The 56864-nt window shown below is 67.4% G+C and carries 55 protein-coding genes (2 of these 55 only partly in view); 28 read left to right on the plus strand and 27 right to left on the minus strand.

The window, feature by feature from the left end:
- Positions 1-426, plus strand: partial view of a hypothetical protein gene (locus tag A6I89_RS08770; RefSeq protein WP_022594142.1) — the 3' portion only. It extends 15 nt beyond the left edge of the window; only the last 426 of its 441 coding nucleotides appear in the window; its start codon lies off the left edge, out of view; it ends in the stop codon at positions 424-426.
- Positions 427-513: 87 nt separating this feature from the next.
- Here A6I89_RS08770 and A6I89_RS08775 read toward each other — a convergent pair whose 3' ends face one another.
- Positions 514-2181, minus strand: coding sequence for a metallophosphoesterase (locus A6I89_RS08775; RefSeq protein WP_172504558.1), 1668 nt, complete (start codon positions 2179-2181; stop codon positions 514-516).
- A gap of 337 nt (positions 2182-2518) precedes the next feature.
- Between A6I89_RS08775 and A6I89_RS08780 the strand changes: the two genes are divergently transcribed.
- Positions 2519-3346 carry a tyrosine-protein phosphatase gene (locus A6I89_RS08780; protein WP_013414895.1) on the plus strand — a complete coding sequence of 276 codons (828 nt, stop codon included), beginning with the start codon at positions 2519-2521 and terminating at the stop codon, positions 3344-3346.
- A gap of 28 nt (positions 3347-3374) precedes the next feature.
- Positions 3375-3893, plus strand: coding sequence for a hypothetical protein (locus A6I89_RS08785; protein ID WP_022594138.1), 519 nt, complete (start codon positions 3375-3377; stop codon positions 3891-3893).
- On the opposite strand, the gene A6I89_RS08790 is transcribed toward A6I89_RS08785, so the two are convergent.
- Positions 3890-5668, minus strand: a complete 1779-nt coding sequence (locus A6I89_RS08790) for an ABC transporter ATP-binding protein (RefSeq protein WP_022594136.1) — start codon at positions 5666-5668, stop codon at positions 3890-3892. The two genes, A6I89_RS08785 and A6I89_RS08790, sit on opposite strands and share 4 nt — an antisense overlap.
- Positions 5665-7362, minus strand: coding sequence for an ABC transporter ATP-binding protein (locus A6I89_RS08795; RefSeq protein ID WP_022594135.1), 1698 nt, complete (start codon positions 7360-7362; stop codon positions 5665-5667). Before A6I89_RS08795 ends, A6I89_RS08790 begins: the two co-directional genes overlap by 4 nt.
- Before the next feature lie 135 nt (positions 7363-7497).
- On the opposite strand from A6I89_RS08795, the gene A6I89_RS24615 reads away from it, so the two are divergent.
- A complete protein-coding gene (locus A6I89_RS24615; RefSeq protein ID WP_005515507.1) occupies positions 7498-7671 on the plus strand; it encodes a hypothetical protein in 174 nt (57 codons plus the stop codon).
- Positions 7672-7704: 33 nt separating this feature from the next.
- Positions 7705-9234: an alpha,alpha-trehalose-phosphate synthase (UDP-forming) gene (locus A6I89_RS08805; RefSeq protein WP_044990491.1), complete on the plus strand. Its 1530-nt coding sequence runs from the start codon at positions 7705-7707 to the stop codon at positions 9232-9234.
- Between the two features lie 69 nt (positions 9235-9303).
- Here A6I89_RS08805 and A6I89_RS08810 read toward each other — a convergent pair whose 3' ends face one another.
- From A6I89_RS08810 to A6I89_RS08865, 12 genes are all read right to left on the minus strand, one after another.
- Positions 9304-9876, minus strand: coding sequence for a hypothetical protein (locus tag A6I89_RS08810; RefSeq protein WP_022594130.1), 573 nt, complete (start codon positions 9874-9876; stop codon positions 9304-9306).
- Positions 9873-10499, minus strand: a complete 627-nt coding sequence (locus tag A6I89_RS08815) for a hypothetical protein (RefSeq protein ID WP_237171830.1) — start codon at positions 10497-10499, stop codon at positions 9873-9875. Before A6I89_RS08815 ends, A6I89_RS08810 begins: the two co-directional genes overlap by 4 nt.
- Before the next feature lie 134 nt (positions 10500-10633).
- The gene (locus A6I89_RS08820) at positions 10634-12046 is read right to left on the minus strand and encodes an MCE family protein (protein WP_022594126.1); all 1413 of its coding nucleotides are present in this window, start codon (positions 12044-12046) and stop codon (positions 10634-10636) included.
- A complete protein-coding gene (locus A6I89_RS08825; protein ID WP_044990490.1) occupies positions 12043-13266 on the minus strand; it encodes an MCE family protein in 1224 nt (407 codons plus the stop codon). The genes A6I89_RS08820 and A6I89_RS08825 overlap by 4 nt, the downstream gene beginning before the upstream one ends.
- Positions 13263-14567 carry an MCE family protein gene (locus A6I89_RS08830; protein ID WP_022594122.1) on the minus strand — a complete coding sequence of 435 codons (1305 nt, stop codon included), beginning with the start codon at positions 14565-14567 and terminating at the stop codon, positions 13263-13265. The genes A6I89_RS08825 and A6I89_RS08830 overlap by 4 nt, the downstream gene beginning before the upstream one ends.
- A complete protein-coding gene (locus A6I89_RS08835; RefSeq protein WP_022594121.1) occupies positions 14564-15616 on the minus strand; it encodes an MCE family protein in 1053 nt (350 codons plus the stop codon). The genes A6I89_RS08830 and A6I89_RS08835 overlap by 4 nt, the downstream gene beginning before the upstream one ends.
- A complete protein-coding gene (locus tag A6I89_RS08840) occupies positions 15603-16637 on the minus strand; it encodes an MCE family protein (protein WP_022594120.1) in 1035 nt (344 codons plus the stop codon). The genes A6I89_RS08835 and A6I89_RS08840 overlap by 14 nt, the downstream gene beginning before the upstream one ends.
- On the minus strand, positions 16637-17818 hold the full coding sequence (locus tag A6I89_RS08845) for an MCE family protein (RefSeq protein WP_044990488.1): 1182 nt from the start codon (positions 17816-17818) through the stop codon (positions 16637-16639). Before A6I89_RS08845 ends, A6I89_RS08840 begins: the two co-directional genes overlap by 1 nt.
- Positions 17819-17829: 11 nt before the next feature.
- Positions 17830-18681 carry an MlaE family ABC transporter permease gene (locus A6I89_RS08850; RefSeq protein ID WP_022594118.1) on the minus strand — a complete coding sequence of 284 codons (852 nt, stop codon included), beginning with the start codon at positions 18679-18681 and terminating at the stop codon, positions 17830-17832.
- A 20-nt stretch (positions 18682-18701) separates the two neighbouring features.
- On the minus strand, positions 18702-19466 hold the full coding sequence (locus A6I89_RS08855; RefSeq protein WP_022594117.1) for an MlaE family ABC transporter permease: 765 nt from the start codon (positions 19464-19466) through the stop codon (positions 18702-18704).
- A gap of 630 nt (positions 19467-20096) precedes the next feature.
- Positions 20097-21008, minus strand: coding sequence for a 3-oxoacyl-ACP reductase (locus A6I89_RS08860; RefSeq protein WP_005515522.1), 912 nt, complete (start codon positions 21006-21008; stop codon positions 20097-20099).
- A 119-nt stretch (positions 21009-21127) separates the two neighbouring features.
- Positions 21128-21316 (minus strand): ferredoxin, encoded by a 189-nt coding sequence (locus tag A6I89_RS08865; protein ID WP_005515523.1) that lies wholly within the window; start codon positions 21314-21316, stop codon positions 21128-21130.
- 281 nt (positions 21317-21597) lie between these two features.
- Between A6I89_RS08865 and A6I89_RS08870 the strand changes: the two genes are divergently transcribed.
- The 3 genes from A6I89_RS08870 (at position 21598) to A6I89_RS08880 (ending at position 25623) form a co-directional block, all read left to right on the plus strand.
- Positions 21598-22779: an acyl-CoA dehydrogenase family protein gene (locus tag A6I89_RS08870; RefSeq protein WP_372440038.1), complete on the plus strand. Its 1182-nt coding sequence runs from the start codon at positions 21598-21600 to the stop codon at positions 22777-22779.
- A gap of 15 nt (positions 22780-22794) precedes the next feature.
- Positions 22795-23916, plus strand: a complete 1122-nt coding sequence (locus A6I89_RS08875) for an acyl-CoA dehydrogenase family protein (RefSeq protein WP_022594115.1) — start codon at positions 22795-22797, stop codon at positions 23914-23916.
- 75 nt (positions 23917-23991) lie between these two features.
- Positions 23992-25623: a long-chain-fatty-acid--CoA ligase gene (locus A6I89_RS08880; RefSeq protein ID WP_022594113.1), complete on the plus strand. Its 1632-nt coding sequence runs from the start codon at positions 23992-23994 to the stop codon at positions 25621-25623.
- A gap of 73 nt (positions 25624-25696) precedes the next feature.
- On the opposite strand, the gene A6I89_RS08885 is transcribed toward A6I89_RS08880, so the two are convergent.
- Positions 25697-26812, minus strand: a complete 1116-nt coding sequence (locus A6I89_RS08885) for an NAD(P)H-dependent flavin oxidoreductase (protein ID WP_022594111.1) — start codon at positions 26810-26812, stop codon at positions 25697-25699.
- Positions 26812-28461, minus strand: a complete 1650-nt coding sequence (locus A6I89_RS08890; protein ID WP_022594109.1) for an acyl-CoA synthetase — start codon at positions 28459-28461, stop codon at positions 26812-26814. The genes A6I89_RS08885 and A6I89_RS08890 overlap by 1 nt, the downstream gene beginning before the upstream one ends.
- Positions 28462-28540: 79 nt before the next feature.
- Between A6I89_RS08890 and A6I89_RS08895 the strand changes: the two genes are divergently transcribed.
- The 4 genes from A6I89_RS08895 (at position 28541) to A6I89_RS08910 (ending at position 32191) form a co-directional block, all read left to right on the plus strand.
- On the plus strand, positions 28541-29362 hold the full coding sequence (locus tag A6I89_RS08895; protein ID WP_022594107.1) for a crotonase/enoyl-CoA hydratase family protein: 822 nt from the start codon (positions 28541-28543) through the stop codon (positions 29360-29362).
- Between the two features lie 137 nt (positions 29363-29499).
- Positions 29500-30120 (plus strand): TetR/AcrR family transcriptional regulator, encoded by a 621-nt coding sequence (locus tag A6I89_RS08900; protein WP_005515533.1) that lies wholly within the window; start codon positions 29500-29502, stop codon positions 30118-30120.
- Positions 30121-30207: 87 nt separating this feature from the next.
- Complete coding sequence (locus A6I89_RS08905) at positions 30208-31401, plus strand: acetyl-CoA C-acyltransferase (protein ID WP_060934517.1); 1194 nt, start codon at positions 30208-30210, stop codon at positions 31399-31401.
- Between the two features lie 28 nt (positions 31402-31429).
- Complete coding sequence (locus tag A6I89_RS08910; protein ID WP_005515537.1) at positions 31430-32191, plus strand: 3-hydroxyacyl-CoA dehydrogenase; 762 nt, start codon at positions 31430-31432, stop codon at positions 32189-32191.
- A gap of 75 nt (positions 32192-32266) precedes the next feature.
- Here A6I89_RS08910 and A6I89_RS08915 read toward each other — a convergent pair whose 3' ends face one another.
- Positions 32267-33307, minus strand: coding sequence for an LLM class F420-dependent oxidoreductase (locus A6I89_RS08915; RefSeq protein ID WP_022594097.1), 1041 nt, complete (start codon positions 33305-33307; stop codon positions 32267-32269).
- A 73-nt stretch (positions 33308-33380) separates the two neighbouring features.
- Here A6I89_RS08915 and A6I89_RS08920 point away from each other — a divergent pair, with 73 nt between their 5' ends.
- The 5 genes from A6I89_RS08920 to A6I89_RS08940 are packed head-to-tail and all read left to right on the plus strand — an operon-like array spanning position 33381 to position 37918.
- Positions 33381-34358 (plus strand): Zn-ribbon domain-containing OB-fold protein, encoded by a 978-nt coding sequence (locus A6I89_RS08920; RefSeq protein ID WP_080668357.1) that lies wholly within the window; start codon positions 33381-33383, stop codon positions 34356-34358.
- Between the two features lie 13 nt (positions 34359-34371).
- Positions 34372-35436 (plus strand): thiolase domain-containing protein, encoded by a 1065-nt coding sequence (locus A6I89_RS08925; RefSeq protein WP_013414873.1) that lies wholly within the window; start codon positions 34372-34374, stop codon positions 35434-35436.
- 1 nt (position 35437) lies between these two features.
- Positions 35438-36613 carry a thiolase domain-containing protein gene (locus A6I89_RS08930; RefSeq protein ID WP_005515543.1) on the plus strand — a complete coding sequence of 392 codons (1176 nt, stop codon included), beginning with the start codon at positions 35438-35440 and terminating at the stop codon, positions 36611-36613.
- 12 nt (positions 36614-36625) lie between these two features.
- Entirely contained in the window at positions 36626-37489 is an 864-nt protein-coding gene (locus tag A6I89_RS08935; RefSeq protein WP_013414872.1) for a TIGR03619 family F420-dependent LLM class oxidoreductase, read from the plus strand.
- Between the two features lie 9 nt (positions 37490-37498).
- Positions 37499-37918, plus strand: a complete 420-nt coding sequence (locus A6I89_RS08940) for a nuclear transport factor 2 family protein (RefSeq protein WP_022594090.1) — start codon at positions 37499-37501, stop codon at positions 37916-37918.
- A 179-nt stretch (positions 37919-38097) separates the two neighbouring features.
- Here the strand turns inward: A6I89_RS08940 and A6I89_RS08945 are convergent, their stop codons facing one another.
- Positions 38098-39351 carry a cytochrome P450 gene (locus tag A6I89_RS08945; protein WP_005515546.1) on the minus strand — a complete coding sequence of 418 codons (1254 nt, stop codon included), beginning with the start codon at positions 39349-39351 and terminating at the stop codon, positions 38098-38100.
- Positions 39352-39526: 175 nt separating this feature from the next.
- Between A6I89_RS08945 and A6I89_RS08950 the strand changes: the two genes are divergently transcribed.
- From A6I89_RS08950 to A6I89_RS08960, 3 genes are all read left to right on the plus strand, one after another.
- A complete protein-coding gene (locus tag A6I89_RS08950) occupies positions 39527-40690 on the plus strand; it encodes a steroid 3-ketoacyl-CoA thiolase (protein ID WP_005515547.1) in 1164 nt (387 codons plus the stop codon).
- Between the two features lie 16 nt (positions 40691-40706).
- Positions 40707-41177 (plus strand): nitroreductase family deazaflavin-dependent oxidoreductase, encoded by a 471-nt coding sequence (locus A6I89_RS08955; RefSeq protein WP_013414870.1) that lies wholly within the window; start codon positions 40707-40709, stop codon positions 41175-41177.
- Between the two features lie 101 nt (positions 41178-41278).
- The gene (locus tag A6I89_RS08960) at positions 41279-41950 is read left to right on the plus strand and encodes a GNAT family N-acetyltransferase (protein ID WP_022594088.1); all 672 of its coding nucleotides are present in this window, start codon (positions 41279-41281) and stop codon (positions 41948-41950) included.
- A 68-nt stretch (positions 41951-42018) separates the two neighbouring features.
- On the opposite strand, the gene A6I89_RS08965 is transcribed toward A6I89_RS08960, so the two are convergent.
- Together A6I89_RS08965 and A6I89_RS08970 are read right to left on the minus strand one after the other, a co-directional pair.
- The gene (locus A6I89_RS08965; protein ID WP_005515556.1) at positions 42019-42933 is read right to left on the minus strand and encodes an SDR family oxidoreductase; all 915 of its coding nucleotides are present in this window, start codon (positions 42931-42933) and stop codon (positions 42019-42021) included.
- Positions 42934-42942: 9 nt separating this feature from the next.
- The gene (locus A6I89_RS08970; RefSeq protein WP_022594085.1) at positions 42943-43707 is read right to left on the minus strand and encodes an SDR family oxidoreductase; all 765 of its coding nucleotides are present in this window, start codon (positions 43705-43707) and stop codon (positions 42943-42945) included.
- A 97-nt stretch (positions 43708-43804) separates the two neighbouring features.
- Here A6I89_RS08970 and echA20 point away from each other — a divergent pair, with 97 nt between their 5' ends.
- Genes echA20 through A6I89_RS08990 form a run of 4 tightly spaced genes read left to right on the plus strand, consistent with a single transcriptional unit; the run spans position 43805 to position 47287 of the window.
- Positions 43805-44590, plus strand: a complete 786-nt coding sequence (echA20, locus tag A6I89_RS08975; protein WP_005515559.1) for a (7aS)-7a-methyl-1,5-dioxo-2,3,5,6,7,7a-hexahydro-1H-indene-carboxyl-CoA hydrolase — start codon at positions 43805-43807, stop codon at positions 44588-44590.
- Positions 44590-45480, plus strand: coding sequence for a CoA transferase subunit A (locus A6I89_RS08980; protein ID WP_005515561.1), 891 nt, complete (start codon positions 44590-44592; stop codon positions 45478-45480). The genes echA20 and A6I89_RS08980 overlap by 1 nt, the downstream gene beginning before the upstream one ends.
- Positions 45477-46226, plus strand: coding sequence for a CoA-transferase subunit beta (locus A6I89_RS08985; protein WP_005515563.1), 750 nt, complete (start codon positions 45477-45479; stop codon positions 46224-46226). The genes A6I89_RS08980 and A6I89_RS08985 overlap by 4 nt, the downstream gene beginning before the upstream one ends.
- A complete protein-coding gene (locus A6I89_RS08990; RefSeq protein WP_005515564.1) occupies positions 46223-47287 on the plus strand; it encodes an NAD(P)H-dependent flavin oxidoreductase in 1065 nt (354 codons plus the stop codon). The genes A6I89_RS08985 and A6I89_RS08990 overlap by 4 nt, the downstream gene beginning before the upstream one ends.
- 71 nt (positions 47288-47358) lie before the next feature.
- On the opposite strand, the gene A6I89_RS08995 is transcribed toward A6I89_RS08990, so the two are convergent.
- From A6I89_RS08995 to A6I89_RS09010, 4 genes are all read right to left on the minus strand, one after another.
- Positions 47359-48138 (minus strand): hypothetical protein, encoded by a 780-nt coding sequence (locus A6I89_RS08995; protein WP_005515565.1) that lies wholly within the window; start codon positions 48136-48138, stop codon positions 47359-47361.
- On the minus strand, positions 48135-48911 hold the full coding sequence (locus A6I89_RS09000; protein WP_022594082.1) for a DUF8176 domain-containing protein: 777 nt from the start codon (positions 48909-48911) through the stop codon (positions 48135-48137). The genes A6I89_RS08995 and A6I89_RS09000 overlap by 4 nt, the downstream gene beginning before the upstream one ends.
- 55 nt (positions 48912-48966) lie before the next feature.
- Entirely contained in the window at positions 48967-50145 is a 1179-nt protein-coding gene (locus A6I89_RS09005; protein WP_022594080.1) for a hypothetical protein, read from the minus strand.
- Positions 50146-50447: 302 nt separating this feature from the next.
- Entirely contained in the window at positions 50448-50735 is a 288-nt protein-coding gene (locus A6I89_RS09010; RefSeq protein ID WP_022594078.1) for a DUF2277 domain-containing protein, read from the minus strand.
- A gap of 104 nt (positions 50736-50839) precedes the next feature.
- On the opposite strand from A6I89_RS09010, the gene A6I89_RS09015 reads away from it, so the two are divergent.
- The 4 genes from A6I89_RS09015 (at position 50840) to A6I89_RS09030 (ending at position 55215) form a co-directional block, all read left to right on the plus strand.
- On the plus strand, positions 50840-52243 hold the full coding sequence (locus A6I89_RS09015; protein ID WP_022594076.1) for a cytochrome P450: 1404 nt from the start codon (positions 50840-50842) through the stop codon (positions 52241-52243).
- A gap of 93 nt (positions 52244-52336) precedes the next feature.
- The gene (locus tag A6I89_RS09020) at positions 52337-53248 is read left to right on the plus strand and encodes a bile acid:sodium symporter family protein (RefSeq protein WP_022594075.1); all 912 of its coding nucleotides are present in this window, start codon (positions 52337-52339) and stop codon (positions 53246-53248) included.
- Between the two features lie 93 nt (positions 53249-53341).
- Positions 53342-54421 carry an alpha/beta fold hydrolase gene (locus A6I89_RS09025; protein WP_022594073.1) on the plus strand — a complete coding sequence of 360 codons (1080 nt, stop codon included), beginning with the start codon at positions 53342-53344 and terminating at the stop codon, positions 54419-54421.
- Positions 54422-54519: 98 nt separating this feature from the next.
- The gene (locus A6I89_RS09030) at positions 54520-55215 is read left to right on the plus strand and encodes a class I SAM-dependent methyltransferase (protein ID WP_022594072.1); all 696 of its coding nucleotides are present in this window, start codon (positions 54520-54522) and stop codon (positions 55213-55215) included.
- 146 nt (positions 55216-55361) lie between these two features.
- On the opposite strand, the gene A6I89_RS09035 is transcribed toward A6I89_RS09030, so the two are convergent.
- Together A6I89_RS09035 and A6I89_RS09040 are read right to left on the minus strand one after the other, a co-directional pair.
- Entirely contained in the window at positions 55362-56516 is a 1155-nt protein-coding gene (locus tag A6I89_RS09035) for an acetyl-CoA C-acetyltransferase (protein WP_005515575.1), read from the minus strand.
- Positions 56517-56535: 19 nt separating this feature from the next.
- Positions 56536-56864: the 3' portion of a TetR/AcrR family transcriptional regulator gene (locus tag A6I89_RS09040; RefSeq protein WP_022594071.1), read on the minus strand. It continues 295 nt past the right edge of the window; 329 of the gene's 624 nt are visible here — the last part of the coding sequence; its start codon lies off the right edge, out of view; its stop codon occupies positions 56536-56538.

Below are 56864 nucleotides of genomic sequence, written 5' to 3' on the forward strand. Positions count from 1 at the left end.
TTGGTCGATCACCTCGCCCGTAAAGGCTGGTGGTTCGACGACGCGACGGACGACTACAGGAACGCACTTTCGACGCTCGGTGTGGACGAGTCGTCGCAATTCGGGCAGTTCTATCTGCACGCTGAAGACGGACCGACTTTCATCGGCAGGAACCGAGAGATCTACCAAATCTGCTGGTTCCTGGTGAACAGCAACGACTACTCGGCGAGCGTGGCCAGGACACACGATGCGCTGAAGCTGCCCTCCGAGTATCTGCCCCTCGACAACTTCCAGGGCGAGTACGGCTTCTTCTACAACAAGAACAGCGAAGAGGTACTGCGCCTCGGGTTGGGCGCCGAGTGGCGAGACTTCCAGGAAGGGAAGCTGTTGCCGCAGTGGGCAGACTTCAGTTCCTTCCTGGAATGGTATTTCGGCCTCACCGAGTGATCACCGCTGTCCTGCAACAGGGGTGCGGGTGCTCAGATCCTGTGGCGGGGATGGCGGACACATCGCCCTCCACCCCCGCCCGCCCGATCAGCGCGTGAACGTGGCCGTCACCTCGGGTGAGGCGTTGCCGTAGGCGTCCACCGCAACGACCTTCGCTTCGTACGTGGTACCCGCCGCCGCGTCCGGAACGGGGATGTCGAGACTGTTCGGCCGCGGCATGAAGTAGAAGTCCGACAACACCTTCGACGCCACGACCTTGACACCGGTCGTCGTGTCGGTGATGTCGACCCGATAGTGGTGGACCATCTGGCCGTCCCGCGCCTGAGCGATCCGGACCGCCGTCGCGCCGTCCTCGCTCGTCACCAGCGACAGCGGCGTCGACGTCGCGAACTCCGGCGCCACCGTGTTCCGGGCCGCCGAGGTGTACCGGAAGTTGTCCTTGATCTGCTCGCTGGTCGACCCCTTCAGCTCGACCGTCCAGCTCGAGCCGCTCAGGGTGCCCGCACTCGCGTACGGGGGCTGCCAATTCGCCGACCACTGCCCACCGGTGTAGATGTCGTGCTTGTCGGCGGCCATGTTGATGCGGCCGATCTCGGTACGGTCCTTGTAGACGTCGACGAACAACGCCTGTGCGGTAGGTGATTCGAAGCGGTTCGCCAGGCCCGACTCGGTGATCATCTGGTATCCGTGGTCGATCTCGATGTACGACATCGAGCCGTCGTTCACCGACGTGAAGTCGCGCTGATGGATCGACCGGTCGTCGTTGTTGTTGAGATGCGAGTGCCCGGAGAACAGGATGGCCTGCGGATAGGCCTTCAGGTCCTCGGCCAGCCGGGGATTGGATGCCTGCTGACCGTCCATCGTGGTGCCGCTCGCGGGGCGATGCCCCTGCACGAGAATGGGTTTGGCGACGTTCGCCGGATCGGCGGTGAGTTCCGCCAGCCGGCCCTTCAGCCAGTCGCGCTGAGCGGTGTCACCGTTGTAGGTCTCGGTGTTCACGGTGAAGACGGGCACACCGTTGACATTCGATTCGTAGTAGCCGCCGCCCGTGTCCGGGAACCATTCCCGTGGATATCCGGCCCGGACGTCGTCCAGGTACGCGTCGTGGTTGCCGTACGACATCAGGACCTGGGTGTCGGTCATGCCCTTGCGCTCGAGGTTCTCCTGGAAGATCCGCGAGACGATCTTGTGGTCCGCGCCCTTGCCGTCCCAGTTGTCGTTGATCATGTCGCCGTTGGACAGGATCGCGTCGGGCTTCGGGAAGATCGATCCGATGGTGTCGAAGAAGCTCCTGTACTTCTCGGTGTTGTTCTCGTAGCCGCCGACGTGGACGTCCGACATGACGACCACCTGCGCGATCGGCTTCTCGGACGTGCGGATCAGGTACCCGAACGAGACCGGCGCACTGGCCTTCTCACCGCGGAACGCCACCGCGCTCACGTTGGTGTCCGACTCGATCCGGAGCGCGCGTCCCGGGACGTAGGCCGGGCTCTCCGCGGTCGGCGTCGTGCCGTCCAGCGTGTAGCGGACCGTTACTCCTCGCTCGGTGTCGAACTTCAACTCGACGGGGTGTTCGTAGCGTCCACCGGGAACGCTGACGCCCGGCGCGGCGGGCACCGTGTCGTTGTCTCCGACGGAGCTGCCCCACTCGCTTCCGAGGCTTCCGGCGCTACCCCACACGGGGTCGGCCTGCGCTGTGCCGGTTGCGGCGAGCGCTGCGGTCGCTGCAGCAATCACAAGAGTTGTGCGTCTCACGGGATGTCCTTGTCGTCGGCCGGGTCACCGGAACCAGATCTCCAATTGGTCTGGACCAATCAAGCTAGGTCGGCGCGGGCACGAGACGGTGCGCGCGAGCGGTCCTTCCGGTGAAGAGGGAATGAACATCGCAAATCAGGCACACCCGAGCGGGGGGTCGCGAGTCGGCGTCCGGAGTGCTGCCGAATCGCGCTGTGGTGGAACGATCATCGCCCGCCACTCCGGCTGACGGCGGGACTCGCCCGTTCCGCGGACAGAACGGGCCGAGAGCAGCTAGCCTCCCAGCGAATCCGCGGCGGCACCGGGCCGTTCGCACGACCAGCACCGACGAGGGCCCATGAGATCCACACGCACCGCGTTCAACCGCTTCCTGCTGCTTCTCATCGGCCTGCTGGCGCTCGTCGCACCAGCCGTCACCGCCCCGCTCGCGTCCGCCGATCCCGTCACCCCCACCGCGATTCGACTCGAGGGCGCGAAGAACTTCCGCGACATCGGCGGCTACGAGACGTCCGACGGCAGGACCGTCCGCTCCGGGCTGGTCTACCGCGCCAACAAGCTCAGCTCCCTCACCGACGCCGACCTCGCGAAGCTCACCGCCGCGAACGTCACCCTCGACGTCGACCTGCGGAACATGTGGGAGCGCAGGGACGACCCGGACCGGCTTCCCGAGGGCGTCCGCTACCAGGTGGCGGACGTCGTCTCGTTCGAACACGGCATCGCGTTCCACGAGTTCGTGCCACTCACGCTGGGACGTGCGCTGATCGACGCGGCGGTGACCGGCTCCTCGGACATCGGCCAGTCCATCGGCTACCCGTTCATGGTCACCTACCGCGGCGCCGACGTCGCTTTCCGCGACCTGCTGACCGCGATCGCCGGCAACGCCGACGGCGCCACGGTGTTCCACTGCAGCGCGGGCAAGGACCGCACCGGCTGGGGCACCGCCGTGTTGCTCAGCCTGCTCGGTGTCCCGAAGGCCACGGTGTACCACGACTTCCTGGCCAGCAACACGTACCTGGGCCGCGCCGACGCCGTCGAGAAGTCGTGGCTGGACGCCGCATTCGCTCAGGTCGACCGGTTGTACGGTGGGGTCGACAACTACGTGCGAACGGGGCTGGGCGTCGATCAGCAGACCATCGACACCCTGCGGGCGCGACTGCTCGTCTGACCCCGGCATCTTCGAAAGGCCCGGCCCGATGGATTCGATTGCCCGACTGCGGGACGAGATCGCCGGAAGCGGACTGCTCACAGCGCCGCAGGTGGGCGACGGATTCGTCTTCGGCACCGCCCGGGTGGCCGCCGCCGGCACCGAGGTCACCGTCAACGTCGACCCCGAACTCGACGACCGGCCCGTCCCGGACACCGGTGTGCTCCTGGCCGCCGTCGACCGACTCCTGACCGTCACGCCCGAGCAGTGGCTCCGGATCGTCGACTCGGTCGCCGAGGAGATCGAGGAGGCGGTCGGCGATGCGCCGGTCCACGAACCGACCGACCTGCGCGACGACCTGTCGCTGACGTCCACCGTCGTCTTCCACGACGCGCTCCTGTTGTCCTTCGCCGCGCCGAAGCAGTTCCCCGACAGCTGGATCCGGGTACAGCTGGACGAGCAACTCGCGGTCGACGGGGTTTGCGTCGACGACAAGGACGACGACGCCGAGGTCGTCGAGTTCGATTCCCTCGACGACCTTCTGGACCACGTTTCCGAGGACCGCTAGGTGGTCGAGACGGCCCGCTCGTCCGCGCCCTGCCACGCCGCCCACAGCTGCGCGTAACGCCCACCCGCCGAAACCAGTTCGGCGGGCGTGCCCTGTTCGACGATCCGGCCCTGTTCGAGCACCACCACGCGGTCGGCGGACGCCGCCTGGGTGAGCCGGTGCGCGACGACCAGCGTCGTCCGGCCCCGGGTGGCGGCGTCCGCGGCGCGCTCGAGTTCGCGGGCACCGGCGCTGCCCGCCTCTGCGGTCGCCTCGTCCAGGATCGCGACGGCAGGGTCGGCCAGCACGAGCCGGGCGAGTGCCAGTTGCTGCGCCTGCGCCGCGGTGAGCGTGTGACCACCCTCGCCGACCACGGTGTCGAGTCCGTCGTCGAGCGCGTTCACCCACGACGACGCGCCGACCGTGTCGAGCGCATCGGTCACCTCCGCGTCGGAGGCGTCCGGGCGCGCAAGGCGCAGGTCCTCGACCAACGGCCCTGCGAACACGTGCACCTCCTGGCTGACGATCGCGACATGTCGGCGCAGCGACCCGGCGCCCAGTTCGCCCAGCGGCACCCCGCCGATCCGCACTGTCCCCGACGTCGGTGGCAGCGATCCGGCTGCGAGAACCGCGAGGGTCGACTTGCCGGCGCCCGTCGATCCGACCAGCGCCACCCGCTCCCCCGGCGCGATGCGCAGGTCGATGCCGTGCAGCACCTCGTGGCCGCTGTCGTAGCTGTGCCGGACATCGGCCAGTTCGAGGGACGCATCGGCGGGCTCCGCGCCCGTGCCGACGTCCTCCGACTCCGGGATCTCCAGCACGCCGACGAGCCGGGCGAGGCTCGCACCCGCGGACTGCACTTCGTCGAACGTGTACAGCAGCGCACCGATCGGGTTGAACAGACGATGGAACAGCAGCGCCGCCGCCGTCGTCTGGCCGACGGTCACGACGTCCTGCTTCACCAGCGCGAAACCGACCGCGAGAATTACTGCGAGCCCCACGAATTCGGCGCGGTTGCCACGTCCGGCGAAGCGCGTGAACAAACCGAACACGCCCACCGAGAGGTCGCGCGCATCGCCCGAGGCCCGATCGATGTCCGCCAGATGCCGTTCCTCGAGGCCGTACGCGCGGACCGTGCGCACGCCCTGCATGCTGCTGACGAGGGCCTGCGACCGCCGACCCATCGCCACGCGCTCCTGCGCGTACAGCGGCCCCGAGCGGGGCAGGTACCAGCGCAGCGCGAGCACGTACATCGGCAGCGCCACCATGCCCGCCAAGCCCAGCCGCCAGTCGATGCCCACCATCGTCGCCATGCTCAGCGCCACCAACAGCAGCGACGACACCAGGCTCGGGACGACGTCCGCGACGGCCTTGCCGATCACCGCGACGTCGTCGCCGACGCGCGAGAGCAGATCGCCCTTGCCGACCCGTTCGATCGTGGGGATGGGCAGGCGCAGCGCGCGCCCCACCACCTGCTCGCGCAGACCGGCGAGCGCGCCCTCCCCCAGCCTGGCGATGAGATACGACCCGAGTCCGGTGAGCGCGCCCGCGACGACCGCGGCGACCGTGATGATCGCGACCACGCCGACGATCGTCGACGCCGGAGCCCCTTCACGCACCCGGTCGACCAGGACGCCGAACACGTAGACCGGCACCACCGCGGCGCCCGCCGCGATCAGTCCGGCGAGCAGCGTCAGCGCCGCCAGAGCTTTCCGACGGGCGAGCGCGTCGCGCAGCCAGCGCCAACTGTCCGACGCCGACGCGATCGGCAGCAACTGCTGCTCCGGCGCGCTCATCGCAGCACCGCCTTCCGGTAGTTCTCGTCGGACGCGGACAGCCCGGCGTGGGTGCCCTCGGCGACGATGCGGCCGCCGTCCAGGACCACCACGCGGTCGGTCACCGACAGCAGGGCGGGGCTGCTGGTGACGAGGATCGTCGAGTGCGCGCGGGTACCGCCGTGCCGGCTGCCGGCGATGCCGTCGGCGATCGTGTGTTCGGTGACGGCGTCGACCGCGGTGGTCGGATCGTGCAGCACCATGACGGGAGCTTGCGCCGCGAGCGCCCGGGCGAGCGCGACACGCTGGCGCTGCCCACCGGACAGGCTCGCGCCCCGGTCGGTCACTTCGTGCTCGAGGCCCGCGGGATGCGCGTCGACGACGTCGACCGCTGCCGACGCCCGCAGCACGTGCCGCACCGCGTCGTGGTCGGCGTCCGGGGACCCGGCGGTGATGTTGGAGTGGACTGTCCCGGCGAACAGGTCGGTGTGGTGCGGTTCGACCAGCACGGTACGGCGTGCGTGCGGCAGCCCCAGATCCACCAGACCGACGCCGCCCACCCGGATCTCGCCTTCGTACCGATCGGGGGGAATCTGTCCGGACAGGACCTCGGCGAACGCTTCCGCGTCCTCCGGCCGATAGGCCACGACGCCCAGCAGTTCCCCCGGCGCGACGGTGAGGTCGACCTGGGCCAGCGACCGGTAGGACAGCGCCCGCAGCTCCACGTCGCTCGCGCCCGACGGCTCGGTACCGCCGGCAGGAAGCAGAGGTTCGGCGTCGAGCACCAGCGCCAGCCGGTCCGCCGACGCCCGCGCGTTCGCGTAGAAGCCGGGGACGCGGGCCAGCATCCCGAGTGGTTCCACGATGAACTGCGACAGTCCGACGACGGTGATCAGCTCGCCGACCGAGATGCGGCCGTCGAGCGCGAACCAGCCCGCGAACCCGGCGACGGACACTGCGAGCAGAGCGCTGACCGTCATCGACACTCCGACGAACACGCCGGTCGCCTTCGCGGCGCGCATCGTCGCGGCCAACGCGTCGCGGCTGACGTCGCGGTAGCGCCGCGCCGCCGTCGCCTCCGCCCCGATCCCGCGCAGCGGGCGCAGGCCGCTCACCAGATCGGTGGCCATCCCGGCCGCGCGTGCGGTGGTCGCCTGCTGCGCCGACGCCCGGCGCGTGATCAGCGGCGCAGCCAACTGCAGCAGACCGAGCATGACGGGTGTGCCGACGAGTACCGCCAGACCCAGTGTCACGTCGATCCACAGCAGCGCGATCGCCGACGCCACCATCGCGGTGAGCGCCGCGGCGACGCGGGGGACGACGTCGAGGATCCAGGCTTCCTTGTCGGCGTCGGACGTCGAGACCGTCAACAGCTCGCCCGCCCGCAGGTCGGTCCGCACGCCGCGGGGGTCGAGGATGCGGCCCGCGACCTCCACCCGGAGCCGGTGTGCCTCCTGCTGCACGGCCAGCACGATGAAGCGCGCTCCGAACCGCCACGCGGACGTGAGCACGACGAAGAGGAGGGCGAGCGCGGACAGCCACACGATCAGGGCTGTGACGTCCCCGGTCTCGACCGCGCGGTCGACGATCACACCGATAGCGATCGGCACCGCCGTCTCGGCGACCTGGTGCAGGCTGACCAGGGCCGTCCCCGCGAGCAGACGCCCCCGGTTCCGTGCCAGCGTGCGGCGCAGAACCGCGGTACCACCTGCCATCAACCCTCCAGCCCTCGACAACAGCGTAGGTAAGTAGACCCTAACCCGGCGGTGAGTGGCGCCGACCGGTGCGGTTCTCATAGAGTCGCACTCAGGAACTACCTGCTAGTGAAGCAGCAAGCCGGAAGGAACAAGATGGCCGCGAAGACGACCGCCGAGAACGACATCGCGGACGAGGACCTCGAACCCGTAGCCGACGAGACCGCTCGACAGGCTCAGCGCGTCGTCGCCGCTTACGCCACGGATGCCGACGAGTGCCGCATGCTGCTCTCGATGCTCGGCATCGGACCGACCGCCAAGCTCGACTGACGCATCACAACCGAGGAAAGAGTAGGGGTATCCGTGGCTGAGCCTTCGGAATTATCGACAAGTTCCGAGGGCGCGACGGGCGGCGACCAGTCCGGCCCCGTACACGGAGGCTCCGACTTCGTCGTGGTCGCCAATCGCCTGCCGGTCGACCTCGAACGACTTCCCGACGGTACGACCCGCTGGAAGCGCAGCCCCGGCGGGCTCGTCACCGCCCTCGAACCGATCCTGCGCAGCAACAAGGGTGCGTGGGTGGGCTGGCCCGGCGTCCCCGACGTCGACCTCGAGCCCATCGTCGAGGACGGTCTCGACCTCTATCCCGTGCCGCTCAGCGGTCAGGAGGTCGCCGACTACTACGAGGGCTTCTCCAACGCCACTCTGTGGCCGCTGTACCACGACGTGATCGTCAAGCCGGAGTACCGACGTGAATGGTGGAACGCCTACGTCGAGGTGAACCGGCGTTTCGCCGAGGCCACCTCGAGGGCCGCCGCGGAGGGCGCCACCGTCTGGATCCAGGACTACCAGCTGCAGCTGGTGCCGAAGATGCTGCGGATGCTGCGCCCCGATCTCACCATCGGGTTCTTCCTGCACATCCCGTTCCCGCCGGTCGAGCTGTTCATGCAGATGCCGTGGCGGCGCGAGATCGTCGAGGGCCTGCTCGGCGCCGACCTCATCGGATTCCATCTCCCCGGCGGCGCCCAGAACTTCATGTTCCTGGCCCGCCGCCTCGCCGGCCAGCAGACCTCCCGGGGCACTGTCGGTGTCCGCTCCAAGCTCGGCGTCGTGCAGGTCGGATTCCGCACCGTCCGCGTCGGCGCCTTCCCGATCTCCATCGATTCCGGCAAGCTCGACGAGCTGTCGCGCCGCAAGTCGATCCGCGACCGCGCCAAGCAGATTCGCAAGGAACTCGGCAACCCGAAGCACATCATGCTCGGCGTCGACCGGCTCGACTACACCAAGGGCATCGACGTGCGCCTCGACGCGCTGTACGAGCTCCTCCAGGAGGGACGCATCGATCCCGCCGACACCGTCATGGTGCAGCTGGCAACGCCCAGCCGCGAGCGTGTCGAGAGCTACGTGCAGATGCGCGGCGCGATCGAGCAGACCGTCAGCCGCATCAACGGCGAGTACGCCGAGGTGGGGCGACCGGTGGTGCACTACATCCACCGCCCCATCGGCCGGGACGAACTGATCGCGTTCTTCGTAGCCTCCGACGTCATGCTCGTGACACCACTGCGCGACGGCATGAACCTGGTCGCCAAGGAGTACGTCGCGTGCCGCAGCGACCTCGGCGGAGCGCTGCTGCTGAGCGAGTTCACCGGCGCCGCAGCCGAACTCCGTCAAGCCTTCCTGTGCAACCCCCACGACCTCGACGACGTCAAGGACAAAATGGAGGAAGCACTGAACCAGGACAAGGAGGCCGGTCGACGCCACATGCGCGCCCTGCGCCGCCAGGTCCTCGCGCACGACGTGGACCGCTGGGCCCGCTCGTTCCTCGACGCACTCTCACAGCAGGGTGTGGCCGGACCGGCACTGCTGCCCGCGGACGGCGAGTACACCGAGTAGGACCCAGGTACCGACGACAATGGGCTCCCGCGTTGCGCGGGAGCCCATTTCGTTCGGGTCAATCGTTCGTCACACCGGGGTCAGTCGTCCGGTGAGCCACCGGTCGCCCTCCTTGTGCATCTCCATGCGAACCCGACTGCCTGTGGTCGCGGCGTCCGGCATCTCCTCGCTGCGGGTGATCTGGTTGACGTACAGCAGCACCACCGCGTCGTTCTTCGACGCCGACTCGATCGCCCCCGCCTGCACGGTGGCCTCGACGGTGATCTTCTTCTCCTTGGCGCCGGGAGCGATCGTCTCCTTCACCAACTGGTCGTACTCGGCACGGAAGTCGCCGGTGAGACCGTCACCGGCCGCGGCCAATTGCTGGTCGACATCGTTGAAGTTGTACGACAGCATCGCGGCGGCCTGAGCCGTCGCGGCTTGAACCGCGTCGGTCCGTGCCTGCTCGGCAGCACGATCGTTCAGGTAGCCCCAGCCCAACCAACCGACACCGACCAGCAGAGCGGCGATCACCACGCCGGCGACGGCCAAGAGTGCCGTCGGCAGCGACTTGTTCGCACGGGTTGGCGAAACCTCGATCGACGGCGTATCCGTCTCGATGCTCATTCCAGGACCCTCGTTCTCGACATGCTTCTCGGTCACGGCACGAACTCCACCTTCGACGCGGTGAGCGTCCCGTCGTTGTCGGTCACCGTCACTCGCATCCGGAAGTCCCGTGTACCGTTCTGGGACCCGTCAGGGGTGGTGACGTCAGCACGCGCCGACACGAGAACCTTGGCGGTGTCGTCGCTGTCACTCTCGATTCCACTTGCAACAATTCTGCCGACCGTGGTGACACCGGCCTCCTTGACGATGCTGACGAACGGATCCTCCCGGCCATCGAACTCGGCTTTGAATTCGCCGCTCGCGCCCGCAAGGATCTTGGCGACGTCGTCCTTGGCGGTGTCCGGCTTGATCGTCGTGAGATTGAGGACGGTCTGCTGCGCGGTGGCTGTGAAGGCTTCGCGGCGCGCGTCACGATCGCCCGCGACGGACCGCTCGTACAGCAGCCAGCCCAGGACGGCGAGCAGCGCAACGATCACCAGGCCGAGCGCAATCGCCGAAGCGAGTGCGCCCCGAGCCCAGCGAGGTCCAGCCGGCGCCGTGGGGTACCAGTCGTCGGACTCGATTTCCGGCGCCGTTGGGGCAGAAACGGTCTCAGCCTCGACGGCCGACGGGGCCGCAGACTCGGTCACCTCGGCGGTCGGGGTCGCGTTCTTTTCCAACGTGATCGTTCCCGCGACACCGGCCCCACGGTCGATAGACGGCAGTTTCGTCACAGATTGCGAACCATTGCCGCTCGCCGGGCCCGCGCTGCGACTGGCACGCCGACGCGCCGGACGCCTTCTCTCGTCGGCCGTCAGCCCTGCTGACGTGTCATCATCGTCTGCCACGTCGTGTCCTCCCTCGGTGTTCCTCCCGACAACCCCGGCTGCGAGTACAACACGCCGTCGGGCCCGACGTACTTTCCCGTCGTCGGGTCGTAGGGGCGCGCTGTGGCAGGCACATTCGCGCTCCCTACGCTCGCCGGAGCCGTCGTGTACGAGGGTACAGACGGATCCTGCGGCGGCCCACTCGGCGGGTTGTTACCCAGCGGAACGTATCCCGCTGCGCTACGGCATTCCACGGGCGATGCCGCACGTCGACCGGGGACCTCCATACAGGGATAGTTGCGCGCCCCTCGGACCGTGGTCGGGTCGTCCTGTGCCACCTTGCAGAACAGGTCCGACGGCGTGGGCGGAGTTGTCTTCTCGTTCGGTGCTCGCCACTGGTCTGCGGGAAGGAAGCCTGTGGTGCAGGGGGGAGGGTCGTTCACCTGCAGCGCGAAGTTCACGATGGCGCCGTCGTCGATCGGCCCCTTCATGGCGATGGTCAGCAACGACGACACCAGCGGCGGGTAGATCACCAGCACCTGTTCGATGCTCTTGTGGTAGATCGTGGAGACCTCGCCGACACTCACCAGGTTGGCAAGCAGCAGTGGCAGCGTCGGCTTCAGCTCCTGGAACAGTGCGTTGGCCTCGTTCGCCGCACTCGGCGTCTGCGCGAGGATACTTCGAATCTGAGGATCGCTGGTGCGCAACTGGTTCGAGAACGTCACCAAGTCCTGGGTCCACGACCGGATCGCGTCGCTCGTGACCACCTGCGTGTCGAGGAGACCCTCCGCCTGTTCGATAAGCGTCTTAGTGGCGTCCGAGTTGGCATTGGCTTCCTGGACGAACAGTCGTGCGGAGTCGATGAGTCGTTGCAAATCCGGCCCGGCCCCGTTGAACGCCTTGAAGGACTCGTCGACCACCGTGCGTAACTGAGTGTTCGAGATGCTTTGCACGAGAGTGTTCGCCTGGTCGAGCATCGCGCCGACGTCCTGCGGAACGCTCGTGCGGTCAACGGGAATCACGTCGCCGTCCGCGAGATACGGCTCCGAGTCGGTACGCGGGATCAGGTCCACGTACTGCTCACCGACTGCTGACACGCTCTTGACGGCCGCATCGAGGTCTGCAGGGATGTCGTAGCTGCTGCTGATCGACAGCTTGGCGTCGACCCCGTCCTCGGTGAGCACTACCTCATCGACCTTGCCGATATTGGTGCCGCGGAACGCAACATTGGCATTCGCATACAGACCGCCACTCGACGACAGCTGCACGGTCACCCGGTTCTGCCCGATACCGAACAGTGCGGGTAGCTGTACATACTGGGTGGCCATCACGACCAGACCGATGACGGTCAGGATCGAGAAGATCACCAGCTGAATACGAACGAACCTCGAGAGCATCATGGCGTCGGCGCTCCTAGTTGCGGAAGGCCAGGAATCTGCAGCGACGGAATATCATCCGGCGTCGCAGGCTTGGGCTGGGGCTGGATCAGGTCAGGCTTCTTCGGATCAGGCACCTTCAGCGGGTCGTTTGTCTGCCCGGCGGTACCTGCCAAGGTGCCGAGCGCGCCCTCGACTCCCGCAAGTGTCGGGCCCAGCCCCGTCTGGTCGATGAAGTTGCTGGTCAGCCGCGCGTTTGTCATGTCGATCATCATGTTCAGGTTCGCGTAGTCGCCCTGGAACACCTGATCCATGTGCTTCATCGTGAACGGGAAGGTCAGCATCATCGACAGCACCTCGGTCAGGTTGTTCCCGGTACCCGCAAGCTGCTCCAGAAGCGGCGACAGTGAAGCCAGGTTCGCCTTCAGGTCGTCACCGCTCTCGTTGATCACGCGGGTCGCGGTGTCGCTGAAGTTGCCGAGCGCCACGAGTGCATTGGTCAGGTTCTGACGCTGTGCCACCAGCACCTCGAGGGCGGGCGGGATGCTGTCCAGGGCGCGATTCAAAGTGTCGGTCTGTTGGTTCACCGTGCCGGCAAGTCGGTCGATGCCCTCCATCGCCGAGATGATCTGCGTGCGTTGATCATCAAGACTACTGACCAGTTGATCCAGTTGCGGAAGCAGATCCCGGACCGAATCCTCACGCCCGCCGAGGGCCGCGTTGAGCTCTCTCGTGATGTCGTTGATCTGTGCTAGTCCGCCGCCGTTCAGCACGACGGAGAGCGACGAAAGCGTCTGTTCGGTCGTGGGATATGCACCGGCTCGTTCGAGCGGAATTACGTCGCCATCCTTCAGAGTCCCCTGCGGCGCGATTCCGACCGGCGGCGCCAGTTCGAGATGCTGCGAACCGAGGAGGCTCGTCTGCCCGATCTTGGCCGTCGCGTTGGCCGGCAACTGTACGTCCTTGTTGAGCGAAACCGTTACCAGCGCATGCCAATCCTGGACCTCGATGCCGGTGACCGCGCCGACCGTGACGTCGTTGACTCGAACCGGCGAGTTCTGCGACATCGTCGTGACGTTCGGCATCTGAATCTGAACGGTGTACGCCCCGTCCCCTTGGCCTTCGGTACCTGGCAGAGGAACCGAGTTGAGCCCGTTCCACTCGCAGCCCGTGCTGGCCAGGGCGATGGTGAGAGCTATTGCCGAAGTGGCAAGTACACGAGTGGACTTGCGGTTCGCGGTCATCGTCCGCCTCCCGGATTGAGCAATTCTCCCAGACTGTTGGGCACCTGGACCGACGGCATCGTGAAGAGGGGCGCAATCTCGGACGAGGTCGGACCTGACGGCGTCCGAGCGGGGACCTGGCCGGCCAGGCTCGGCGGACTGAACTCGAGCTGCTCGGGCAGAGCCCCCTGGGAATCGGCAGGCCGGGTGAGGATGCCGGGGTAGTTCGTAGTGATCGAATTGAGGACCGGGCCGAGGAACTGGGCGCAGAGATCCGCCGACCGGTCCGAGTCATTGGTTTCGAGCCCCGCGATGAGACCACAGACCATGTTGATCGGGTTCTTCGCATTGCTGGCGGCGAGCACACCGTTCACAGATCCCTGTTTGGGCGTGTAGATGTCCTTGAAGTTCGCCAAGGCGTTCGGCGCGACGTGCAGAACTTGCTCCAGCTGCGGTCGCTTCTCGACCAGCACCGATGTCGCGTCGGCGAGCCGGCCGACCTGCTCGGTGAGCGAAGCCCGGTTCTCGGTGACGAAGCGGTTGACGTCCCCGATTGCAACGTCGAGATCCTGCAGCGCGGTGCCGAGTTCATCGCTGGTGTCGGCCAGGAGGGACGACACCGACTGCAGTCGTCCGCCGAACTGCACGATCTGCTGGTTACTGGACGACAGCGTGGTGACGAACATCTGCAGATTGCGAATGGTGGCGAACAGGTCGGTCCGACCGTCAGAGAGGGTCTTCATGGTGTCGGAGAGCTCGCGCAGCGTACTGCGCAGCGCGTCACCGTTCCCGTCGAGATTGTCTCCGACGGTGTCGATGAAATTGCCCAGCGAACCCTGGTCGGCTCCACCCTGTGGACCGAGGGCGTCCGACAGCTTGGTCAGCTCGGTCTTTATCTCGTCCCACTCCACCGGGACCGCGGTGCGGTCGAGAGGAATCTCGGCGCCGTCCGCCATCGACTCTCCCCCGGTGTACACCGGGGTGAGCTGCACGAAGCGCGCCGCGACGAGGCTGGGCGCGATGATAACTGCCTTGGCATCGGCCGGGATGTCCACGGAGCGATCGACATTCATCACCACCGTGGCCCCGGTGCCGCTGGGGTCAATGCTCTCGACAGAGCCCACTTTGACGCCGAGCACACGAACGTCGTCGCCGGCATAAAGGCCAGTGGTGGTGGGAAACTGCGCCGTGATAGTCGTTTTGCCGAGACCCGGGAAGAGATAGATCACCGCTGCCACGAGAACACCCACTACGACGACGGCAGCGCCGCCGATCGTAAGCCACTTCCTTCTGTTACTGGTCTGCTGCTGTTCGTCGCTCATCGGTTCGGGTCCTTGAGCTCGGTCTTCAATGGCGGAAACTGGGCAAGGTCCTGGGGCACGTGCTCGGGCCACAGCAATTGATCGACCGCAGTCTGGGTAAGTGCGCTGACGCTGAAGTTCGCGACATAAGCCATGAAGAAGGGGCCGCTGCCGACGGCCTCGCCCAGTGAACGCGCGTACGGTGCGAGCCCGTCGAGCGCCTGACCGATGTTGTCCTTGTTGTTCTGCAAGTTCGCTACTACGGCATTGAGCTTGTCGAGCGTCGGCTTCATCTGCTGCTCGTTGTCCTGGACCAAACCGGTGAGCTGCTGTGAGACCGCGGAGACATTCGTGATCAGCTCGCTGATCGCGTTGCGGCGGCGATCGAGTTCACCGAGCAACTGGTTACCGTCGAGGATCAGTGTGTTGATCTGGTCGCTGCGGTCGGCGAGGATCTCGGTCACGCCCTCGGCGCGATTGAGTAGATCCTTCAGAGACTCGTCGCGAGAGTTGATGCTCTGAGACAGGCGGGTGACACCGTCCAGGGCGGCCCGCAGCTCCGGCGGAGTGTCCGACAGCGTATCCGACACCGCGTTGAGCGAATCGTTCAACTGCTTCGTGTCGAGGTCGGACACCGTCGAAGTAAGGTCTCCGAGCGCGTCGTTGAGCGAATAGGGAGAGTTCGTCCGCTCCAACGGAATAGTACTGCCGACCTTCATGACGTCATCGCCCTCGGAAGTCACCTGCATCGACTTGCGCCCGAGAACTGTATTGGTCTTGATGTCGGCGCCCGAACTACCGCCGAGTCGAATGCCCTCGTTCATCGAGAAGGCGACCCGGACCGCAGCACCATCGAGTTCGATACTCTCCACCTTGCCCACGTTGACGCCGGCGACGGTCACGTAGTCACCGGGCATCAAACCGCCGGCGTCCTCGAACACCGCTTCGTAGCGGACATTGCCGAACAGGAACGGCAGTCGGTCGTACTGCAATCCGGCAAGTACGAGGCACACCGAGACGGCAACGCCGATAATGCCGATGCGCGTAAGGTTTCGCTCACCCTTGGCCATCGAATGCGCACCTCCCCGTCGTCTGCAGCGGTGTCGTGGGCAGGTCCACCCGCAACTCCTTCCCGTCAGGTCCGGAGAACTTGAAAGCCACTTCGCACGTGTAGAACTGGAAGAAGGCGCCATACGAACCGGTGCGGATCAGCTTCCGGTACGCCTCCGGCAGCCGCTCGAGTACCCAGTTGATGTCGTCCTGGCCGTTTTGAAGGTTCGTCGCGAGATCGCTCGCGTTAGCGATCGTCGACTGCAGGTCCGGTCGCGCGCCCTGGAGCAGCTGCGCCAGATCGTCGGTCGCAGTGGCGATCTTCGGAATCGCTGCTCCGATCGGATCGCGATCCTGCGCGAGTCCGCTCACCAACTGTTGCAACTCGTCGATCGTGGTCGAGAACTGATCGCCCTTGTCGTCGATCGTCTTCAGTGTGGTGTTCAAGTTTGTGATGACGTCACCGATCAGCTCGTCCCGGTCGGCGAGCGTCGACGTGAACGAACTGGTGTTGCCGAGCAGCGACACCAGCGTGCCGCCCTGGCCCTGCAACACCTGCAGGAGCGCGCCACTCAAGTCGTTCACTTGCTCCGCGCTCAAGCCACGGAGCAGAGGCTTGAAACCACCCAACAGCAGATCGAGGTCGAGGGCGGGTGCCGTCTGAGTCTCCGGGATGGTCCCGCCGGTGGCGAGCGGCTCGGGCGAGCCCTCCCCGGCGAGGAGTTCGAGGTATCGGTCACCGACGAGGTTCTCGTAACGAACGGCGGCCCGGGTGCTTTGCAACACCGGGTACTTCGTGTCGACGTCGAAGCTCACGTGTGCGAGGTTGTCGGATCCCACCTCGACACCCTTGACCGTGCCGACCGGTACACCGGCTATCCGAACCTTCTCGCCCGACTTCAGTCCGGATGCGTTGGTGAACACCGCGCGGTAACCGTCGGTGCTGCTGAATCGGGCCTGACTGAACACGATTGCCAGGCCGGCGAAGATCAGCACCATCACGGTGGTGAACGCGAGGAACTTGACTGTGGTGGCGCGCATCAGTTCTGCCCCTCCGCAGCTGGGGTTACTCCGTAGAGCATCTGGAACAGCGTGGGCATGCTCAAGGTGGTTTTCGTGGCCGGCATATACGGGGTGTTGGCGCTGTCTGTGACCACGAACGGGGCGTTCCCGTCTCGCTTGGGATCGAAATCGGGTAGACCCCAGCAGTTGGGGCCACCGGTGGCGTTGACCTTGGGGAGGTCCCGTGGATACGTGTAGGGCTCCAGGCCGGCCAGGAAGTTCGTACTCATCGCGAAGCCTGCCTGGCCGCCGCCTTCGATCTGCTCGGCCATCGGGCGGGCTTTGTTGAGTCCGACGACGAGGCACGAGATGGCTGGGGAGTACCCGGACAGGAGGGCCGTGGTCGGCTCCAACAGTTCGAGCGCACGCGCCAGGTCCGCCTCGTTGTCTGTGAGCAACTGATTGCCGTTGTTCGACAGCGCCACGGCGTTCTCCAGCGTCATACGCAGGTTCTCCCGCTCTTCGACGATACTTCCGCTGGTGGCGGTCAGATTGCCGAGCAGAGTCATCAGATCCGGAGTGACGTCGGCGTAGGTGTTGGTCACGGTGGCCGCCGCGTTGAGGTCCTGCTTCAACTGCGGCAGAACCGGATTCATCTTCTTCAGATACGCGTCGGTCTCGCCGAGCAGCTCACCGAGCTCGTTGCCGCGACCGTTGAGCGCCGACGAGATGGCGCCGAGGGTGGCGTTGAGCTTCTCGGGCTCGATCTGCTGCAGCAGCGTCGACAGGTTCTGGAACAGGGTGTTGAACTCGACGGTGACGCTGTCCGCGCCGATCACCGCGCCCGGCTGCAGGGACTTGGGCGACGGGTCGGCAGGCGTGACGAAGTTGACGTACTTGGCCCCGAACACGGTGGTCGACTTGATCTCGACGGGCGAGTTCGCCGGAATCAGGTGCATCTGCGACGGATCCATGTCGAGCTTGATGCGGGCCTGGCCGTCCACCTCGTCGATCGAGGCGACGCGGCCGACCTCGACACCACGCAACTTGACCTTGGCGTCGGGCTCCATCACAAGACCCGACCGTGCGGCCGTCACGGTGACCGGCTCGCTCTTCTCGAAACCGCCGACGAACATGGTCAGCGCCACTACGACGATCGCGACGAGGCTCAGTACCATCACAGCCGCGGCGACCTTCGTCTTCCACCTTGATTCGGTCAACGCTCCTCCGCCTATCCCGAGAGGTTGAAGTTGCCGGACTGGCCGTAGATCGCCAGCGAGATCAGCAGGGTCACGGTCACGACTGCAATGAGCGAGGCCCGGACGGCGTTGCCGACCGCCACGCCCACACCCACCGGTCCACCGCTGGCATTGAAGCCGTAGTAGGTGTGGATGAGCATCACAGCCACACCCATCACAATTGCCTGCACGAACGACCAGAGGATGTCCGTCGGTATCAGGAACGTCGAGAAGTAGTGGTCGTAGACGCCGCCTGACTGTCCGTTGAGCACCACCGTCGCGAAACGGCTCGCGACGAACGACGCGATGACTGCCAGCGAGTAGAGCGGGACGATCGCGATGATGCCGGCCATGACCCGTGTCGAGACGAGGTACGGAATCGACGGGATCGCCATCGATTCGAGGGCGTCGATCTCCTCGGAGACCCGCATCGCACCGAGCTGCGCGGTCGAGCCCGCGCCGATGGTGGCCGCCAGGCCGATACCCGCGATGACCGGTGCGGCGATACGCACGTTGATGAATGCCGCGAAGAAGCCCGTGAGCGCCTCGACGCCGATGTTTCCGAGCGAGCTGAAGCCCTGGACGGCGATGGTGCCGCCGGTGAACAGCGTCAGGAACCCGACGATGACCACGGTGCCGCCGATGACCGCGAGCGCGCCGGTGCCCATGCTGATCTCGGCGATGAGCCGCAGCACTTCCTTCCGGTAGTGCAGGAGGGCACGCGGGGACCACGCGAGAGCACGCCAGAAGAACAGTGCCTGCTCACCGACGCGGTCCACCGAGCGCGATGTGCGCGCGATGCGCCGTCGAGTGCGGACGAAACGTCCCGATGCCACCAGAGCCATCTACTTCACCACCCTGTCACTCACCCGGACGTCAACTTGATGCCGATGGCGGTGATGAGCACGTTGACCACGAACAGCGCCATGAACGAGAACACGACGGTCTGGTTGACGGCGTCACCGACACTCTTCGCTCCACCGCGAACGTTCATGCCGAGATACGCGGCCATCAGCCCCGCGATCATGCCGAACAATCCAGCCTTGAGCATCGAGATCATAAGTTCGCCGAAACCGGTGAGGAGCGTGATGCCGTTGACGAACGCACCCGGGTTGACGTCCTGGACGTACACCGAGAAGAGGAAGCCGCCGAGGATACCGATCGTGCAGACGAGACCGTTGAGCAGCAGGGCGACGACGGTCGACGCGAGGACACGGGGCACCACGAGGCGGTGGATCGGATTGATGCCCAGCACGCGCATGGCGTCGATCTCTTCACGAATTGTTCGGGCTGCGAGATCCGCGCAGATCGCGGTGGCGCCGGCACCCGCGACGATGAGCACCGTGACGATGGGGCCGACCTGTGTGACGGCGCCGAGAGCGGCACCGGCCCCACTGAGGTCGGCCGCGCCGATCTCCCGCAACAGGATGTTGATCGTGAAGCTCACCAGAACGGTGAACGGGATCGCGACGAGCACCGTCGGAACCATCGAGACCCGCGCGACGAACCACGCCTGATCGACGAACTCGCGCCGCTGGAACGGGCGCGAGAAGACCGCGCGCAGCGTGTCCGCCGACATCGCGAAGAATCCGCCTGCCGCCCGCAGGGGTACCTCGAGGAGGTCGACCACGTTTCCCTCCTCACAAATCCTTGTCATGGACGTTCGATGCGTGGCCGCGAGCACTCGCGACACGACGCACCCCCCAGGGCGTCCGAACAGGACAAACGCTCTGTGACCCAGGTCATATTAACTAGAACGTGTTCACCTGTCAAAGATTTCGACGGCACGTCCTGAAACCGACCGCAAGCAAGGGCCGGAGTCGGCCGGGAGTCCACGCAGAAGCGGCCGGGCGACACCGAGAGCGGGACGGACCGCGCGCTCTCGCACGCTCACCGAGGGTGGACGATCACCCGCATTCAGCTGCGCAGACGCGCGAAGTTTCGTCGACGCACACGAGTTGGGCGCGAAGGTTGAAGGCGCCCGCGCCGGCGCCGACGATGAATAACCGACCGCAGCGCCTCGGCAGCCTCGGTTATCGTTCCGAGATCTCGTCGCAATCATCGAACTGGAACAGGTTCTAGACACCAGTACAGCGTTCCACAGCGAACCGTCGCCGGAGCGGCTGCCGACCGAGCGACGCCGAGGGACACACCGGCGTCCAGCCCATCTTGTCGCCTTTCCTACCGGCTGTATCGATAATCCCGCAATCCCCCGTTACGCGGGGAATTGCGGGATCGTCCGCATCCGGGCAGGGCGCGATCAGCCCAGCGACTTGAGCGCCTCGGAGGCCGAGAACATGCGCTCGGGATCGCGGTCGTCGAAGTACGCGCCCATCTCGTCGGCGAGACCGGCAGGCGTCCACTGCGCGTCCGCGTCGAAGCGCTGCTCGACGACCGGTGCGGCCATCAGCGCGACCATGGGGCCGTAGACGACGAAGACCTGCCCGTTGACCTTGTCCGCGGCGGGGGACGCCAGGTACGAGACCAGCGCCGCGACATGCTCGGGCGAGAGCGGATCGATCTGCCCCTCGGGGGCGTCACCGAAGACGGACTCCGTCATCGAGGTCCGCGCGCGCGGGCAGATGGCGTTGGCCCGCACGCCGTAGCGCGACAGGCCACGCGCCGCCGACAACGTCAGTGCGGTGATGCCGGCCTTCGCGGCGCCGTAGTTCGGTTGCCCGGCCGGCCCGAGCAGCCCCGCCTCCGACGACGTGTTGATCAGTCGGCCGTAGACGGGGGCACCGTCCGCTTTCGACTTGTCGCGCCAGAAGGTGGCCGCATTCCGGGAAAGAAGAAAGTGACCACGCAGGTGCACCTTGAGGACGAGATCCCACTCCTCGTCGGACATGCCGAAAAGCATGCGGTCGCGGACGATTCCCGCGTTGTTGACGACGATGTCGACGCCGCCCAGGCCCTGGGCCGCCGACATCAGGGCATCCGCCGTGGACCGTTCGCCCACGTCACCCGCGACGAATTCGACCTTGCCACCGAGGGTGCGAATCTCGTCGAGCGTGGACTCGACCGCGTCGTTGATCGCGAGGTCGTTGACGACCACGGCAGCGCCCGACTGGGCCAGACCGATCGCCTCGGCCCGTCCGAGACCGGATCCCGACCCGGTCACGATCGCGACCTTGCCCTCCAAGCTGACCTCGCGATTGCTGCCTGCACTCATCTACGCACTCCCGTAACCGTGACGTCGACCGGCCTCGCGCCGGTCGGTGCCTCATCGCCGCGGCTGTCGACGACAGCGGCCAATGTAGAACGTGTTCTACATTGGCCGCAAGGGTGGCTCTAGTGCTCGGTGAGCGCGGCGCGCGGGCACTGCGCGATCGCCGAACGCACGTCCGCTTCCCGGTCGGCCGGAGGAACGGCGGCCGAGATGATCAGCTCTTCGTCGTCATCCAGATCGAAGATGTCGGGAGCGATTCCGACGCAGACACCGTTGGCCTCGCAGCGGTCCCTGTCGACCCTTACCTCCATGACGGTTCCTCATTTCACGTTCGTTCGAAAGACCGGACCGAAGCCTGACGCGCCGGGCTGTGGCGCCACGAGACTTCGCCATAAGACTAGAACCCGTTTCACTGCTGTGCAATGATTCGGACAACCCTCCTGTAGGCGCCGACCGCACGGTCCGCACCGGTCACGGAAAGGCCGCTGTCACAGCCTCGTACACGATCAGCAGTGTCCGCGATCATTCCAGAAATCCGGGTCGTATCGGTCGAAATCGACGCCGACGATAGTCCTGGATTGGAGAAATGCACGTGGATATCACCTACACCCCGCAGCAGCAGCAGCTGCGGGAGGAATTGCGAAGCTACTTCGCGAAATTGATGACCCCCGAGCGCCGCGAGGCGTTGGCCGCGACCACCGGCGAGTACGGCGAGGGCAACGTCTACCGCGAGGTCGTCCAGCAGATGGGCCAGGATGGCTGGCTCACTCTGGGCTGGCCCAAGGAGTACGGCGGCCAGGAGCGTTCTCCGATGGAGCAGCTCATCTTCACCGACGAGGCCGCGATCGCGGGCGCTCCGGTGCCGTTCCTGACGATCAACTCGGTCGCGCCGACCATCATGCATTTCGGCACCCCCGAGCAGAAGGCGTTCTTCCTGCCCAAGATCTCGGCCGGCGAGCTGCACTTCTCCATCGGCTACTCCGAGCCGGGAGCGGGCACCGACCTCGCGTCGCTGCGCACGTCCGCGGTGAAGGACGGTGACGACTACGTCATCAACGGCCAGAAGATGTGGACGAGCCTCATCCAGTACGCCGACTACGTGTGGCTGGCATGCCGTACCGATCCGAACGCCAAGAAGCATCGCGGTATCTCGATGCTGATCGTGCCGACCAGCGCCGAGGGCTTCTCGTACACCCCGGTGCACACGATGGCCGGCCCCGACACCAGCGCCACCTACTACCAGGACGTGCGCGTGCCGCAGACCTCCTTGGTGGGCGAGGAGAACGGCGGCTGGCGCCTCGTGACGAACCAGCTCAACCACGAGCGCGTCGCGCTCACCTCCGCCGGACCGGTCATGACCGCACTCCAGGAAGTGCGCGAATGGGCACAGAACACCAAGCTGGCCGACGGCCGTCGCGTGATCGACCAGGAGTGGGTGCAGATGAATCTCGCCCGCGTGCACGCCAAGACCGAGTATCTGAAGCTGATGAACTGGGAGATCGCCTCCGCCGAGGACCACGCCCCCGGCCCCGAGGCCGCGTCCGCCAACAAGGTGTTCGGCACCGAGTTCGCGACGGAGGCGTACCGCCTTCTCATGGAGATCATGGGCCCGTCGGCCACGATCCGGCAGAACTCCCCCGGCGTCCAGCTCCGCGGCCGCCTCGAGCGGATGCACCGCTCGGCGCTGATCCTCACCTTCGGCGGCGGCACCAACGAGGTCCAGCGCGACATCATCGCGATGACCGCCCTCGGCCAGCCGGCCTCGAAGCGATAAGGAAGGACGACCGACATGGACTTCACCCTCACCGAGGCCCAGCAGGACCTGGCCGGCCTCACGAACGGCATCGTCGCCGACATCGTCACCAACGAGCGTCTGCGCGAACTCGATTCCGCGGAGAATCGTTTCGACCGCAAACTCTGGGACACGCTCGCGACCTCCGGCGTACTCAGCGCCGCCCTGCCCGAATCCGTCGGCGGCGACGGCTTCGGCATCCTCGAGCAGTGCAGCATCCTGATCGAGCTGGGGCGCGGCGTCGCCCCGGTCCCGTATCTGTCGTCGATCGTCATGGCAGCGGGAGCAATCGCGGAGTTCGGCTCGGACGCACAGCGTTCGGAGTGGGCAGCACCGGCCGGCGCAGGCGCGAAGATCCTTGCCGCCGCCCTGGCCGAAGAACTCAACGACAACCCCGCGGCACCGGCCACCCGGGCCGAGCGGACGGCCGACGGCTGGACCCTGCGCGGCACCAAGATCGTCGTCGACGGTGCACCGGTCGCGGACCTGTTCCTGGTCCCGGCCGCGACCGACCGCGGCACCGTGGTGTTCCTCGTCCGAGCCGACGACGCCGGAGTCACGGTGACCCGCCAGCAGACGACGGACTTCGGTTGCACCGGCATGGTCGAGCTGGCCGATGTCCGCGTGGACGGCGACCGTGTTCTCGGATCGGTCGAGCGCGGGACGGAGATCGTCGAGTGGATCGTCGGCCGTGGCTCCGTGGGCTCGAGCGCCTTCCAGTTCGGCGTACTCGACCAGGCCTTGAAGATGACCGCCGAGTACGCCCGCGAGCGCATCCAGTTCGACCGGCCGATCGGAAGCTTCCAGGCCGTCGCCCAGCGCCTCGCCGACGGGTACATCGACGTCAAGGGTGTACGACTCACGCTGTGGCAGGCCGCTTTCCGCCTCGCCGAGGGCCTGCCCATCGAGGGCGAGATCGAGACGGCCAAGTTCTGGGCCTCCGATGCAGGCCATCGCGTCGCTCACACGGTCGTGCACGTTCACGGCGGCGTCGGACTCGATGAGGACCACCCCGTGCACCGGTACTTCCTCGCCGCGAAGCGTCAGGAATTCCTGCTCGGCTCGGCATCCGACCAGCTGCGCAGACTGGGCGCCGAGCTTGCCGCCATGCCTGCGTAACCGACACGCGCGCAAGCAGTCCCACACAGTGAAATGGTCGAGCATGACGGGCGTCACACAGGTCATGATGTGGGCATGACAGTGACACCCACCGTCGCGGATCTGCTCGAGCAGCTTCGCGACGTCGACTCGCACGGAATCCGATTCGAGGAGTCGTACATTCCGTGGACCGATCACGTCCACGGAATGTACGACCGTGCGGCGCTTCTCGACGAGCTGCTCGACGCCGATCGTCCGCGCCACTTCGGCGTGCTGTTCGACAACATCCCCGAGTTCTCCTCCCTCCTGGGCGCGGCGGCATACTCCGGTACTGTCCTCGCCGGCCTCAACACCACCCGCCGCGGTGACGCCCTCGCCCGGGACATCGCACTGTCCGACTGCCAGGTCGTGTTCACCGAGAACACCCAGGCGCATCTGCTCGACGGGATCGATCTCGGCGGGGTGCGCGTGATCAACGTCGACTCGCCCGAGTGGCCCGACCTCCTGCGGCCGTTCGCCGGGTCTCCCGCGATCGCGCCGACTGCGGACCTCGACGACCTGCTGATGCTGATCTTCACATCGGGCACCAGTGGTGATCCGAAGGCCGTGCGTTGCACTCACCGAAAGTTCACCGAGCCGGGCATCATGCTGGCGGAGCGATTCGGGCTCTCCACGGACGACGTCGTCTACATGGCGATGCCGATGTTCCATTCCAACGCGATGATCGCGGCATGGTCGGTGGCGCTGAGCGGCAGGAGCGCAATCGCCCTGCGTCGCAAGTTCTCCGCATCCGGATTTCTGCCCGACGTCCGCCGCTACGGCGTCACGTACGCTAATTACGTCGGCAAGCCGCTGTCGTTCATCCTCGCCACGCCCGAGCGGTCCGACGACGCCGACAACACCCTTCGGGTCATGTACGGGAACGAGGGTTCGGCCCCGGTCGCCCGTGAGTTCGCCCGGCGCTTCGGTACCCGCGTCGTCGACGGCTTCGGCTCCACCGAGGGCGGCGTGTCCATCTCGGCGCACCCCGACGCTCCGGTCGGCGCGCTGGGCATGCTGCCGCCGACCGTCGAGATCCGCAATCCCGACACCGGAACTGTGTGTCCCCCTGCCGAGTTCGACGCAGACGGCCGTCTCATCAACGCCGAGGAGGCCACGGGCGAGATGGTGAACGTGACGGGTCCGGGCGCGTTCGCGGGCTATTACAAGAATCCGGAAGCGGATGCCGAACGCCTGCGCGACGGCATGTACTGGAGCGGCGACCAGGCGTACCGCGATGCCGACGGATTCGTCTACTTCGCGGGCCGCAGCTCGGGCTGGCTGCGCGTCGACGGCGAGAATCTCGGCGCCGCACCGATCGAGCGGATCCTGCTCCGCTACCCCGGCTTCGCGCAGGTGTCGGTATACGGCGTGCCGGACCGCGAGGTCGGCGACCGGGTGATGGCAGCGGTCATCCCCGCCGGCGACGCGGAGGGCTTCGACCCGACGGCGTTCGCTCGTTTCCTGGACGAGCAGTCCGATCTCGGACCGAAGCAGCGGCCGACGCTGGTGCGGGTGTGCTCGGAGTTCCCGCGGACCGCGACGTTCAAGGTCGTGACGCGCACACTCAGCGCCGAACGCTGGCACTGCGCCGAGCCGGTGTGGTTGCGCGATCGAGGTCAGGACGAGTTCGTGCGGCTCACGCCGGAACTCGCCCTCACGCTCGAACGTCAGACCGCCGACGCCTGATCGCACGATCTCCCGGCACGACGACCGCGCCCCCGGAACATGGTTCCGGGGGCGCTGTCGCGTCGGGCTCTGGTCAGCTCTTCAGTCCGTCGAGGCGTGAGACCGTCGCGTCGAACCCGGCGACGAGTTCGGCCATGATCTCGGCGACCGGGCGGATCTCGTTCATCCGGCCCACGATCTGGCCGACCGGCATCGCGACCACCTCGGGATCGTCTCCCGCCGAGATGCGCTGGTGCGCTTCGCTGACGAGGATGTTCTGCAGCGGCATCGGCAGCGGGTCGGGTGCGTCGGGCTTGGCCCAGGCGTCGGTCCACTTGGTCTTGAGCAGTCGGGCCGGTTTGCCCGAGTAGATCCGGGAGCGAACGGTGTCGGCCGACGTCGCGCCGAGCAGGGCGCGCTGGATCGACGACGGTCCGTCGGCCGCACTGCCGAGTTTGTACTCGCTCGTCGTGAGCCAGTACGACCCCATCCACACCCCGGACGCGCCGAGGGCGAGGGCCGCCGCGACCTGGCGTCCGCTGCCGATGCCGCCGGCTGCGAGCACGCCCGCGGAATCACCGATCGCGTCGACGATCTCGGGAACCAGCACCATGGAAGCGATCTCACCGGTGTGCCCGCCGGCCTCGTAGCCCTGCGCGATCACGATGTCGACACCGTTCTCGACGTGGCTGCGCGCGTGATCCACCGCGCCGGCGAGCGCGGCCACCGGCACACCCTTCTCGTGCGCGAGATCGATGACGTCCTTCGGGGGCGAGCCGAGGGCATTGGCGATCAACGCGATTCGATGGTTCAGCGCGACGTCGACGTGCGAACGTGCCACCGAGTGCAGCCAACCGAGGACGCCGGTAGCGTGCTCGACGTCGTCGGACAGCGGCGGGACACCCAGTTCGTCCAGCGTGCGGTCGACGAACGCGCGATGCTCGGCGGGAATGAGCTTGTCGAGATCGACGGCGGCGCCCTCGGTGGGCACCTTGGCAGGCATCACGATGTCGACGCCGTACGGCTTGCCGTCGGTGTTCTCGTCCATCCAGGTGAGGGTGGCCTCGAGTTCGTCCGGATCGTTGAACCGCACGCACCCGAGGACACCGAGCCCGCCGGCGCGGCTGATCGCCGCCGCGACGTGCTCGGACGGCGTGAAGCCGAAGATCGGGTACTGGATGCCGAACTTCTCAGCGAGATCGGTGTGCATCAGGCGTCCTTGCCGTTGGTGTAGTGGTCGTCGGCCTCGCGCGACTGGGTCTGCGCGGTGGCCCACTTGTAGTCCGGCTTGCCGGCGGGCGAGCGCTTGATCTCGTCGACGAGCCACAGGCTGCGCGGAACCTTGTACCCGGCGATCTCCTTGCGGGCCGCGTCGACGATGTCGGCCAGGCTGGGCCGGGTGCCCGGACGCGGCGCCACGACCGCGGCGACACGGTTGCCCCAGCGCTCGTCGGGCACGCCGACGACGAGGACGTCGAAGACGTCGGGATGCGACTTGACCGCACCCTCGACCTCTTCGGGGTAGATCTTCTCGCCGCCGCTGTTGATCGAGACCGAGCCGCGGCCGAGCATCGTGACGGTGCCGTCCTCCTCGACCGTCGCATAGTCGCCGGGGATCGAGTAGCGAACTCCGTTGAGCGTCTTAAAGGTTGCCTTGGTCTTCTCCTCGTCCTTGTAGTAGCCGAGCGGGATGTGTCCGCTGCGGGCGAGAAGGCCCACCTGGCCGGAGCCCGGGGTGACGGGATTGCCCTCGTCGTCGATGACGACGGTGGCGGCGTCGATCTTCACGCGCGGACCGCCGGTGTGCTCGAAGCCCTTGGTGATCGTGGCCAGACCACCGAAGCCGGTCTCGGAGGAGCCGATCGAGTCGGTGAGCAGACGGTTGGGCAGCAGGTCGAGGAACTGTTCCTTGAGCGCCGGCGAGAAGAGGGCCGCGCTGCTCGCGATGACGTAGAGCGACGAAAGGTCGTACGGCTCACCGGTCTCCGGGTTGCCGGCGATCAGCGCGTCGATCATCGGACGCGCCATGGCGTCACCAGTGATGAAGATGAGATTGACCTTGTGGCGGTCGATGACCTGCCACACGGCGTGACCGTCGAATTCGGGGTGCATGACGAGCGTGCCACCGCCGAAGAGACTGTGGAACACCGCGGACTGGGAGCCCCCGTGGATCATCGGCGGAATCGGGAAGCGAACCATCGCCGGATGCGCGGCGCCGAGCTTCGCCAGTTCCCATTCGTCCTCGACGTATTCACCGGTGACGAAGTTGACGCCGCCGCCGAGCACACGCCACCAGTCCTCGTGCCGCCACATGACGCCCTTGGGCATTCCCGTGGTGCCACCGGTGTAGAGGATGAAGATGTCGTCGGGGCTGCGCTCGCCGAAGTTGCGCTCGGGCGAGCCCTGCGACAGTGCCTGCTCGAACTCGACCCCGCCGTACGACGAGTAGTCCAGATCAGTGCCGTCCTCCACGACGATGGCCGTCTTCACGAGCGGGGTGTTCGGCAGGACGCCCGCGACCTTGTCGCTGTAGCGGCGCTCATGGATGAGCGCGACCATGTCCGAGTTTTCGAAGATGTACTGTAACTCGTTCTCGACGTACCGGTAGTTGACGTTGACCATGATCGCGCGCGCCTTGAAGATGGCGACCATCGACACGATCGCCTCGATCGTGTTCCGGCTGTAGATACCCACCTTGTCGCCGGGCCCGACACCGTGATCCCGCAGGTAGTTGGCCAGACGGTTGGCCTTCTCCTCCAGCTGCGCGAAGGTGAGCTCGCGATCGGCGTCCACGAGAGCGAGGCGATCGGGATTGAGATCGATCGAGTGTTCGACAAGGTCTGCGATATTAATGGCCACGTCAACAAAGTAGAACGTGTTACTGTCGCTGACAAGACCCAATTAGAGACTCAGCTCACACACATATCAGGAGTCACCAGTGTCCACCGAAACCGCGGTAAATACAGACGTTTCGGCGAAATCGCCCCACTGCCTGGTCGAGAAGCGCGGCCACGTCCTGATCGTGACGATGAACCGCCCCGAGGCGCGCAACGCCCTCTCGGGCGAGATGATGGAGATCATGGTCGAGGCCTGGGACCGGATCGACTCCGATCCCGACATCCGGGTCGCGATCCTCACCGGCGCCGGCGGCACGTTCTGCGCGGGAATGGATCTCAAGGAGATGAACCGGAACGCTCCGGGCGACAAGTTCACCGGCGGGATGGACGTGACCCGACTTCCGGCACTGTTGAAGGGCCGCCGGCTCACCAAGCCGCTCATCGCAGCCGTAGAAGGCCCCGCCATCGCGGGCGGCACCGAAATCCTGCAGGGCACCGACATCCGCGTCGCCGGCGAGAGCGCCCGATTCGGCGTCTCCGAGGCCCGCCTCGGACTGTTCCCCCTCGGCGGATCCGCGGTCCGCCTGGTCCGTCAGATCCCGTACACCCTCGCCGCGGAGATCCTGCTCACCGGCCGCACCGTGCCGGCCCCCGAAGCCAAGGAGCTGGGCCTCGTCGGGCACATCGTCCCCGACGGCCAGGCTCTCGAGAAGGCGCTCGAGATCGCCGAGCAGATCGCCGCCAACGGCCCCATCGCGGTCCAGGCGATCCTGAAGACGATCCGCGTCACCGAGGGCATGCACGAGGAAGAGGCCTTCGCACTCGAGGCCCAGATCGGCATGGCCGTCTTCAAGAGCGACGACGCCAAGGAGGGTCCGCGCTCGTTCGCCGAGAAGCGGGCCCCCAAGTTCACCGGTAAGTAGCACCACCACTTTCAGCTGAAGGGTCCCTTCATGCGCTGCGAGCGCACGAAGGGACCCTTCAGCCGTTGCGGGGACGGGCGGACGAACCCGCGTATTGTCGACGGGCACTGACCGACGATCGACAGGTGGGACGGCCGATGGGCACTGCCGCAGGTGAGAAGTCCCGGCCGGAATGGCGGCGGCTCGAACCCCTCGAACTGTCGCCGATCCTGTCGGCTGCCCTCGATGCGTTCTACGAGAAGGGTTTCCACGGCGCCTCCGTCCGCGACATCGCGCGCCGCGTCGGTGTCACGGTGCCCGCGCTGTACTACCACTACGACAGCAAGGAAGGCCTGCTGGTCGCGCTCGTCGAACTGGGTACCGGCGACGTCCTCGCCCGCGCCCGGGCCGCCGACGAGGCGGGTGACGGCGACCCCGCCCGTCGCCTGGCGAACGTGGTGACCGCGATCGTCCTGCGGATGACCGACCGGGCCCGCCTGGCCGCGATCGAGGGCGAGGCCCGGTATCTGACCGGCGACAACTACGAGCGGTACCGCACCGTCCGCAAGGGCATCGAGACGATCGTCCTCGACGTCGTGCGCGACGGCGTCGAGTCCGGCGCGTTCGACGTCGACGACCCCGCCGAGACCACGCGCGCCGTCCTGGGCATGTGCCAGGCGATTCCCCGTTGGTACCACGCGGAAGGCGAGCTCGGCCCGGAGGCCGTCGCCGCCAAGTACGCCGCGATCGCAGCGAAGATGGTCGCGCCCGCGCGCTGACCGCGCCAACCGTTGACCTGGCACGTTCTCACGTGGTACCCACTTAGCGAGCGATAAGTAAGCTGGATTCGAGGAAGGGATGGGCCCATGGCCGAGGCAGTCATCGTCGACGCGGTTCGACTCGCGTCCGGAAAGGGCAAGCCCGGTGGCGCCTTGTCCGGAACCCACCCGGTGGAACTGCTCGCGCACGTACTGCGCGCGATCGTCGACCGCAACGGTCTCGATCCCGTCCGGGTCGACGACGTCATCGGCGGCTGCGTACAGCAGGTCGGTGAACAGGCCCTCAACATCTCACGGACCGCCCTGCTGTCGGCGGGTTTCCCCGAGTCGGTGCCGGCCACCACGATCGACCGGCAGTGCGGATCGAGCCAGCAGGCCGCGCACTTCGCCGCGCAGGGCGTGATCGCCGGCGCCTACGACATCGTGATCGCGTGCGGTGTCGAGTCGATGAGCCGGATCCCGATGGGCACCTCCCCGATCGGCCAGGACGCCTCCGGGCCGGGCATCGCCGCCCGCTACCCCGAAGGCCTGGTACACCAAGGCATCTCGGCAGAACTGATCTCCGCGAAGTGGAAGTTGGACCGCGAGAGCCTCGACGCGTACGCCGCGCAGTCCCACCAGCGCGCCGCGGCGGCCGCGGCGAGCGGCGCCTTCGACCGGGAGATCGTGCCGATCGCGGTCACCGACGCCGACGGACGCCGAACCGAACATCGCGTCGACGAGACGGTCCGCGGCTCCACCACCGCCGACGGACTCGCCGGGCTGCGCCCGTCGTTCCGCACCGACGAGTTCGCCGCCCGATTCCCCGACGCGCCCTGGCAGATCACGCCCGGGAACTCCTCACCGCTCACCGACGGCGCGTCGGCGGTGCTCATCATGAGCGAGAAAGCCGCCGCAGAACTCGATCTCGCGCCGCGCGCCCGATTCCACTCGTTCGCGGTACTCGGCGACGATCCACTGATGATGCTCACGGCGCCGATCCCCGCGACACGCAAGGTCCTCGGCCGGGCAGGGCTCGGCATCGACGATCTCGACGCCTACGAGGTGAACGAGGCCTTCGCGCCCGTCCCGCTGGCATGGGCACACGAACTGGGCGCCGATCCCGCCAAGCTCAACCCACTGGGCGGGGCCATCGCACTCGGCCACGCGCTCGGCTCGTCCGGGACACGGCTGCTCACCACGCTCGTCAATCACCTCGAAGCGACCGGCGGACGCTACGGTCTGCAGACCATGTGCGAGGGCGCGGGCATGGCCAACGCCACCATCATCGAACGACTTTGAAACAGAAGCAGATCCGAAAGGAACACGCATGATCGTCAAGGACAGCGTTGCACTCGTGACGGGCGGCGCCTCCGGCCTCGGCCTGGCCACCGTCAAGGCCCTGCACGACCAGGGGGCCAGCGTCGTCATCCTCGACCTGCCGTCGTCGAACGGCGAGGTCGTCGCGAAGGAACTCGGCGACCGCGTTCGCTTCGCGGCGGGCGACGTCACCGACGAGGCCTCGGTGGTCGCGGCGCTGGATCTCGCCGAATCCCTCGGCCCGCTGCGCGTCACGGTCAACTGCGCCGGCATCGGCAACGCCATCAAGACGGTCGGCAAGCAGGGCGCCTTCCCGCTCGCGGAGTTCCAGCGCGTCGTCAACATCAACCTGGTAGGCACGTTCAACGTGCTCCGCCTGGCGGCCGAGCGCATCGCGAAGACCGACCCGATCGAGGGCGAGCGCGGCGTCATCATCAACACCGCGTCCGTCGCGGCGTTCGACGGGCAGATCGGCCAGGCGGCGTACTCCGCGTCCAAGGGCGGCGTCGTGGGCATGACGCTGCCGATCGCCCGCGACCTCGCGTCGATGCTGATCCGCGTCGTCACCATCGCGCCGGGCCTGTTCAAGACCCCGCTGCTCGCCGGACTCCCGGAACCCGCGCAGGAGTCCCTCGGCAAGCAGGTTCCGCACCCGTCGCGCCTGGGTGATCCCGCCGAGTACGGCTCGCTCGCCGCGCACATCGTCTCCAACCCCATGCTCAACGGCGAGGTGATCCGCCTCGACGGCGCGATCCGTATGGCGCCGCGCTGATCTCGGAGCACAACAGCGAACGGCGCGGCCCGTGACGGTGATACGTCACGGGCCGCGCCTTTTCACATGGCCGGATCAGACGGTTCCGACGGCCTCTGCGAGCTCGCGCATGTGTTCGACGTTGCGGCACGTCACCAGCAGCATCGTGACTCCGGCGTCCTCCCACTCCTTGACCTGGGTGCGCACCTCGTCCCGGTTGCCGATGATCATCGTGTCGGTGACCATCTGGTCCGGCACGATCGCCGCCGCCTCGGCCTTGCGGCCGGACAGGAAGAGCTTCTGGATCTCCTTGACCTCGTCGCCGTAACCCATTCGGGTGTACACCTGGGCATGGAAGTTCATCTCGGCCGCACCCATACCGCCGACATAGAGCGCGGTGATGGGCCGAAGCTTGTCGATCTCGGCCTGCCGGTCGTCGGTGACGACCACCTGGCACGTGGCTGCGATCTCGAAATCCTCCCGGCTCCGACGTGCCCCGGCGCGCGCGAATCCCTCGTCGAGCCATTCGTTGTACATCGGCGCCAGCCGCGGGGTGTAGTAGATCGCGAGCCAACCGTCCGCGATCTCCGCCGTCAGCGCAACGTTCTTCGGCCCCTCTGCGCCGAGCCAGATGGGCAGGTCCGCGCGCAGCGGGTGCGTGATCGGCTTGAGCGGCTTGCCCAGACCCATCGAGCCGGAACCGGTGTAGGGCAACGGGTAGTGCGGTCCGTCGCCCCGCACCGCAGCCTCGCGTGCGAGGACCTGGCGCACGATCGAAACGTACTCACGGGTGCGGGCGAGCGGCTTCTGGAACGGCTGTCCGTACCAGCCCTCGACGACCTGCGGGCCCGACACACCCAGACCGAGGATCGCCCGGCCGCCGGAGAGGTGGTCGAGGGTGAGGGCGTGCATCGCACAGTTCGTCGGGGTACGGGCCGACATCTGAGCCACCGAGGTGCCCAAGCGGATCCGGTCGGTACTCGACCCCCACCACGCGAGCGGGGTGAAGGCGTCGTTACCCCACGACTCGGCGGAGAAGACCGCGTCGAATCCGGAGGCGTCGGCCTCGTTCACCAGTTCCTGCGCGTTGGCCGGCGGCTGCGCACCCCAGTACCCGAGTTGTAACCCCAACTTCATCGAGCGCCTCCGTGTTTTCCCAGAACGAATGTGTCCCTTGCCACATTAATAAGAACCTGTTCTACTCGATTCCGTGACCCCTGGAAAGAGCGGAGTGGCCGAGCAGCCACTGAGAGCACCACTTAATCTGAAATTCGACTACACCCGATCGGTGGGGCCGACCATCGGAGCGTTCGTGACGGCTCTTCGTGACCGAAAGGTCATCGGCGCCCGCGGTTCCGACGGCCGCGTCCACGTGCCGCCACCGGAATTCGACCCGGCCACGCACGAGCCGATGACCGACTTCGTCGACGTCTCCGACACCGGAACGGTCGTCAGCTGGTCGTGGATGCCCGAGCCCATCGAGGGCCAGCCGCTGAGCCACCCGTTCGCCTGGGCGCTGGTGAAGCTCGACGGCGCGGACACCTCGATCCTGCACGCCGTGGACGCCGGCTCCCCCGAGGCGATGAGCACCGGGATGCGGGTGCGGGTGCGGTGGGCCGACGAGCGCACCGGCCGGATCCAGGACATCGCGTGCTTCGAGCCCGGTGAGAGCGATACCGATTCCACCGCAACCGTTTCCACCGGAGATCCGGTGACCGACATCGTCACCCCGATCGACCTGCACTACACGCACACCGCGTCGTTCGAGGAGACCTACTACCTGCGCGGCCTGATGGAGGGCAAGATCATCGGCGGCCGCACCGACGCGAACGGCAAGGTCTACGTGCCGCCGCGCGGAGCCAACCCCACCGACGGCATGCCCACCAAGGAGCAGGTCGAGGTGTCCGACAAGGGCACCATCACGACCTTCTGCATCGTCAACGTCCCGTTCCTCGGCCAGCAGATCAAGCCTCCCTACGTCGCGGCCTACGTGCTGCTCGACGGCGCGGACATCCCGTTCCTGCACCTGATCCTCGACGTCGACGCGGCCGAGGTCCGGATGGGCATGCGCGTGGAAGCCGTGTGGCGGCCCAAGGAGGAGTGGGAGTACTCGCTCCGCAACGTCTCCCATTTCCGTCCGAGCGGTGAGCCCGACGCGGACTACGACAGCTACAAGCACCATCTCTAGGAGCCTCGAGAACATGACAGACATTGCAGTCGTCGGCTTCGCACAGGCCCCCCATGTGCGCGAGACCACCGGCACCACCAACGGTGTCGAGATGCTGGTCCCCTGTTTCCAGGAGCTGTACTCCGACCTCGGAATCACCAAGTCCGACATCGGTTTCTGGTGCTCCGGATCGTCCGACTACCTGGCCGGACGCTCCTTCTCGTTCATCTCCGCGATCGACTCGATCGGCGCCGTGCCGCCGATCAACGAGTCGCACGTCGAGATGGATGCCGCCTGGGCGCTGTACGAGGCCTGGGTCAAGCTCATGACCGGCGAGGTGGACACCGCGCTGGTGTACGGCTTCGGCAAGTCCTCGGCCGGCAACCTTCGTCAGATCCTGGCGATGCAGATGGATCCGTACCTCGTCTCACCGCTGTGGCCGGATTCGGTGTCGGTTGCGGGCCTGCAGGCCCGACTCGGCCTCGAGTCCGGAAAGTGGACCGCGGAGGAGATGGCGGCGATCGCCCAGCGCAGCCGCGCTGCCGCGAAGTCCAACCCCGACGCTCAGATCTCCGGTGACGTCGACATCGAGACGCTGCTGGCCTCCGAGTACGTCGCGGATCCCCTGCGGGCCCACGACTGCGCGCCGATCACCGACGGCGCGGCCGCGATCATTCTGGCCCGCGGCGACCGTGCCCGCGAGCTGTGCGAGCGACCGGCGTGGATCACCGGCATCGAGCACCGGATCGACTCGCCCAACATCGGCTCGCGCGATCTGACGACGTCGCCGTCGACGGCGTCGGCTGCTCGTGCCGCGACGGGCGGCGACGTGTCGAACATCGACGTCGCCGAGTTGCACGCACCGTTCACGCATCAGGAGATCATCCTGCGCGAGGCGATCGGCCTGACCGACACCACCACGATCAATCCGTCGGGTGGACCCCTCACCGGTAACCCGATGTTCTCCGGCGGACTCGAGCGGATCGGCTACGCGGCCCGCTCGATCATGAGCGGCGACGCGCAGCGCGTCCTCGCCCACGCCACCAGTGGCCCTGTGCTGCAGCAGAACCTGGTCGCCGTCATGGAAGGACGCAACTGATATGGCCAAGCAACTCGCCGCCGTCCTCGGCACCGGCCAGACGTACTACGTCGCCAAGCGTCACGACGTCACGATGGCCGGCCTGGTCCGCGAGGCGATCGACCGCGCGATGGCCGACGCCCAGGTGGGCTGGGACGACATCGACGCCATCGTCATCGGCAAGGCCCCCGACCTGTTCGAGGGCTCGATGATGCCGGAGCTCGCGATGTCGGATGCGTTGGGCGCGCAGGGCAAGCCCCTGTTGCGTGTGCACACCGCCGGCTCGGTCGGCGCGTCGACCGGCAACGTCGCGACCAGCCTGGTGCAGGCCGGTGTCCACAAGCGCGTTCTCGCCGTGTCGTGGGAGAAGCAGTCCGAGTCGAACGCGATGTGGGCGCTGTCCACCCCGGTGCCGTTCACGATGCCGGTCGGCGCGGGCGCGGGCGGCTTCTTCGCCCCGCACGTGCGCTCGTACATCCGCCGGTCGGGCGCCCCCGACCACATCGGCGCGATGGTTGCCGTCAAGGACCGCCGCAACGGCGCCCTCAACCCGTACGCACACCTCAAGCAGCCCGACATCACGGTCGAGTCGGTGCAGGCGTCCCAGATGCTCTGGGACCCCATCCGTTACGACGAGACGTGCCCGTCGTCGGACGGCGCCTGCGCGATCGTCATCGGCAACGAAGCCGCCGCGGAGGAGGTCGTCGCGGGTGGCCGCAAGGTGGCGTGGATCCACGCCACGTCGATGCGCACCGAGCCACTGTCGTACGCCGGCCGCAACGTCGCCAATCCGCAGGCCGGCCGGGACGCGTCGGCCGCGCTGTGGAAGGCCGCGGGCATCACCGACCCACTCACCGAGATCGACGAGGCGGAGATCTACGTGCCGTTCTCGTGGTTCGAGCCGATGTGGCTCGAGAACCTCGGGTTCGTGCCCGAGGGCGAGGGCTGGAAGTTCACCGAGGCCGGCGAGACCGCCCTCGGCGGACGCCTTCCGGTCAACGCCTCGGGCGGTGTGCTCTCGTCCAACCCGATCGGCGCGTCCGGCATGATCCGCTACGCCGAGTCCGCGATGCAGGTCATGGAACGCGCGGGCGACCACCAGGTCGACAGTGTCCGTAAGGCTTTCGGCCACGCCTACGGTGGCGGCTCGCAGTACTTCGCGATGTGGGTGGTCGGCGCCGACCGTCCGACCAACTAGAGAGGTTTCCCCATGAAGTTCACAGTCGGCATCGCGATGAGCCCGCTGGACCAGTTGACCGCCCTGGCACAGACCGCAGAGGAAGTTGGTTTCGCGAACATCGCGCTGCCCGACTCCCTGTTCTTCATGGAGACGGCCGCCGCGGACTACCCGTACACCCCCGACGGCTCGCGCATGTGGAATGCCGAGACACCGTGGGTGGACCCGTTGATCGCGGCGGCCGCGATGGGCGCTGTCACGAGCACCATCGGCTTCTACACCAACGTCCTCAAGCTCGGCTCCCGCAACCCCCTGCTGCTGGCGCGGCAGGTGGGTTCGGTGGCGAACCTCACCGGCAACCGCTTCGGGTTCGGCGTCGGAATCGGCTGGGCACCGGAGGAGTTCGAGTGGTGCGGCGCTCCCTACAAGAAACGCGGCGCTCGCGTCGACGAGATGATCGAGATCATCAAGCTCGTCCTCGACGGCGGCATGGTCGAGTACCACGGCGAGTTCTTCGACTTCGACCGCCTGCAGATGAGCCCGGCACCGAGCAAGCCGGTGCCGTTCTACGTCGGTGGCCACACCGAGGTCGCGCTCAAGCGCGCGGCCCGGATCGGCGACGGTTGGACGTCGGCGATGATGAAGTTCGACGACCTGGTCGCCACGATGGCCCGCCTCGACGAACTCCGCGCCGAATACGGCCGCGCAGAACTGCCTTTCGAGATCCAGGCGGTGTGCATCGACCGGTTCGGCAAGGACGGCTACGCCGAGATGGCCGAGGCCGGAATCACGGACAGCATCGTCGTCCCGTGGATCTTCGACGGCCTCGGATTCGACGCCCCGCTCGAGGCCAAGCAGGATTCGCTGCGCAAGTTCGCCGATCAGTACATCCACTAGGAGCACGGTATGACGACAACCGGAACCGAGCATCCTGCGCGCATCGCCGCGAAGGCGTCACAGTCCGCCGCGAGTGGAAAGCGCAAGGAGGAGTGGCTCGATCTGTTCGCCGAAGACGGCTGGGTCGAGGACCCCGTCGGCCCCTCGGGCTTCGATCCCGAGGGCAAGGGCCACCACGGCCGGGAGGCCATCTCGAAGTTCTACGACATGACGATCGCGAACACCGACTCGCTCGAGTTCATCGTGAACGACTCGCTGGTGTGCGGCAACGAGAACGTCAACATCGGCACGATCCGAACAGTCGTCGCCGGCAACCAGATCGATGCCGAAGGCGTTTTCGTCTACCGCGTCGACGAGGAAGGCAAACTGCAGTCGTTGCGGGCTTTCTGGGAGGTCGAGCGGGCGATGAAGACGCTCAAGAAACTCTGAGCTATACCGCACGGCGAGAGTGGGGCGGTCACCGATTTCGGTGACCGCCCCACTCTCGTTGTCCCACTCCCCTGTTCACGGCACCGTCACGCCCCGAATTCGTCCCCACACAGAGCGGTGGCGCCGACGAGGGATGAGGGAACTCGCCGGCGCCACCGCGCCTGTGGTGTGCGTCGAAGCTAGTGCTTGACCGGGCAACCGCCGGTCTTGTAGTCCACCTGGTACTCCTTGATGCCGTTGAGCCAGCCGGAGCGCAGGCGGCGGGTGTCCCCGGCCTCGGTGATGTCCGGCAGGAAGTCCGCGATCGCGTTGAAGATCAGCTCGATCTCCATGCGGGCGAGGTTGGCACCCAGGCAGTAGTGCGCACCGGTGCCGCCGAACGACAGATGCGGGTTCGGATCGCGCGTGATGTCGAACTTGTGCGGATCGTCGAACACTTCCTCGTCGAAGTTGGCCGAGACATAGCTCATCACCACGCGCTGGCCCTTCTTGATCGCGACGCCGCCGATCTCGGTGTCCTGCAGCGCCGTGCGCTGGAACGACGCGACCGGGGTGGCCCAGCGGATGACCTCGTCGGCCATCGTCTTCGGACGCTCCTTCTTGAACAGCTCCCACTGCTCGGGGTTGTCCATGAAGGCCTTCATGCCGTGCGTCGTGGCGTTGCGAGTGGTCTCGTTGCCGGCGACCGCGAGCACGATGACGAAGAAGCCGAACTCCTCGGCGCTGAGCTCGTCGCCGTCGACGTCCGCCTCGATGAGCGTGGTCACGAGGTCGTTGGCCGGGTTCTTCTTGCGCTCCTCGGCCATCTGGTACGCGTAGCCGAGGATCTCCATCGACGCGGCAGCCGGATCGATGTCCGCGAACTCCGGGTCGTCGTACGAGGTCATCTGGTTGGACCACTCGAAGACCTTGCCGCGATCCTCCTGCGGCACACCGATCAGTTCGGCGATGGCCTGCAGCGGCAGCTCCGCGGCGACCTGGGTGACGAAGTCGCCGCTGCCTTCCTCGGCGGCAGCCTTCACGATGGCCTCGGCGCGCGACTTCAGCTCTGCCTTGAGCCCGTTGATCGCACGGGGCGTGAAGCCGCGGGCGACAAGCTTGCGCAGCTTGGTGTGCTCCGGCGCGTCCTTGTTGAGGAGCACGAAGCGCTGCAGCTCGATCTGCGCACGCTCCATGTCGTCGTTGAAGCGCGGGATAGCGGTGTTCTCCCAGGTGGAGAACACGTCGCTGCGCTGCGAGACATCACGGATGTCCTCGTGTCGGGTGACGAGCCAGTAGCCGCCGTCGTTGAAACCACCGACGCCGTCGGGCTGCTCGACCCAGTACACCGGCTGAGTCTTCCGAACCTCGGCGAGCTCTGCGACCGGGATCCGGTGTGCGTAGATGTCAGGGTCCGTAAAGTCGAACCCTGCGGGAATGTTGGGCTGCGCCACTGCTGTCTCCTGCCCTCGCGGTCAGGTCCGCGAAGTGATGTGGAACACGTTCTACATGCATTGAATCACAGAGCGTCGATCAGGGAAAGACTAGGCAAATATCAACCCACCGGGTCCTTGCCCGACGGGGAGAACTTGTTCTACTTTTCGAAGTAGAGAGTGAAAGGAGCCCGCCGTGGGCACACCAGTAATCGTCGAGGCAGTTCGCACCCCGATCGGAAAGCGCGGTGGCTGGCTGTCCGGTCTGCACGCGGCCGAGATCCTCGGAGCCGCACAGAAGGGCATCGTAGACCGCGCGGGCATCGATCCGACGCTGGTCGAGCAGGTCATCGGCGGGTGTGTCACCCAGGCCGGCGCGCAGTCCAACAACGTCACCCGCACGGCCTGGCTCGCGGCCGGCCTCCCGTGGCAGGTCGGCGCGACCACCATCGATTGCCAGTGCGGTTCCGCACAGCAGGCCAACCACCTCATCGCCGGTCTCATCGCGACCGGTGCGATCGACGTCGGCATCGCGTGCGGTGTCGAGGCCATGAGCCAGGTGCCGCTGGGCGCCAACGTCGGTACCGCGGCGGGTCCGCGTCGTCCGGCGTCGTGGGACATCGACATGCCCGACCAGTTCAACGCCGCCGAGCGAATCGCCAAGCGCCGCGGCCTCACCCGCGAGGACCTCGAGGTGCTCGGCGTGCAGTCGCAGGCCCGCGCCAAGCAGGCGTGGGAGGAGGGTCGCTTCGATCGCGAGATCGTCCCCGTCACCGCCCCGGTGATCGGTGAGGACAAGCAGCCCACGTCGGAGATGAACGTCGTCAGCCGCGACCAGGGCCTGCGCGACACCACCGCCGAGTCCCTCGCCAAGCTCAAGCCCGTCCTCGAGGGCGGCACCCATACGGCCGGAACGTCGTCGCAGATCTCCGACGGCGCCGCCGCCGTCATGCTCATGGACGAGGACCGCGCCCGCGCGCTCGGCCTGAAGCCGCGCGCCCGCATCGTCAGCCAGGCACTGGTCGGCGCCGAGCCCGAGTACCACCTCGACGGCCCGGTCCAGGCCACGTCCCGCGTCCTCGAGAAGGCCGGCATGAAGATCGGCGACCTGGACCTGTTCGAGGTCAACGAGGCATTCGCATCGGTGGCGCTGTCGTGGGCGCAGGTTCACGGTCCCGACATGGACAAGGTCAACGTCAACGGCGGCGCTCTCGCGCTCGGACATCCCGTGGGCAGCACCGGTTCCCGCCTGATCACCACCGCCCTGCACGAGCTCGAGCGTCGCGACGCGTCGACCGCGCTCATCACGATGTGTGCGGGTGGCGCGCTGGCCACCGGCACCATCATCGAGCGGATCTGATCGGAGCCTCTGACCGATGACCACGCAGCGCCCGTCGGGGCTCGATTCCAAGTACACGGTCGACATCATCAAGTGGATGTCGAAGACCAACGTCAAGCTGTATCGGGCCACCGGCGGGCGTCTGGGTGGCAAGTGGCGTGTGGGCAGCGCCTTCCCGTGGGGGATCCCGGTCTGCCTGCTCACCACCACCGGCCGCAAGAGCGGTCAGCCCCGGGTCAGCCCGCTGCTGTTCCTCGAGGACGGCGACCGGGTGATCCTGGTGGCCTCGCAGGGCGGGCTGCCCAAGAATCCGATGTGGTACCTCAACATTCGCGCCAACCCCGAGGTGACGATTCAGATCAAGTCGCGGATCCGGACGATGCGGGCACGGGTGGCCACCGACGAGGAGCGTGCCGAACTGTGGCCCCGGTTGGTGGACATGTACGCCGACTTCGACAACTACCAGTCGTGGACCGATCGGCAGATTCCCGTGGTGATCTGCGAATAACTTTCGCCCCTCCCCTGCGCGAGGTCGAACGGGAATAATGGGGGCCGACGCCCGGCACATCGGCGCCGGGCACACCGGTTCTCGAGGAGGAATGTCGCGATATGACAGTGAAGAACCACGACCAGGTGATCGACCGACGCGAGATCGCCTCAGCCCTGCTGAAGGCGCTCGACCGTCGTCACGAGGTCTTGGACGCCATCGTCGAGAGCAACGATCGTGCGGCCGCAGTCGCGGCGGTACGCGACCTGCTCGACACGTCCGACTTCTGCGCCGAGGCCGTGCTGGGTCTGCGATTCGACCGCCTCACGGTCAAGGAGCGCGACCGCATCCGCACCGAACTCGAGGATCTCGACGCGACGCTGCAATGGCTGCCCGAGCAGCGTCCGTACAGCACGGGGGCGGGAGTTCGACTGCGCCCGTTCAGTGATTCCGACGACGACGCGGCACTGTTCCGCAAGCGTTCCACCGAGCAGTTCGACGAGTCCGGAAAGCCATGGGACGACGAGCGTGTCGAGCGGGAGCGCCGGCACGGCCTGAAGCGCATCGACGACGAGTCCGCGGCGTGGTTCGTCGCCGAGTGCACGACCGGCGACGCCCCGAACGGCGTCGGCCTGATCTTCGGCGAACTCACCGGCAACGAGGTGGACGTCGCGATCTGGGTGGCCCCCGAGTCGCGCAAGCAGGGCTACGGCACCGCCGCGCTCAAGCAGGCACGCAGCGAACTGGCCGCGTACTTCCCGGGCACCGTGCTGATCGTCCGCACGCCGGCCTAGGCGCTTCGCACCCGTGCGCCTTTTCGGTAGCCGGAGCTACCAAAAAGGCGCACGGGTGGCGGAGCCGCCTACGCGCCGTAGACCGGGGTGGGAACCTCGGCCTTGGCCAGCAGGTCGGCGACGACCGGGCCCAGCTCCTTGGGATCCCAACGGTCACCCTTGTCCTGGGTGGGGCCGTGGCGCCAGCCCTCGGCGACCGTGATCTTGCCGCCCTCGACCTCGAAGACGCGTCCGGTGACGTCCTTCGACTCCGCGGAGCCCAGCCACACGACCAGCGGCGAGATGTTCTCCGGCGCCATCGCGTCGAAGCCCTCCTCCGGAGCGGCCATCGCCTCGGCCATCGCGCCACCGGCACCGACGGTCATCCGGGTGCGGGCCGCGGGGGCGATGGCGTTGACGGAGACGCCGTAGTTCTTCAGCTCGGCGGCGGCCTGGATGGTCATCTCGGCGATGCCCGCCTTGGCCGCGGCGTAGTTGCCCTGGCCGATGGAACCCTGCAGGCCCGCGCCCGAGCTGGTGTTGATGATGCGGGCGTCCACCGGACGTCCGGCCTTGGACTCGGCACGCCAGTACGCGGCGGCGTGGCGCAGCGGGGCGAAGTGCCCCTTGAGGTGCACGCGGATGACCGCGTCCCACTCTTCCTCGCTCATGCCGACCAGCATGCGGTCACGCAGGAAGCCCGCGTTGTTGACCAGGACGTCGAGGCGGCCGAAATTGTCCAACGCGGTCTGGATCAGGTTCTGGGCACCCTCCCACGACGCGACGTCGTCACCGTTGGTGACGGCCTCGCCGCCGGCTGCCTTGATCTCCGCGACGACCTGCTCCGCGGGGGTCTCGCCGGTGTTGGAGCCGTCGCCGCCGACACCGATGTCGTTGACGACGACCTTGGCGCCCTCGGCCGCGAAGGCCAGCGCGTGGGCGCGACCGATTCCACGGCCGGCGCCGGTGATGATGACGACTCGGCCGTCAAGCAAACCGCTCACTTGTTCTCCTTAAGTAGTAGCCGCGGCCAGGAAGGCCGGGCGCTCGCCGCCGCCGTGGACGGTAAGGGTCGAACCGCTGACGTAGGCCGCCAACGGTGATGCCAGGAATGTCGCACAGTTGCCGATGTCCTCGGGACGGGCCATCCGACCCAGCGGGACGGTGGCGCCGACGGCGTCGATACCGGCCTCGTCGCCGTAGTGCAGGTGACTCAGCTCGGTCTGGACCAGTCCGACGACGATCGAGTTGACCCGCACCTTGGGCGCCCACTCCACGGACAGGCTCGCCGCGAGGGAGTCGATGCCGGCTTTGGCCGCGCCGTACGCGGCGGTGCCCGGCGACGGCCGACTACCGCTGACGGAGGAGATCATCACGATCGATCCACCGTCCTCCTGCTTCTGCATGACCGCGTTCGCGATCTGCGAGATCAGCAGGGGCGCGAGCAGGTTCAGCTCGACGATCTTGGAATGGAACTTCGGGCCGGCGTCAGCCGCCATCGCGAAGGGCGCACCGCCGGCGTTGTTGACGACGGTATCGAGGCGGCCGTACTTCGCGACGATTCGGTCGATCATCGATTGCACGTGCTCGGCGTCGCGGACGTCGCACGCGATGAAGTCGACACCGCGGCCGTCGACCTCGATGGCCTCGTCGGCCGGACGACGGGCACACGTCACGACCGTGGCGCCCGCACGCAGGAAGGACCGGCTGATTCCGGCACCGATTCCGCGCACCCCGCCGGTCACCAGTACGACCTTGCCTTCGAGACCGAGATCCACCTTGTTCCTCCCTGAAGCGGCACGGGTCTTTCGTACCCGTCTGTGATAACTTACCAAGCAATCGCTTGGTTCGGTCAATAGACGTAAGGAACATGCCATGGGCATCACTTCGACCTCGGACGGTGCCGGGATCACCACGGTCACCGTCGACTACCCGCCGGTGAACGCCATCCCCTCGAAGGGCTGGTTCGAGTTGGCGGACGCCATCCTGGCGGCGGGCAAGGATCCGGAGACCCGTGTGGTGATCCTGCGTGCCGAGGGACGCGGCTTCAATGCCGGCGTCGACATCAAGGAAATGCAGGCCACCGAGGGCCACGGCGCCCTCATCGACGCCAACCGCGGCTGCGCGGCGGCGTTCTCCGCGGTCTACGACTGCGAGGTCCCCGTCGTGGTCGCCGTCAACGGCTTCTGCGTCGGCGGCGGAATCGGCCTGGTCGGCAACGCGGACGTCATCGTCGCGTCCGACGACGCCATCTTCGGTCTGCCCGAGGTGGACCGCGGCGCCCTCGGTGCGGCCACCCACCTGGCGCGCCTGGTGCCGCAGCACATGATGCGCACGCTGTACTACACGGCCAAGAACGTCGACGCCCAGACGCTCAAGCACTTCGGTTCCGTCTACGACGTGGTTCCGCGCGCCGAGCTCGACGCCTGCGCGCTGAAGATCGCCGGCGAGATCGCCGCCAAGGACACCCGCGTCATCCGCCGCGCCAAGGAAGCCATCAACCGCATCGACGTGATGGACGTCCACACCAGCTACCGGATCGAGCAGGGCTTCACGTTCGAGCTCAACCTCGCCGGCGTCGCCGACGAGCACCGCGACGAGTTCGTCGCCACCGGCAAGCCGAAGTCGAACACCACCGCACCCAAGGGAGACAGCAAGTAATGGCTGAGAAGCGCGACAAGCGCCGCTCACTGGATGAGGCAGTCGCCGGTATCCAGAGCGGGATGACCATCGGCATCGGCGGCTGGGGCTCGCGGCGCAAGCCGATGGCCCTCGTCCGCGCACTGCTGCGCAGCGACGTCAAGGACCTGACCGTCGTCGGGTACCTCGGCCCGGACCTCGGCCTGCTGATCTCCGCCGGCAAGGTCAAGCGCGCCTACTACGGCTTCGTGTCCCTGGACTCGGCGCCGTTCTACGACCCGTGGTTCGCGCAGGCCCGTGTCGCCGGGACCATCGAGTCCCGCGAGATGGACGAGGGCATGGTGAAGGCCGGCCTGCAGGCTGCCGCCGCGCGCCTGCCGTTCATGCCGATCCGCGCCGGCCTCGGTTCGGACGCGCAGACCGTCTGGGGCGACGAGCTCAAGACCGTCGCGTCGCCGTACCCGGACGCCGACGGCCGCACCGAGACCCTCATCGCGATGCCCGCGCTGAAGCTCGACGCAGCCCTGGTCCACCTGGACCTCGCCGACGAGCGCGGTAACGCCGCCTACACCGGTGTCGACCCGTACTTCGACGACCTGTTCTGCCTCGCGGCCGAGCAGCGCATCCTCAGCGCCGACAAGATCGTCTCGACCGAGGAACTCGTCAAGTCCGTCCCGAATCAGGCTCTCATCCTGAACCGGTCGATGGTCGACACCGTCACCGAGGCTCCGAACGGCGCCCACTTCACCTTCGCCGGCAGCTACAAGCGCGACGAGAAGTTCCAGCGCCACTACGCCGAGTCCGCCAAGACCCCCGAGGCCTGGCAGGCCTTCGCCGACACCTACCTGTCCGGCAGCGAGGACGACTACCAGGCCGCCGTGCGCAAGTTCGCAGAGGAGCAGAAGTCATGACCGAGGTAACCCGCGCGGAGTACTGCGCCGTCGCTTGCGCCGAGCTGTTCGCCGACGCCGGCGAGATCTTCGCCTCCCCCATGGCGACGCTGCCGCTGATCGGCGCGCGCCTGGCCAAGCTCACCACCGAGCCCGACCTGATCATCACCGACGGTGAGGCCCTGATCCTGGCCGAGGCTCCGGCCATCGGCGCCAGCGCGCCGATCGAGGGCTACATCCCCTTCTCCAAGGTGTTCGACGTGGTCGCCTCCGGCCGTCGCCACGTGGTGATGGGCGCGAACCAGATCGACAAGTACGGCAACCAGAACCTCTCGGCGTTCGGTCCGCTGGACAAGCCGACCCGCCAGATGTTCGGCCTGCGCGGCGCTCCGGGCAACACCATCAACCACGCCACCAGCTACTGGGTCGGCAAGCATTCCTCGCGGGTGTTCGCCGAGAAGGTCGATGTGGTGTGCGGCGTCGGCTACGACAAGGTCGATCCGGAGAACCCGGCTTTCCGCTTCCTGAAGAACCACCGCGTGGTCACCAACCTGGGCGTCTTCGACTTCCAGGGCCCCGGTCAGACGATGCGCGCAGTCACCCTGCACCCCGGCGTCACGGCCGAGGACGTCAAGGCGAACACCTCCTTCGAGATCGCCGACCTGGACTCGGCGGGCGTCACCCGTGAGCCCACCGCCGAAGAGCTGCGCCTGATCCGCGAGGTCATCGACCCGAAGAGCCTGCGTGACCGTGAGGTCTCGGCGTGACCGCCGTCCTGAAGACGCCGTTCACCGAACTCGTCGGTGTCGAGCATCCGATCGTGCAGACGGGCATGGGCTGGGTCTCCGGCCCGCGCCTGACCGCGGCCACCGCCAACGCGGGCGGCCTCGGCATCCTCGCCTCGGCGACGATGACGTACGAAGAGCTCGAGGCTGCGATCAAGAAGACCAAGCAGCTCACGAGCAAGCCGTTCGGCGTCAACATGCGCGCCGACGCGTCGGACGCCTCCAAGCGCTGCGACCTGCTGATCCGTGAAGGCGTCAAGGTCGCCTCGTTCGCGCTGGCCCCCAAGAAGGACCTGATCGCCAAGCTCAAGGACAACGGGATCGTCGTCATCCCGTCGATCGGTGCCGCCAAGCACGCCGTCAAGGTGGCCTCGTGGGGCGCCGACGCGGTGGTCGTGCAGGGCGGTGAGGGCGGCGGCCACACCGGTGGTGTCGCCACGACGCTGCTGCTGCCGTCCGTGCTCGACGCGGTCGACATCCCGGTCGTCGCCGGCGGCGGGTTCTTCGACGGTCGTGGCCTGGCCGCGGCGCTGTCGTACGGTGCCGCGGGCGTCGCGATGGGCACCCGCTTCCTGCTCACCCGCGACTCGGCGGTGCCGGACTCGGTCAAGCAGGAGTACCTCAAGCGCAGTCTGACCGACACCACGGTGTCCGTGAAGGTCGACGGCATGCCGCACCGAGTCCTCAACACCGAGCTGGTGAATGCGCTCGAGAAGTCGAGCTACGCAAAGGGACTCGTCGCCGCCACCAAGAACGCGATGAAGTTCAAGGCGATGACGGGCATGAAGTGGTCCACCCTCGCCAAGGACGGGCTCGCCATGAAGAAGTCCGGCGACCGCACGTGGCAGCAGATCATCATGGCCGCCAATACCCCGATGCTGCTCAAGGCCGGTCTGGTCGAGGGCAACACGGAGGCCGGCGTGCTCGCGTCCGGTCAGGTGGTCGGCATGATCGACGACCTGCCCAGCTGCCAGGAACTGATCGACCGCATCATGGCCGACGCCGTGAAGCGGATCGATGCACTTGGAGACCTCAAGGCCTGACCGGCTTCCCGGTTCTCCGCTGAAGGGACCCTGCATGCGCCACCAGCGCATGCCGGGTCCCTTCTTCCGTTTCAGGCCAGTTCGCTGCTCGACTCCCCCGAATCGGACCGGCCGAGCCGGCTCGACAGCGCACCGAGGACGTCGAGGGCGTCGGTCCAGGCGTCGAGGGTGGCCGACGCCAGCCGGCGGTGGTCGAGCACACCGGGCTGCGCCAGGGCCGCGTCGAACGGCACCTCGACGAGCCCGGCGACCCGAGGCGCGAGCGCCGAGCGGATCGGCGCCAGATCCACGGGAGCGTCCGGCATCTGGTGCGAGACGACGACGATGGTGCGTCCCAGCACCTCGGCGCCGTAGGTGGACATCACCCAGGTGAGCGCGTCGCGCATCCGGCTGAGCGGCTCGGCGCGGGCGGATGCGACCACCACCAGCGCGGCACCGGACCGCAGCAGCGGCGCCAGTCGCGGTGAACGCAGCGCGGTCCCGACGTCGTGGATGCGGGCGCTGTGCCGGGCCGCGAGGAGCTCGTCGACGATGGCCGCATCGCTCGGCTGGCCGCCGCCGTTGCCGACCACGACCACGCCGGCCGACGTCAGTGCCATGTGCGCCTGGAACTGGCGGATCGAGCGCGCCGCGTCGACGGCCCCGATACCGGTGCGGGAGAGCAGGTTGCCACCGTCGCTGGTGGCGTCGACCGCGGAGACCTCCTTGCCGGTGCCCAGCCGCAGGGCCGTGGCGAGCCCGAACGCCGTGGTGGTGGCCGCGGCACCACCGGAACCGGCGACGACCACGGCCGACACCTGTTCGGGTTCGGCCACTTTCGGGACCCGGCGCAGCGACACCACGTTGTTCATCGCAGATCCTCCACCGTCGCGATCTTGAAGCCGTCGGGTGACGCGGCAACGGTGATGCGCTGGCGGATCGTGCCGTCCGTGCCGTCCGGCATCCGCAACGCGAGGTCCACCATGTAGGCGTTCGGATCCGCGGTGGACGCGATGGTCACGCAGTGCTCGGTACCGACCTGGACGTCGTCGATCCACTTCTGGATCTCCGGCACCGGGTTCGGGGTGAGCATCAGCGACGCGACCCGGCCGCCGTCCCTTTGGGCGTAGTACGCGTGGTCGAACGCGCGGATCACGCCGGGCCCGTTGTCGACGGTGCCCGGGCCGCGGCCGACGCTCCGGCCGTCGCTCACCTCTTCGGCGCACCAACCCGCCCCGGTCACCGATGCGCCGGGAGCGGCGCCCTGTGCCGTCGCCGATGCTGCCGCCGCCGGCACGGCCGACCCGGCGGTCTCGCGGTCGCCGCCCGTCAGAACGACCGCGGTCACGGCCGCGACCGCCAGCACCGAGACCGCAGCGGAGGCGACGACGAGGGGCCGGCGCGCCGCACGCGCCGGCTGTTCGGGCTCGGGTTCGACATGCGGGTCGGCCAGCCAGGCGGGTCGGTGCTCGAAGTCGGGCGTCAACTCCTGTGGCGCCGACTCCTCCGGGGTCGGAGCTACCGAGACCGCATCTGCCGCCGGGATCGGAACCGACGGCGCCACAGCGCTTTCGGCAGGCTCCGATTCGTAGTGCTCGGTCACGTCCGGGAACAGTGCGGGTCCGTTCCGGTTGTCGGTCGCCATTTCTCCTCCGCGATGGTGCGCGGGTGGGGCGGGATCGTTCCCGCCCCACCGGTGGTCATGCCTGGACGCCGGCCCCGACGGCCTCACCGATCATGTTCGCGGCGACACCGAGAGACGATTCCTGCACGAACGCGGTGAGTCCGGCGTCGATCTGCCCCAGCAGCTGCGCACCGCCGGGCTGTGCTGCCACGAAATCACGTGCTTGACGGTCGATCTCCGGTGCAGCGGCCACGCCATTCCGCACCGCCGACGCGGCAGCTCCGCCGACCGGGTTGGTCTCCCACTGAGCGAGGGTGTCCTGCGTCTGTGTGGTGACCGCGGGCTGGTCGACGTCGTTGAAGAACCTGCGGACATCATCGGGAAGCTCCTGCGGTTCGCCGAGGTCCCCCGCGCCGATGGTGGTACCCGCAACGGCACCCATTACCGCACCGGGCACGGCGCCGATCGCCCCGCCTACGACAGCCCCGATCGCCGTTCCGATCGTACTGTTGGTGACGAAGATGACCTGCCCCCCAGGAATGATCAGGTCTTGACCGCCCCAGATCGACGCACCGATTGCGCCACCGATTGCCCCGCCGGCCAGAGCGCCGCCGGCCCCCGCTCCGATCGCACCCGCCGCACCCATACCCAGCTGCGCCGCCGCGAGCCGATTTGCGCGGGTGGTCTCGACGCCCAGCGAACGCCAGAACGTCGACACCTCGGCCTCGATGACGGCGGAGGTGTTGTTGGTACGCGCGAGGTCGCCGTCGGTGATCCAGTTGGGCTGCGCCACATGGTAAGTGCCCAGGCGCAGGGTCTCGCGCGGCGCGATGATGGGCGCGGTGGGCTCGACGTACGTGGGCAGGTGCAGTTCCTCGACCCGGAGCGGAGCGACGTAGTAGTCGTCGGGCGCGTTGTAGGTGTTGGTGTCGTAGTCGTAGTTGTCGAGCGGCTGGTACTCGACGTTCTCATAATGCGCGGGCGGCGCGACCCAGTACACGGGTTCGGGCTGCGCCGGCGGCGTCGTCACGCCACCCTGTGTGGTGGGTGTGGAGGTGACGCCGCCCTGGGTCCGGGGCGCATCGGTACCGCCACCCTGCGCCGGCGGTGCCGTCGTCACCCCACCCTGCGGGGGCAGTTGGTTCGGCGCCGCGGACGCCGCGCCCGACGCTGCCACGACCACTGCGGCCGCGGCGGACGGGACCAGCGCCATCCGTGCGATCGTGCCGACCCGGCTCTTGCGGTGCTTGCCCATCGAAGGATCCCCCTTGGTGATTCGAGACTGAGACGTCGCGTTGTTTCAGTGCCGCAGCGGCCGCTGGTCCACGGACGCGGTGAACGCCGATGCCTCGGTCTGGAATGCCCGGAATGCAAGCGATGTGAGGGCAGCACTGCCCGCCACGACTCGAAAGCGCGCACACCGATGCGCGCTCATCCCCCTCGGCAACCTGCCGCCCCCATCACGAACGTCCCCCGCCGATCCGGTTCCCCCCGGTCGGTGCTTGGTCAGCCCGCAGAGTAACAGCAGGGGCCGACCGGCACCGCACGACCCTGGAGTCAGGATCCGACGGTGGCTTCCTCCGCCGCGGCCATGCGCGCACGCACCTCGGGCCGGCGCAGCGGCGGGACCGTCTTGGGAGGCTGCCGACGTGGCGGCAGCGCGGCGAGCAGTTCCATCGTCGTCGCGGTGACCTCTTCGACGGCGTTCTCGAACGCGTCGCGGTTGGCGTCGGACAGCTTGTGGACGCCACTGATCTTGCGGACGTACTGGCGCGCGGCAGCCTCGATCTCCTCGGCGGTGGCAGCCGGTTCGAGCCCGCGCAACTCGGTGATGTTTCGGCACATGCCTCGAACGGTAATCCCGCGCCGGCACCCCCGAAAGGGTGTCGGGTAGCGAACATAGGGCGTACTTTCGGTACCACACACCGGACCGGCACCGCGGGGGAACGATGCGCGTCGTAGAGAAGTCGAGCACCACAACCGTGTCCGTCCCGCATCCGCCCGGGCGTCTGCCCCTCGTGGGCGACGTCCTGGGGGTCTCTCTGCACACCCCGGTGCAGGACTCGATGCGACTCGAACGGCAGCTGGGCCCGATCTTCGAACGCAAGGCGCTGGGGCACCGGTTCGTGTTCGTGTCGGGTGCCGACATGGTCGCGGAACTGTCCGACGAGTCCCGCTTCGCCAAGAACGTCGCCCCCGGAATCGCCGAGTTGCGGGGAATCGGCGGCGACGGCCTGTTCACCGCATACAACGAGGAGCCCAACTGGGCTCGCGCACACAACCTGCTGCGTCCGGCGTTCACGCAGGCGGCGATGCGCTCGTACCACGACATCATGGTGGCGGTGGCCGGCGAACTCGCCGAGCACTGGGACACCCACGACGACGGGGCGCAGGTGGATGTGTCGTCGGACATGACGAAGCTGACGCTCGAGACCATCGGCCGGGCGGGGTTCAGCTATTCGTTCGATTCGTTTCGCAGGGAGCGGCCGCACCCGTTCGTCGAGGCAATGGTCCGCGCGCTCACCCACGCCCAGCGGCGCACGTTCCGGAAAGTGCCGCTCGTGTCGAAGTTGCTGTACCGCAAGTCCGATCGGCAGAACGAACAGGACACCGCGTATCTCGCACAGGTGGTCGACGAGGTGATCCGGCAGCGCCGCGACAGCGACGCGGAGGGGCCCGAGGATCTGCTGGAGATCATGCTGCGGGCGGCGCGCGAAGAGGACCCGAATCGTCTGGACGAGGTGAACATTCGGAATCAGGTCGTGACTTTCCTGGTTGCCGGCCACGAAACGACTTCGGGCGCCTTGTCGTTCGCGCTCCACTATCTGGCGCAGCATCCGGAGATACTGGCGAAGGCGCGGGCCGAGGTCGACGCGGTGTGGGGTGACGGAACCCCGACCTTCGAGCAGGTGGCGAAGCTACGCTACGTCCGCCGTGTCCTGGACGAGACGCTGCGCCTGTGGCCGACGGCGCCCGCCTACGCGCGCGAGGCGCGGGAGGACACGGTACTCGCGAACCGGTATCCGATGCGGGCCGGCGAGTGGGTACTCGTCCTCATCCCGTCACTGCACCGCGACCCCGCGTGGGGCTCCGACCCCGAGAGATTCGACCCGGACCGCTTCGCTCCCGAGCGTGTTCGCGGCCGCGCCCCACACATCTACAAACCGTTCGGGACCGGCGAACGAGCCTGTATCGGACGCCAGTTCGCGATCCACGAGGCCGTCCTCGTCCTCGGCACGATCCTGCGGCGCTACGACTTCACCGCCGACCCCGACTACCAGCTCCGCATCCAGGAGCGTCTGACGCTCATGCCGGTCGGCTTCACACTGTCGCTGCGCCGGCGTCGGATCTGACGACGGAGAACATATTCCGGCATTTCGGCCATTCCCCTGCGTCATTGCCGCTACCGTGCGCGTCACACCCGCAGACGAGGAACGGCGAACGACATGGACTCTCCCCTGGCCACCGTGGCACTACCGGCGGCGCTCGCGATCATCATGTTCGGCCTGGGTCTGTCGCTGACGACCGCGGACTTCGCTCGCGTCGCACGACATCCGCGCGTCGTGACCATCGCACTCGCCTGCCAACTGCTGATACTGCCTGCCATCGCCTTCGGCCTGGTGCTCCTGTTCGACCTGCCACCGCTCCTGGCGGTCGGCATGATGGTTCTCGCCGCCTCCCCCGGCGGCACCACCGCGAACCTCTTCAGCCACCTCTACCGCGGCGATGTCGCCCTCAATATCACTCTGACGGCGGTCAATTCGGTGATCGCGGTGGTCACGTTGCCCATTGTCACCAACTTCGCCCTCGGCTACTTCGATCCCGATACGGGAACCTCGATGGGGCTGCAGTTCGGCAAGGTGCTGCAGGTGTTCGCAATCGTGTTGATCCCGGTCGCGGTCGGCATGTTCGTGCGTGCCCGGTGGACCGATTTCGCACACCGCATGGACAAGCCCGTGCGAATCGCGTCGGCCGTCGTGCTGGTGCTCGTCATCATCGGCACCATCGCCGCCGAGAACGAGAACGTGGGCAGCTACCTCGCCGACGTCGGACTGATCACCACGCTGTTCTGCCTTGCGAGCCTCGCCGTCGGCTACTGGGTTCCGAAGGTACTCGGCGCGGGCAGGCGGCAGTCCATCGCGTGTTCGATGGAGATCGGTGTCCACAACAGCACTCTCGCCATCGCGATCTCGATCAGCGTCCTCGACAGCGTCGACATCGCGATCCCGGGCGCGGTCTACGGCGTCGTGATGTTCCCCCTCGCCGCGGCCGTCGGCTGGCTGATCAGCCGGGGCACGCCGGCCGCGACGACCGAGACGGCCCAGGAGCGAACCGAGCGGGCTGCCGAAAACAGTTGAGTCGGCACCTGGGCCGATGCCGGACGCGACGGCCGCGGCTCGGACGCTCGGGCATGATGGTGTGAGGTAGAGAGCTCGAGCTGGAGGCCCGTCATGGGTCAACCGTCCGCGCGGGATACGCGCCGTCCGGTCCGCTTCTTCACGGCGCCGACCGGTGCGCGGATCGCCTACGCCCACACCGGCCGAGGGAAGCCGCTCCTGGTCCCGGCGGCATGGATCAGCCACCTCGAGTTGCTGTGGCAGGACCGCGCCTACCGCGACTTCTTCATACCGCTGTCGGCGGTTCGCACCGTCGTCCAATACGACCGGCCCGGCTGCGGGCTGTCCGATCAGATGCCGGGGCCCGCGGGCCTGGCGGCCGATCTGACGCTGCTCGAGGCTCTGGCCGACCACCTGGGTCTGGAACGCTTCGATCTGCTGGGCATCTCCCTGGGCGCGCCGGTGTCGATCGCCTTCGCGGCACGGTTCCCGCAGCGGGTCGACCGGCTGATCCTGTACGGCGGTTACGCCGACGGCTCGGACGTCGCCGCGCCGGGGGTTCGCACCGCCGTGCTGGGCATGATCCGAGCGCACTGGGGGCTGGGCTCGGAGATGCTTGCCGACATCTTCATGCCGGACGCCGATGCCGCGACCAGGGCGCTGTTCACTCGGCTGCAGAAGGAGGCCGCACCAGCCGAACTGGCCGCCGACCTGCTCGCGCAGTGCTACGAGATCGACGTGACCGACCTGCTCGACCGGGTCGGCGCCCCGACGCTCGTCGTACACCGGCGCGGCGACCGGGCGATCCCCTACCGCGCGGGCCGCGCACTGGCTGCACGAATCCCCGGCGCGCGGCTGATTTCGCTGCCCGGCCGCAGCCACTTCCCGCACGTCGGCGACGCCGCCGCCGTCGTGCACGCGATGCTCGAATTCCTGGGGCACGGAACCACCGCGCCTCCCCCGGAACCGCCGGACGCGCTGACCGCGCGGCAACTGCAGGTGGCGGCGCTCGTCGCGGAGGGCATGACCAACCGGCAGATCGCGCAGCGGCTGGGCATCGAGGAGCGCTCCGCCGAGGGACACGTCGAGCGCATCCGGCTCCGGCTCGGGGTCTCGTCCCGCGCCCAGGTCGCCGCCTGGTGGGCCCGGAGCGTCTCGGCCGGCCCGGCTCCCGACGTCGAGGTACCGGATTGAGGTACCGGCAGGGGTAGTTCCCTCCTATCCGCGGCGGTGCCGCTCCGCGAGGCTCGTAGTCACATCGACCGACGCGAATCTCGAAAGGAGCGCAAGCGATGGCCAGCCACGATGTGATGTCCCGCGAACCCGAGGAGTCGGCGCCGACCGCGCCCGGCGCCTTCCGGTTCCATCCGCTCCGCGGGCCGTTCAACGCCCTGTTCTTCAGCGCCCTCGACCGATATCTGGATCACCTGCTGCGACCGCACAAACAGTCCCTCTTCGACGACCTGCCACGGACAGTCGTCGAACTGGGGCCCGGGGTCGGGGCCAACCTGCGTTACCTCCGCGCCGGCACCCGGCTGATCGGCGTCGAGCCGAACCCGGCGATGCACGATCGCCTGCGTGCGCGGGCCGCGCGTGCCGGGGTCGATCTGGAACTGCACACCACCGGTGCCGAACGGCTCGATCTGCCCGACGCATCGGTGGACGCGGTGATCTCCAGCCTCGTGCTCTGCACCGTGGCCGACCCCGCCGCCGTCCTCGCCGAGGTGTACCGGGTCCTACGTCCCGGCGGACGCTACGCGTTCCTCGAGCACGTCGCCGCGCCCGACGGCACCTCGCTGCGCCGTCTGCAGCGGGCCGCACGCAGGCCGTGGGCTTGGACCTTCGAGGGTTGCTCCTGCGAGCGCGACCTGCAGGCCGTGGTCGAGGCCGCCGGATTCACCGAGACGGCCATCGAGGCCTACCGCCTGCGCTCGCCCTTCCTGCCCGTCAACACCCAGATCGCCGGCGTCGCCCGCAAACGCCCCTGAGGCCGCCCCAGCAACCGCGTTTTGCGCACTTGTCGCACTCCGCCGGGCATCCGAGTCGCGACAAGTGCGCAAAACGCGGGGGGACGGGGACGGCGAATGCCCTGCCGATTCACTGGGAACCGGCAGGGCATTCGTGAGCGGGAGGACTAGTCCTGGATGCGCTCGATGATCGTGACGTTGGCGGTGCCGCCGCCCTCGCAGATGGTGAGCAGGCCGTAACGGCCGTTGCGACGCTCGAGCTCGTTGAGCAGCGTCGCCATCAGCTTGGTGCCCGTCGCACCCAGCGGGTGGCCGAGGGCGATCGCGCCGCCGTTGACGTTGACCTTGGCCGGGTCGGCACCGAGCTCCTTGATCCACGCGAGGACGACCGGCGCGAACGCCTCGTTGATCTCGACGAGGTCGATGTCGTCGAGGGTCAGGCCCGTCTTCTCCAGCGCGTGCTGGGTCGCCGGGATCGGCGCGCTCAGCATGAAGATCGGGTCGTCGCCGCGGGCGCTCATGTGGTGGATGCGGGCGCGCGGCTTCAGGCCGTACTTCTGCACGGCCTCCTCCGACGCCAGCAGCAGCGCGCTCGAACCGTCGGAGATCTGGCTGGCGACGGCAGCGGTCAGGCGTCCACCCTCGACCAGCACGTTGAGGCTCGCCATCTTCTCGAGGCTGGTCTCGCGCGGGCCCTCGTCGGTGGTGACGTCACCGAAGGGAACGATCTCGTTCTCGAAGCGGCCCTCGGCGATCGCGGCCTTGGCGCGCTCGTGGCTCTGCAGAGCCCACTTCTCGAGCTCTTCGCGGCTGATGTCCCACTTGTCGGCGATCATCTCGGCGCCGCGGAACTGCGACACCTCCTCGTCGCCGTAGCGCTCGGCCCAACCCTTGGACTCGGCGGTCGGCGTGCTGAAGCCGTACTGCTCACCGACGATCATGGCGGCCGAGATCGGGATCTGGCTCATGTTCTGGACGCCGCCGGCGATGATCAGGTCGGCGGTGCCGGCCAGGATGGCCTGCGCGCCGAACTGGATGGCCTGCTGGCTCGACCCGCACTGGCGGTCGACCGTCACACCGGGCACGTGCTGCGGCAGGCCCGCGGCCAGCCACGACAGGCGCGCGATGTTGCCGGCCTGGCCACCGATCGCGTCGACGCAACCGAACACGACGTCGTCGACGTTCGACGGGTCGATACCGGTGCGCTCGACGAGCGCCTTGATGATGTGCGCGCCCAGGTCGATCGGATGAACGGGGGCCAGGCCACCGTTCTTCTTGCCGATCGGGGTACGGATGGCGTCGACGATGTAAACCTCGGGCATGAACAGCTCCTGGGTCGGATTACTTGTGGGAGTCGGGGCTGGCAAGCCCGTCCAGAACGATGGAGAGGTACTGCTTGGCGACGGCCTCGGCGGTGAGCGGGCCGCCCGGCCGGTACCAGCGCACGGCCACCCAGACCGTGTCGCGCATGAAACGGAAGACGATCTCGACGTCGAGGTCCTGACGGAAGCTGCCGTCGGCGACACCGGCCTCGAGCACCCCGACCCACAGGTCGCGGAACTCCTGGTTACGCTCGGCGAGGTACGCGAACCGCTCGTTGGACGCGAGGTGCTTGACCTCGTCCTGGTAGATCGCGACCGCACTGTGCGAGGCGTCGATGGCCTCGAACG

The organism is Prescottella equi (genome assembly GCF_002094305.1).
Lineage (GTDB): Bacteria > Actinomycetota > Actinomycetes > Mycobacteriales > Mycobacteriaceae > Prescottella > Prescottella equi.

Excerpts from the sequence above, each read along its gene's own strand:
- A6I89_RS08780 (WP_013414895.1), top strand. The coding sequence starts at position 2,519 with ATGAGATCCACACGCACCGCGTTCAACCGCTTCCTGCTGCTTCTCATC.
- A6I89_RS08785 (WP_022594138.1), top strand. The coding sequence starts at position 3,375 with ATGGATTCGATTGCCCGACTGCGGGACGAGATCGCCGGAAGCGGACTG.
- A6I89_RS08790 (WP_022594136.1), bottom strand. The coding sequence starts at position 5,668 with ATGAGCGCGCCGGAGCAGCAGTTGCTGCCGATCGCGTCGGCGTCGGAC.
- A6I89_RS08795 (WP_022594135.1), bottom strand. The coding sequence starts at position 7,362 with ATGGCAGGTGGTACCGCGGTTCTGCGCCGCACGCTGGCACGGAACCGG.
- A6I89_RS24615 (WP_005515507.1), top strand. The coding sequence starts at position 7,498 with ATGGCCGCGAAGACGACCGCCGAGAACGACATCGCGGACGAGGACCTC.
- A6I89_RS08820 (WP_022594126.1), bottom strand. The coding sequence starts at position 12,046 with ATGATGCTCTCGAGGTTCGTTCGTATTCAGCTGGTGATCTTCTCGATC.
- A6I89_RS08825 (WP_044990490.1), bottom strand. The coding sequence starts at position 13,266 with ATGACCGCGAACCGCAAGTCCACTCGTGTACTTGCCACTTCGGCAATA.
- A6I89_RS08830 (WP_022594122.1), bottom strand. The coding sequence starts at position 14,567 with ATGAGCGACGAACAGCAGCAGACCAGTAACAGAAGGAAGTGGCTTACG.
- A6I89_RS08835 (WP_022594121.1), bottom strand. The coding sequence starts at position 15,616 with ATGGCCAAGGGTGAGCGAAACCTTACGCGCATCGGCATTATCGGCGTT.
- A6I89_RS08840 (WP_022594120.1), bottom strand. The coding sequence starts at position 16,637 with ATGCGCGCCACCACAGTCAAGTTCCTCGCGTTCACCACCGTGATGGTG.
- A6I89_RS08850 (WP_022594118.1), bottom strand. The coding sequence starts at position 18,681 with ATGGCTCTGGTGGCATCGGGACGTTTCGTCCGCACTCGACGGCGCATC.
- A6I89_RS08860 (WP_005515522.1), bottom strand. The coding sequence starts at position 21,008 with ATGAGTGCAGGCAGCAATCGCGAGGTCAGCTTGGAGGGCAAGGTCGCG.
- A6I89_RS08865 (WP_005515523.1), bottom strand. The coding sequence starts at position 21,316 with ATGGAGGTAAGGGTCGACAGGGACCGCTGCGAGGCCAACGGTGTCTGC.
- A6I89_RS08875 (WP_022594115.1), top strand. The coding sequence starts at position 22,795 with ATGGACTTCACCCTCACCGAGGCCCAGCAGGACCTGGCCGGCCTCACG.
- A6I89_RS08880 (WP_022594113.1), top strand. The coding sequence starts at position 23,992 with ATGACAGTGACACCCACCGTCGCGGATCTGCTCGAGCAGCTTCGCGAC.
- A6I89_RS08885 (WP_022594111.1), bottom strand. The coding sequence starts at position 26,812 with ATGCACACCGATCTCGCTGAGAAGTTCGGCATCCAGTACCCGATCTTC.
- A6I89_RS08900 (WP_005515533.1), top strand. The coding sequence starts at position 29,500 with ATGGGCACTGCCGCAGGTGAGAAGTCCCGGCCGGAATGGCGGCGGCTC.
- A6I89_RS08905 (WP_060934517.1), top strand. The coding sequence starts at position 30,208 with ATGGCCGAGGCAGTCATCGTCGACGCGGTTCGACTCGCGTCCGGAAAG.
- A6I89_RS08910 (WP_005515537.1), top strand. The coding sequence starts at position 31,430 with ATGATCGTCAAGGACAGCGTTGCACTCGTGACGGGCGGCGCCTCCGGC.
- A6I89_RS08915 (WP_022594097.1), bottom strand. The coding sequence starts at position 33,307 with ATGAAGTTGGGGTTACAACTCGGGTACTGGGGTGCGCAGCCGCCGGCC.
- A6I89_RS08925 (WP_013414873.1), top strand. The coding sequence starts at position 34,372 with ATGACAGACATTGCAGTCGTCGGCTTCGCACAGGCCCCCCATGTGCGC.
- A6I89_RS08930 (WP_005515543.1), top strand. The coding sequence starts at position 35,438 with ATGGCCAAGCAACTCGCCGCCGTCCTCGGCACCGGCCAGACGTACTAC.
- A6I89_RS08935 (WP_013414872.1), top strand. The coding sequence starts at position 36,626 with ATGAAGTTCACAGTCGGCATCGCGATGAGCCCGCTGGACCAGTTGACC.
- A6I89_RS08940 (WP_022594090.1), top strand. The coding sequence starts at position 37,499 with ATGACGACAACCGGAACCGAGCATCCTGCGCGCATCGCCGCGAAGGCG.
- A6I89_RS08955 (WP_013414870.1), top strand. The coding sequence starts at position 40,707 with ATGACCACGCAGCGCCCGTCGGGGCTCGATTCCAAGTACACGGTCGAC.
- A6I89_RS08960 (WP_022594088.1), top strand. The coding sequence starts at position 41,279 with ATGACAGTGAAGAACCACGACCAGGTGATCGACCGACGCGAGATCGCC.
- echA20 (WP_005515559.1), top strand. The coding sequence starts at position 43,805 with ATGGGCATCACTTCGACCTCGGACGGTGCCGGGATCACCACGGTCACC.
- A6I89_RS08980 (WP_005515561.1), top strand. The coding sequence starts at position 44,590 with ATGGCTGAGAAGCGCGACAAGCGCCGCTCACTGGATGAGGCAGTCGCC.
- A6I89_RS08985 (WP_005515563.1), top strand. The coding sequence starts at position 45,477 with ATGACCGAGGTAACCCGCGCGGAGTACTGCGCCGTCGCTTGCGCCGAG.
- A6I89_RS08995 (WP_005515565.1), bottom strand. The coding sequence starts at position 48,138 with ATGAACAACGTGGTGTCGCTGCGCCGGGTCCCGAAAGTGGCCGAACCC.
- A6I89_RS09000 (WP_022594082.1), bottom strand. The coding sequence starts at position 48,911 with ATGGCGACCGACAACCGGAACGGACCCGCACTGTTCCCGGACGTGACC.
- A6I89_RS09005 (WP_022594080.1), bottom strand. The coding sequence starts at position 50,145 with ATGGGCAAGCACCGCAAGAGCCGGGTCGGCACGATCGCACGGATGGCG.
- A6I89_RS09010 (WP_022594078.1), bottom strand. The coding sequence starts at position 50,735 with ATGTGCCGAAACATCACCGAGTTGCGCGGGCTCGAACCGGCTGCCACC.
- A6I89_RS09015 (WP_022594076.1), top strand. The coding sequence starts at position 50,840 with ATGCGCGTCGTAGAGAAGTCGAGCACCACAACCGTGTCCGTCCCGCAT.
- A6I89_RS09020 (WP_022594075.1), top strand. The coding sequence starts at position 52,337 with ATGGACTCTCCCCTGGCCACCGTGGCACTACCGGCGGCGCTCGCGATC.
- A6I89_RS09025 (WP_022594073.1), top strand. The coding sequence starts at position 53,342 with ATGGGTCAACCGTCCGCGCGGGATACGCGCCGTCCGGTCCGCTTCTTC.
- A6I89_RS09030 (WP_022594072.1), top strand. The coding sequence starts at position 54,520 with ATGGCCAGCCACGATGTGATGTCCCGCGAACCCGAGGAGTCGGCGCCG.
- A6I89_RS09035 (WP_005515575.1), bottom strand. The coding sequence starts at position 56,516 with ATGCCCGAGGTTTACATCGTCGACGCCATCCGTACCCCGATCGGCAAG.